Below are 56,615 nucleotides of genomic sequence, written 5' to 3' on the forward strand. Positions count from 1 at the left end.
GCTGCGGTGTAGCGGATGTAGCGGACTTTGGAGGGGGCGGGGGACAGTAGCGGGTCCAGGCGTCGGCGAGGTCTTCCGCGTAGTAGCCGCGGGGGATGGTGCCGGCTGCGGTGCGAATGGGCCGGGGCTTGATGGGCTTGTTGGCCCCGGTGACGTACTCGCCCAGCATTCGGGCCAGTCCACGCGGGGTGAGTGGCTTGCCTCCCATGTCGATCCAGGGTGCGTCGTCCATGGCGTTGAGGCATTCGAGGATTGCGGCAGTGGGCATACGGTCGATGCCACAGAACACGGTGTCGCGGAGGTCCGTCAGCAGCCGGATGCCGAGTGAGGCCCGATCGTCTTCCTGTGCTGCGGCCACCAACTCGGCACACGCGACCCGGGCGCGGGCGGGCCACGCTCCGCCGGCCGCGTCCGCCACCGCGAGTAGCGGCTCCCAGACGTCGGCTGGCCGGTCGGTGACGCCTTCCGGCATCTCCGGCCACTTGCCTTCAACTGCCCCGCAGGAGGCTTCGGCCCAGCGGGCGAGGCGGTCGCGGAGCTTGTGGCCTTCCTTCTCGTGGATGCGCTGCCGGAAGGGTTCCACACGCTCGTTGGGGGCGCGGCGGCGCATGCGGATGATGACGGAGCGGGTCAGGATCGTGTCCGGTAGCGAGCCGAGTCCTGCCATGGCCACGGCACAGTAGGACGGGAAGGGCTGCACGGTCTGGTTGGAGCCGTCTCCCACGCACCGGTAGGTGACGCCGGAGCGGCGGTGGCCAGCGTTCAGGAAGCCCCGGAGGCGCCTACGCCCATGCTCAGCTCGGACATGCTGAGGAGACTGCGAGGGCGTTGGACGAAGCGCGCGAGCTTGCCGACACGGCGGCCGGCGGCGACTCAGACTTAGCGCCGTACTGCTCGGTTTCGTACATCGACATGGAAGCGGCAACTTGCGCGCTCCAGCTCGGACGTCCGGAAGATGCGGTCCGAACGCTGGAGGACAGCCTGACTCGTTGGCCCGTGGAGCAGCAACGCGATCGCGGCCTCTGCCTGGCACGCCTAGCAACCTCATATGCACAGATGGAGGATGTTGAGGCGACCTACAACGCGGCCTCTCAGGCTGTGGCCATTGCCCAGACGACAGGATCGGCGCGTATCCTCGCTGAGCTCGGGCGGCTTCAGCAGCACCTCGGTCCGTGGAGCAAGCTCGTAGAAATTGCCGAACTGAACCGAGTGTTGGGCACTATGAAGGGGAACTGAGCCGGGTCCGAAGGAGAGCCATGAACCTGCTACCGACCATGACCACCGTCGACGTCCGGGACCAAAACCCGCTCGTGGCCGTTCTCCCCATTGGGTCCTTCGAGCAGCACGGTGCGCACCTGCCGCTCATCACGGATACGGCGATCGCCAGCATCATCGCGCGGGAGGTCGCGGCGGCGTACCCCGTGCTGCGTCTCCCCCCCCCATCACGATCGCGTGCAGCCATGGGCATGGCACCTGGGCCGGCACAGTCAGTATCAGTGCGCGGACACTGCACACGCTTGTGACTGACATCGCCCAATCTCTGGAGACGTCAGGAATTCGCAAAGTGGTCCTGGTAAACGCGCATGGCGGGAATTACGTCCTCTCGAACATCGTGCAGGAAGCCAACGTGATCGAGCCGCGTATGAGTCTCTTCCCGCAGAGCGGGGAATGGAACCGTGCGCGCGAACGCGCTGGTCTAGTCAGTAATGCACATGGCGACATGCACGCTGGCGAGATCGAAACATCCATCCTTTTGTATGCAGAGCCGTCTTTCGTCGGACCCGCTTACGAGACGGCCGACCACGATGGCGGCGACCGCCGGTTTCTACTGAGCAAGGGCATGAAGGCTTATACCGAAACCGGCGTTATTGGATTCCCGTCCTACGCGACGCCCGAGAAGGGCAGAAGTGTCATTGAAAGTCTCATTGCAGACTTTGGCGCACACCTGCAAGTTCTTCTCGGCGGAGATGCATCTATCGACCGTTAATAGTTCCGTCACGCAGTCCTGGACTGCTATTCATTGCGGTGCCGATCCCGGGGAGGGGAGAAATGGCAGATTCCGAGACGCTAAGCCTATGGAGCACTGTCCATCGGCGAATCACCCTAGTTACAAGTCGATCAGAAGCGCTGACCAGCAGGCTCTTTTCGCGGCAGGCCAGCCTGCGAGCGTTGAGCGCCTGTCGAGCTAAGGTATGGAATGATATCCGCGCATTTGATGCCTTGCCTCTACCGGTTGGGGTGGATCGCGTAGTCGCTAAGACTGCCTTCAGGCGGGCGTCCATTAGAACACACTACACGCTCGAACGCTTCAACAAGATTGCGCCTGACTACATAAGCCTTCCGGTCCTCTTTATAGTGGTCGCCTGCGGAATAGGCGCGGTGAAGGGTGCCTCGATTTGGCGCCTCCCCATTTTTCTTGTGACCTTGTTCGCCTACCCGGTGGCAGTGTTTCCTGCCACTGTCCTGGCGGGTCTCATCTCCATTTTGGTATTCCGAATTCCCCGAGGTCGCTGGAATATTGCCGCAGAGTTTTGCGTCGTCGGGCTTGCGGTTGGCTATTTCGTGCCGAACATTGGTGCGAAGCTATTCCCGGAATATGTGAAGCCTGTTCTCTATGGCGCCTATGCGGGATTCGCCGTCATGTTAATTACAGCCGTGAGTATGGCAACGGAGAAGTCGATAGGTGTGCGACTTCACTCTCGACATGCGCGTCCCCTGGATCGTGCGGCTGTGAGAATTATTGGCTTGGCGGCGACGATACATCAACAGAGAGTGCAATGGAGCGATAGTGTAATTAGCGGCCGCTGGTGCCGTGAGGTTTTCGAAGCGGCTGGGATTTGTAGGCTGGCAATCGCTAACGGTAGCCGGCTGATAGGTGCTGGAATTCCCGTTCTAGCAGACTTTGCAACGGAGGCCAGACGTGTCGGATTGGCGGTTGAGGAGCATGCCAGTCTCATCGCTCGCTGCTCACGACCTGGCGACATTGATGCTGTCGTGGGTTCACTGAGCGTGGCGGGTATGCTACTGCTCGACGGGAGGCGTGATGAAGTAATTTCACGCAGTCCACAAGACCCAGGACTGAGCTCCCGGTTCAAAGAGTATGCGTTGAGGACTGCACCTGCTGTGATTCTTATTGCAGCTGGTGCACTTCTTCCTGTGCTGCCAATCGTGCAGAGCCAGGGTGCGGCAGCGGACAGCCTGAGGGTAATTCTGTTGGTTTCTGGAGTCCTTTCGCTGACTTCGTCAGGGAAGGCTGTAAACGGCCAGGTAAGCGAGGCCCTGGCTAAAGTGATGCCTTGGAAAGAGAAATGACGACCTGAGTATACTTTTTGTCGGTTCTTCCTCCCCTTCCCAACTGTGAAAACTGGGTGGGATTCCGGAGATTCTCATGAACCGGGCTGCTCTCCGGAACCCCGGCGCAGAAGAAAGCTCCGCAACTCTGGATTTGAGATATCTTCGGCCATGGACCGTGCAAGGTCCCGATTTTCGTAATCTCCTGAAGCGGCGAATAGCTCGGCGCCGGCAAGTAGAGTTACTTGGGCTTCTTCAAATTTGCCAGAAAGTGCGTACGCACGTCCAAGATTCGATGTGGCTTGGGCTTGCCCGTGGACATCTCCGAGTCCGCTGAACGCTGATGCGGCAGATTGTAGACTATCGATGGCTGCGTCGAGATTCCTGAGCGACATATGTGCCATCCCGGCTATGTTTCGATTCATTGCGACATGATGTTCATCGCCGACGCGATCGAATGTCTTGAGGGATTTCCTCAGCTCATCGAGCGCATCGCTGCTTCTGTCGTTATGGATCAGAGCGTTAGCCAAATTATATCGGGATCGGGCGGCGTCGAATTCTAGGTCTAGTTCGGAGAAGATGAGAACTGCACGCTTGTGTAGTTCGATGGACTCGTTGAGCTGTTTGCTATCTATGAGTGTGCAACCGAGCTGCGTTAGGGCTCGTGCCTCGCCTCCGCGATCACCTTCGTCAATAAATATCTGGAGCACCTGACGCTGCAGGACTTCTGCCTCATCGAGCCGTCCTAGGGCTCCCAGCGTGGCACCGGCATTTCCTAGGGAACGGGCCTGCCGGAGTCTATCGCCCAAGCGCACCGCTATATCATGTGCTTCCATATAAACTTCATACGCTTCTTGAAAGCGCCCACCTGCGCGCAGCGTCCAGCCGAGATTTATTAGAAACCTAAGGTTATCCTCGTCCCTCCCCAGCCTTCTGCTTATTTCTACAGCCCTTCGCTGCACTGTGGTTGCTTCTGTAATTTCGCGAAGCTCCCGCAATGCCATGCCTAGGCTATCTAGCGCCCATGACTGATACATCTCATCGGGGTTCATCTCCGCCAAATGCGCAGCAATTCTGGCCACCTGCGCCCATTCAGGCAAGCGACGTCGCATATCGAGGTAGGGGGCAAGGTAGAGGGGCAGAAGAAAAGCAAAATCATACAACCCCTCATCGTGAGCCACAGTGACGGCGTGTATCAAATTCTCAACTTCGAGATCAAACCACGCGAGAGCCTGGTCCCGTGATGAGAAATAATTCGCATCCTCGTCCCGGCTATCTCTCAGCCAATGGAAAGCCTTAGCGGCGGCTGTCAGGTAGTACGCAATGAGCCGTTCTGCGGCCTCGCTTCTTTCCGGGTCTTGATCCACCTTTTCCTGGGCGTATAGCCTGATAAGATCGTGAAGTTGCCACCTTCCATACGTTTCTCTAGGTTCAACGAGGTTCGCTCGCGCCAGTTTCTCAACAATGACACGCGCTTCACGGACAGTGGCTGCGATGGCAGCCGCAGCTGCTTCGGTGGAGAAGTCAGGCCCCGGGTTGAGACTGATTAGGGCGAGGAGCTGGGCGCTCTGTGGATCGAGGCTCCGATATGACATATCGAAGGCGGAGCGCACTGCAATGTGCTGGCGTGACAACTCCGACAACCGAGATTCGGCATCAGATAGGTCGCTGACCATTGAGGAAAGCGGCCGGTTGGGCGATTCAGTGAGGAGTGAGGAAACGATGCGGAGGGCCAGAGGAAGGCCGCCGCATAGCTGAGACAGCGCGACAGCGCTGGCCCTGTCACCACTCACCCTTGTGTCGTGTAAGCCTGTGGTCTGGCGCAGGGCCATGGAGATCAGGTCGGCACCCGCTTCATCATCGAGATGTCCAACTCTAACAAGAAGACCGATTGACAAAATCTGTCTTGATGTCACCAACACCCGAACATTCGGGGAGCTAGGTATTAGGTCGGAAATCTGTTCCTCTCCTGCGGCGTTATCGAGAATGAGGAGAATGCGATTTTCTGTCGTCGTGGTTTCGTAAAGGTGACTCTGGTATAGGGCCTTTCGATCCTCTAGATTTTCAGGGATCTCCGAATCCAGCAAACCAAGGTCTGTCAGAATTTTGCCGATGGCATGGAATGTGTCGACGTAGAGGGTAGCGTGATATCCAAAGAGATTTATGAATATGACCCCCCCCGGGAAACCAGTCCATGCTTCTGGCCGTGCGGGACGCTTGGAGCGCAAGCTCTGTCTTACCTGCGCCGCCCAAACCGGTGAGTGTAGTAACGCCATTATAGGGGTCAGAGTCAGGCCGCAAGCGGGCCAGTACGGTTTCAAGTTCCCTTTCACGCCCCGCAAAATATGTGGATGCAGCCGGTAGGGATTGACGGCGACGTCGGGGCGGTGTGACGGTTTCCGTTACGTTGACCTGTATATCGCGACCCATGAAGACAGGGCCTTCGAACCTGCCTCCGCTGATCTCGTTCTGGGTTCCCTCCTGTTCTGCTGTCACTCATCCTCCGTCCTGGAAGTTGGTGCGCCCATGTGGAAATTTACTCCAGAGAAATCTCGGCCCTGGAGTACGGGGCCATTTAGCGTTCCCCCGCTGATGCTGTTGTGAGTGTCTCCAGATGCCTCTACTGTTGGGCGGAGTTGGTCCCACCAAGCGGCCAGACCGTGACTGAATTCCTCATCCTGCGAGGCTCGCAATAGTAGAGCCTCGCGCAATTCCCTTGCCCGCTCATTGCTGCCGGGGTCTTCGAGGAGGCGAATTAGCTCTGGCTCGGCAAGAGGGGTACGTCCTTCGATCGAAGAAGACCTGCCTCGATGGAACACCATTTCTTTCAATTTCGTGACTGCTTGACTACCAACTTCGCCGGCGGCACCGCCGGCGATCGCAGCTAGTGCGGCTACGGTGATCGATATGGGGTCCACGCTAGCTCCTGATCGGCGTTGCTCTTGTGGGTACGGCTAGCCGCCTGGCAGGCGCTGACGGAAGCTATCAGCGCTGCTGGCACCACGGACGACGGGCTTCCGTCTGTACCATCCGTTGACTCCGCCTCCTGAGCGGGTCAGCCGATCCTATGGGCAACTGTCCGCGGGCGGAACGCTTCGGAGGCGAGGGCGTCGCGGTCTCAGTTATGGTCTCGGTCGCTGCGGCGCTGTGATCGTTCGCTTCGGTCCAGCCTCGTCCAGTCGTGCTGACAACCTGCGACTCCGAGAGGCGATGAAACGATGATGGATGGCGATGGATTGCGATCGGACATCTCGTAATGCGTAGGTCTCGGGTTCGAATCCCGAAGGCGGCTCATCGTGAAACCCCAGGTCACATTTGCGTCTGACCTGGGGTTTGCTGTTGCTCGGGCGTGGCTGGATGCGCGGGCAGGATGCCGTGAGCTTGCTTGGCTGGGCGATGCGTGAGCGGAGGGGCTCAAGGGCCTACTTCTTGGGCGTTCGATGCGTGGCCTTCTTCTTGCCCTCGCCGGCCTGCTTGGCCTTCTCCTTCTCCGCGGCCTTGCACGCCACCTCCTCGGCCTCGGACTTGCGGCGGAGAGGACCAGTTTCCCCGTGGCCTCGGCGGCGCTTTTGCCGACCTGGGGCAGGACGCTCTGGTGGATGTCCCGAGTGGCCCGGGTGTCGCTGTGCCCGAGGGTGTCCGACACGATCTTGATGTCGATGTCGGCCGCCAGCATCAGAATGGCCGCGCCGTGCCGCAGATCAGCCCGGGAACAAGGACCGCCCGCGGCTTTAGGGTCTCCGTGACAGGCAGTCCGGCACGTCCTGACCGAGGAGAACCTCGCTGCGGCGAGTCCCGATCTGCTGCGCGCGATGGTCAAGACATTCGCCGACGCGCTCATGTCCGCGGAGGCCGATGCCCGCTGCAACGCCGAATCCGGGCAGGTCAGCGACGAACGCGTCGACCACCGCAACGGCTATCGCCTGCGGGATTGGCGTGAGGCGGCCCAGCTACCCGCCCGGCGGCTGTCGGCGAAGCCGCCCTGGATCGCTGACCTGGTCTTTCAGCTGCCGGCAAGGGGTGGCGTCGGTGTGAACACCTCCGGTGGACGACCGGTGGACAGATGCGCATGACTCTCCGTCAGATGGCTTCTGCTGCCCCGGAGGCGAAGGCGAAATCCACCGGCCGCAGAAGAAGGCGGCGGGGGTCAGTTCGACGAGGTTGCCCCGGCGGGCCCGGCCAAGAACCCGCAGGGATCCGAGCAGAGCCAGGCCGCACAGGGCGCCAAGCGCGCCGACGCAGGCCGGCTGCCAGCCTCCAGCGGCTGCTCGACGAGGGATACCAGCAGATCGTCGGGGGTGGGGAAGGCCGAGGTGCTCATCCGTCGGCGCTGCCGGGCGGGACGACCCATTCGGCGGGCTGGCCGGTGAGGGAGGCGATCATGTCGAAGTCTCCGTCGTAGTGGAGGACTGTTCGCCGGTTCAGTTCCGCTGTGGCGGCGATCAGCAGATCGGGGAGGGACAGAGCGCGGTGGAAGCCTGAGTTGAGGGCATGGCGCTGGATCTCGAGGGCGCGGGCGAAGGTGTGGTCGTCGGCGCGGAGGTAGTCGAAGGCGTGAAGCCAGGTGCTGATCCGTGTTGCTTCCGAGCTGTCCCGGGCGGAGTGGATCATCTCGAACTCGGTGGGCTGGCATACGGCGAGGAGGTAGCGCTCGTGCAGAGGCTTGAGTACCTCCTTGACGCTCGGCTTTGTCCAGCGGGCGAGGGCGGACTTGTCGATCAGGTAGCGATCCTGCATCAGGCGGCCCGGCCTCCGTCGCGGTCGCCGTTGTGCTTGAGGGAGCCGTCTGCGTTACGGGGCCCGGTGTTCTCGATGATCTCGCTGAAGTCGAACTCGCCGGCCTCCATGGCGTCGAAGCCCTCCTGCCGCAGGTGTCTCTTGACGGCGTCTTCCATGGCGAGGCGGACGGCTTTGGCTTTCGTTTTGGTCCCGAAGATGCGCATGGCCTCGGTGACCATGTCTTCATCGAGGTCGATGACGGTCCTGGCCATGTGGTGATCCTCTCGGAGGTGCTTCTTCCAGCGAAATGATATCAGTCATCGACGATGAAAGATATCGTTTCTGTCGGAGCTTCTGTCATGGGTGGAGGCTGTGGCGCTCACGGTGATGTACCGCGCGGTCGCCCCTTGTGGGAAATGGACAGCCGTCCTCATGCCGGGCGCCGCCCCTGTGCGATGGGGTGGTGGGAGGCAGGCGGCCAAGCGGCCTTGTCGGTGGACAGCCGGTGGACAGATGCCTGTGGACAGTGCAACACAGGGCAGCGCATGCCAAACTGCCGCACGTACTCTGATCAGGTAGAACGGCACCAGACAGCACGGCCCGGCACCACGTAACGCGATCCCTCACGGTCTCGTCATGCGTAGGTCTCGGGTTCGGTCCCGAGAGCGGATGCGGCACGGCTCCCGGGACCAGGCCGTTTGCCCCCTCGGGGCGATCGCGCCCGGGTGCCGGTCCGGCGGCGGGTCATCGCGTGCCGAAGAACTCCAGGTACGCGTCCGCCAGGCGCGCGGGCTGCTCCAGGGCGATGTTGTGGCCCGCGCCGTCGATCACCACGCTGCGCACGTCTGTCGCGACCTGGCCCATCTGCCGTCCGACCTCGTCGCCGAAATAGGCCTCCCCGCCGACGGCGAGCACCGGGCAGGTGATCGGGTCGTCGTAGTGGGGCTGGTTCTGTGCCGCGTCGAGCCGCGTGGACCGGTACAGCGCGAGGATCGCGTGGGTCGCGCCCGGCTGCGTGACCCAGCCGATCAGTTCTTCCAGGTCGGCATCGGACAAGGCCGCGGGGTTCCCCATCGTGCGCTTCATGAAGTAGGTCCAGAAGGCGCGTTCCTTCCCGGCGAGCAGGAACTCCGGGTAGTGCGGCAGGGCGAAAAAGGCGCGGTGCCAGTTGTTCCGGGGGTCGTCGGGCTGGTCCGGCAGGTCGGACGCCTCGGCCGGCAGGCCCGGGAGGCGGGTCTCCTGGAAGACCAGCTGCGTGACCCGTGCGCGGTGGAACGCGGCCGTCGCGTAGGCGATGTTGGCTCCCCAGTCCTCGCCCACCACGCGGAACGTGTCGAAGCCGAAGCTGCTCGCGAGCTCGGCGACGTCGGCGGCCATCGTCCGGGTGTCGTACCCCTCGACGGGCCGGTCGGAATCGCCGAAGCCGCGGATGTCGACGGCCACGACCGTGTGACGGCGCGTCAGAAATGGCACGAGGCGGCGCCAGTAGAACATCGTCTTGGGGACGCCGTGCAGGAGGATCACCGGTTCACCGGTCCCGCCGATCGCATGGTGCAGGGTGACGCCGTTGACCGACGTGCGGCCGTGTGTCAGCGGTTCACCTCGGTGGTCCGTCAGGGCGGATCCGGTGGACGGCATGGTCGGGTCTCCTCCTCGGGGTGGGGCGCCGGGACCCGCACCGGTTGTCGGCCGTCTCCCGTCGCTCCGGGTGCGTCCCGGAGGGGACTTCAGCACGGCGCACCCCGCTTCGCACCGGGGCCGGTCCCCAGGCCGTGCCGGGGAGACGGGGCGTTCCGGGACAGGGGTCTTTCCCCGGTGCGAACGGGCCGGGCCCGGTGGTGTCCTGCAGGTCGTGCCCATGATCGCGAGGAACTCCGCTGACATCGATGTCCAGGCCGAGCCCAGGCCCGGCCGGGGAGACGTCCGCCGCGATCGCCCGATCCTGAAAGGCCGGTCTTGAAGACGACATCCTGGGATGCCCCGGCGAACCGCCGGTCCCTGCTGCGCACGGCTGCCGCGCTGCCCGCGGCCGCCGCCCTGGCCGGCGGGGTCCTGGGGGGCGCTGCGGCCGCCGCGGCCGAGACCCCCGGGCTTCCTGATTTCGCGCCGGTCCCGCCCGCCGCGACCGGGCCGGAACTCAACGACGCGGGCTACTTCGTGGGCCGGATCGACGGACACCTCTACTGGGTGACCGACGGCTTCTACCAGGCGATGTTCCTCAGCACCCGGGACGGTGTCGTCCTGGTCGACGCCCCTCCGACCATCGGCCACAACCTGCTGCGGGCGATCGCGGACGTGACCCGGGCCAACGGCCGCCCGGCGAAGGTGACCCATCTCGTCCACTCGCACTCGCACGCCGACCACGTGGGTGCCTCGTCGATCTTCGGCAAGGACGTCGTACGCATCGGGCATGCCGAGTGCCGGCGCCTGCTGCTGCGCGCCGCCGACCCGAACCGCCCGGCGCCGACCGTCACCTTCGAGGACCGCTACACGCTGCATGTCGGCGGGGAGCGGCTGGAGTTGGCCTACCACGGCCCGAACCACTCCCCGGACAACATCTTCATCCACGCGCCCGAGCACCGGACGCTGATGGTCGTCGACATCCTGTACCCGGGCTGGGTGCCGTTCAAGAACCTCGCGGTCTCCCAGGACATCCCGGCCTGGCTGCGGGCGCACGACATCGCCATGGGGTACCCGTGGCGGACCCTGGTCGGCGGCCACCTCGGCCGGCTCGGCGTGCGCGCGGACGGAGACCTCCAGCGCGCCTACATGGCCGACCTCGAAGCCTCCACCCGGGCCGCCATGAACCTGGACCCCACGCCCTACTTCGACAAGTACGGCCCGCTGGGCAACTCGTGGGCGATCTTCAAGACCTATCTCGACGCGGTGGCGGCGCAGGCCGCCGCACCGGTCGCCGCGAAGTACACCGGGGTCCTCGCGGCCGCGGACGTGTTCACGCTCGACAACGCGGCCGCCCTCGTCGAGTCCTTCCGCATCGACGCCGGGACGCTGGGTCCGTTCGGCACCCGCCCCTGACGCCCCTCCTGATCCTCCGCCCGGTCCCGACCGACCGGGCCCGCTCACCCATCGTTTCCGCTCGCGAGAAAGGCCCGACGGCCATGACCAGCCCCACCCCCGTCCTCTTCATCCACGGCCTGTGGCTGCACAGCACGTCCTGGCAGCCGTGGATCGACCTGTTCGGCGCCGAGGGCTACGCCCCGTCCGCACCCGGCTGGCCCGGTGACCCTGAGACCGTGGAGGAGGCGCGGCAGAACCCCGAGAGCATCGCCGACCACGGCATCGACGACGTCGTCGAGCACTACGCGTCCATCATCCGCGGCCTGGACACGCTGCCGATCCTCATCGGGCACTCCTTCGGCGGCATGATCGCCCAGAAGCTGCTCGGCCAGGACCTGGCCGCGGCCGCGGTGGCGATCGACGCGGCGCAGATCAAGGGGGTCCTGCCGCTGCCGCTGTCGGCGCTGCGGTCGACGCTGCCGGTCTTCAAGAACCCGGCGAACAAGCACCGCGCGGTGTCCCTGAGCGCCGAGCAGTTCCGCTTCGCGTTCGGCAACGCCGTGAGCGAGGAGGAGTCGGACGCCCTGTTCGCGCAGTGGACCATTCCCGCGCCCGGCAAGCCGCTGTTCGAGGCCGCCGCCGCGAACTTCAACCCGCATTCGCCGGCCAAGGTCGACACCGAGAACTCCGGGCGCGGCCCGCTGCTGCTGATGTCCGGCGGCAAGGACCACACCGTCCCCGAGGCCGTCACCCGTGCGACGCTCAAGCAGTACCGGCACTCGGAGGCCGTCACCGACTTCATGACCTTCCCCGACCGCGGGCACTCGCTGACCGTCGACAGCGGCTGGCGCGAGGTCGCGGACGAGGCGCTGTCCTGGCTGCGGCGGCAGGGCCTGGAGGGCTCGCGGTGACCGCTCCCTCCCACGACCTCGGCCTGGAGGGGCAGCGGGCGGTGGTCACCGGCGCCGGCCGGGGCATCGGCCTGGCGATCACGCAGGGCCTGCTCAGGGCGGGGGCCCGGGTCGTCGCCGGGACCAGGAAGCGCACGGAGGAACTCGACGACCTGATCAAGCAGGGGGCGGAGCTCACCGTCGTCGAGGTCGACCTGGCCACTGCCGACGGCCCGGCCGCGCTGGTGGCCGCCGCGGTGGAACTGCACGGCGGGCTCGATGTCCTGGTGAACAACGTCGGCGCGGTGCGGCCGCGGGTCGAGGGCTTCGCCGCCATGACCGACGCCGACTGGGACTGGACGTTCACGGTCAACTTCATGGCCGCGGTGCGCGCCACCCGCAGCGCGCTGCCGCATCTCGTCGACACCGGGGACGGCCGGATCGTCACCGTCTCCTCGGTCAACGCCCGGCTGCCCGATCCGCTGGTCATCGACTACAGCGCCGCCAAGGCCGCCCTGTCCAACTTCTGCAAGGCGCTGTCCAAGCAGGTGGGTCCGCAGGGCGTGCGCGTCAACTCGGTGAGCCCGGGGCCGGTCGAGACCGCGCTGTGGCGGGGCGCGGACGGGGTGGCCGCGACCGTCGGCGCGAGCCTGGGCCTGGATCCGCACGCCGTCGCCGACACCGCCGCGGCCGCGGCGGTCACCGGGCGGTTCACCCTGCCCTCCGAAGTGGCCGACCTGGTCGTGTTCCTGGCCGGCCGGCGGTCGGGCAACGTCACCGGCGCCGACTTCCTCATCGACGGCGGCATGACCGACACCCTCTGATGATTCTGGAGCCCGAGTGAGATTCCACCTGCCCCGAAACCGCCGGCTGGCCGGCGCGGCCCTCGCCGTGGCCGTCGCCCTGGGGGTGACCACGTTCACCACGAACGCGGCCCCTGCGTCGGCCTCGTCCGCCGGCGAGCGGATGCCCGCGGGGTTCAGCGAGCACAAGACCCGCGTCGCCGGCATCGGCCTGCACTACGTCATCGGCGGCCACGGGCCGACGTTGCTGCTCCTCCACGGCTACCCGCAGACCTGGTACGAGTGGCACGGCATCATGCCCGCCCTCGCCCAGCACTACACGGTCGTCGCCCCCGATCTGCCCGGCGCGGGGCAGAGCGACGCCCCGCCCTCCGGCTACGACAAGAAGACGATGGCCGCCGAGCTGCACGCGCTGCTGGTGTCGCTCGGCAAGGCCGGCGACGTGCGGATCGTCGGCCACGACATCGGCACGATGGTCGCCTACTCCTACGCCGCGCAGTACCCGGCGACGGTGAAGAAGCTGGTCCTCAGCGAGGCGCCGATCCCGGACAAGGGCATCTACACGATCCCCTCGCTGACCGAACAGGGGCCCGGCGTCTGGAACTTCGGGTTCTTCAACCTGACCGACGGCCTGCCGGAGAACATGATCAAGGGCCGCGAGGTCGCCTGGACCGCCGGCTTCATCGGCGGGTTCGAGGGCGTCCCGGGAGCGGTGAGCCCCGCCGACATCCGGGTGTTCGCGCACTACCTGCGCGATCCCGCCCACCTCGCGGCGAGCCTCGCCTGGTTCCGGGTGTTCCCGCAGGACATCCACGACAACGAGGAGTTCGCGAAGACCCCGCTGCGGATGCCCGTGCTCGCCATCGGCGCCTCCGGCAGCCTCGGCGACGCCGAGGGCAAGCAGGCGGAGAAGTACGCCACCGACGTCACCGGGGTGACCATCGCGAACTCCGGTCACTGGATCTACGAAGAACACCCCGAGGAACTGACCGCCATGCTGCTCGGCTTCCTCGGCCGTCCCGCCCCGCATCTGGAGAAGTGATCGTGATCAAGAGTTTCCCCGGCTTCGAAGCCACGTCCGACACCGAGCCGTTCTGGTTCCTCGGAGGGCAGGCCAGGATCGTGCTCCCGGGCCGGGCGACCGGCGACGCGATGAGCGTGATGGAGTTCTCCGACCCGATAGGCCACGCGCCGCCGCACCACGTGCACGAGAACGAGGAAGAGCTCTGGTTCGTGCTGGACGGCGAGGTCTCCTTCTTTGTCGGTGACAAGCGCCACGACCTGACCCCCGGGCAGGTCGCCTTCGGCCCGCGCGGCGTGCCGCACAGCTACCTGGTCCGTTCCGAGGGCGCGCGGCTCGCCGTCGTCTTCAGCCCGGCCGGCATCGAGGAGTGGTTCAGGTCCAACGGTGTGCCGGTGACCGACGCCCGGGACATTCCGCCGGCCTTCGACCTGGGCTCGATCGTGGGCTCGGCCGAGGCGTTCAAGCTGCGCGTCACCGGGCCGCCGCCCACGCTCTGACACTCCATCAATAACTGAGTAAGCAAGGAAGGTTGACATGAAGAACACCCCGCTGCGACGCCGGAGCGTGCTGATTCCCGCGCTGGTGGCCGCGGCCCTGCTCGCCGTCCCGGCGAGCTCCGAGGCCGTGCCGCACTTCTCCGCCCCGGCACCCGTCGCCGCGCACACGGCCAAGCCGACGGTCGTCCTGGTGCACGGCGCCTTCGCCGACTCCTCCAGCTGGAACGGCGTCGTGACCCGGCTGGAGCGCGAGGGCTACCCCGTCCTCGCCGCGGCGAACCCGCTGCGCGACCTGGCCGGTGACGCGGCCTACGTCTCCAGCGTCCTCGACAGCATCCCCGGACCGGTCGTCCTGGTCGGGCACTCCTACGGCGGCGCCGTCATCACCGATGCCGCCGCGGGCCACGCCAACGTCAAGGCCCTGGTCTACATCGCCGCCTTCGCGCCCGACCAGGGCGAGAGCGCCCTGGGGATCACGAGCGAGTACCCGGGCAGCCAGTTGCCGTCGTCCCTGGTGGTGCGGCCGTTCCCCGGCGGCGGCCAGGACGCCTACATCGACCCCGCCGCCTTCCGGAAGGTCTTCGCGGCGGACGTGCCGGCCCGCGAGACCCGCCTGATGGCGGCCGCGCAGCGCCCGGTGGCCGTGGGCGCGCTGGCCGCGCCCAGCAGCGCGCCGGCCTGGCGGACCATCCCGTCGTGGTACCTGGTCGCCGACGCCGACCAGGCCATCCCGCCGGCCGCCGAGCGAGCCATGGCCCAGCGTGCCCACTCCCGGACCGTGACGGTACGGGGCGCCTCGCACGCGGTGGCTGTCTCCCACCCGGGAGCCGTCGCGGACCTCGTCGAGGCGGCCGCCCGGGCCACCGACTGACCGACGGGCACCGGTTGACGCCCGCCGCCCGGCGGCGGGGGTCAACCGGCCGGGGGCCGATCGCCGTGGCGGGTCAGCGCGGCGGCCAGCCGGCCGCGGGAGGCGATGCCGAGCTTGGGGAAGATGCGGTACAGGTGCGAGCTGACGGTGCGGTGCGACAGGAACAGCCGCTGCCCTATCTCGCGGTTGGACAAGCCCTGCGCGGCCAGCTCGGCGATCTGGGTCTCCTGCGGCGACAGCAGTTCGCGCGGGTCCGACGTGGGCTGCCACCCGCGCTCGCCCGTCGCACGCAGCTCCTGGTCGGCGAGGTTCGCCCAGGTGCGAGCACCGACGGCGTCGAACGCGGACCGCGCCGCCCGCAGCGGTCCGCGGGACTCCAGGACACGTCGCTGCCGGCGCAGCCACGAGCCGTGCGCCAGGTCGATACGGGCGCGGTGCCACGGCAGTTGGGAGGCCGCGCCGTCCCTGGCGGCCCGGAACAGCGACTCGGCCGACGCGGGGTCGGCCAGCACCGCCCTCGTGTACTCCAGGGCGATGGCCGCCCCCGTGGGAGGGGCGTCGCCCACGAGCCGTTCGATGGAGGCCAGCGCGGTTCTCGCCTCGGCCCGCCGGTCGGTGCGGACGGCGGCGTCCGCCAGGTAGCCGAGCGTCCACACCTGCTGCATCCGCTGGAACGCGGGGTCGGCGGGCTCGAAGACGCGGTGCAGCTCCCCGTACGCCTGCTCGTGCCGGTTCGCGCCCAACTCGGCGGTGCCGCGGGCCAGCTGCACGCCGGCCAGCAGGGACGACGCGGCGTTCGGGGTGCGCAGCGCCACGTGCTCGGCCTCGGAGAGCAGGGCGTGGCGGGTGTCCCAGCCCTCGCGCACCGCGTCGATCAGGGCCACGGCGATGCGCGCGGTCGCGGCCCACAGCGACTGGCCGGTCTCGTCGGCGAGCCGTACGGCCTCGTCGGCGGAGCGTGCCGGGTCGAAGACTCCGAGGTAGACCTCGGCCCAGGCCCGTATCGCGAGCGCCTCGGCGAGCAGGCTCATGCGGCCCTGGGCGCGGAGTTCCCGGACGGGGGTGGACAGGAAGCCGACGGCGTGGCGGAAATCGCCCGTGCAGAACGCGGCGATGCCCAGCAGGCCGGCGAGTTCCGGCTGCCCGTCGGCGTCGGCCGGCCACCGGGCGAGCTGCTCGACCACCATCGGCGTCCGTTCGTGGAAGCCGCACAGCGCGTGCAGGGCCAGCAGCCGCGGGTCGTGGGCCGCCAGGCTCACCTGCTCCGCGGCCCGGACGATCTCGTGCCGCACCGCCGGACCGGGATCGCGCCACCACACTCTGCGGGCCGCGCCGACCAGCAGCTGCATGGCGAGATCGACGTCCTGTTCGCCGGTGGCGTGCTCGGCCAGGGCCACCAGGTGGCGTACTTCCGCGGGTTCGCCCGTGGAGCCGTCGTGGAAGACGCCTTCGAGCCACGCCAGCCGCGACCGGTCGCGGTGCCGGAGCGCCATCCCCGCGACCTGGGCCTTGATCTGCTCGACATGGCCGGACCGGCCGAGCTGGTAGCCGAGTTCGGCTGCGTCGAGCAGGCGTGCGGCCTGCGCCTGCGGGTCCGGGCTCAGGGCGGCCGCCCGTTCGAGCCATGCGGCGGCCGAGGCGATCGCACCGCGGCGCTGGGCGTTCCCGGCGGCCTGTTCCAGCTCGGCGGCGATCCGTTCGTCATGTCCCGACACCGCGGAGGCCCGGTGCCACACCGCGCGGTCCGGATGACCGGTCAGGACACGCGCGAGCGCGGCGTGCGCCTCCCGGCGTACGGCGGGCGGCATGCCCTGCCGGAGGGCCGAACCGACCAGCGGGTGGGCGATGCGGTACCGCTCGCCGGTCACGGTCAGGAGCCCGTGATCGAAGGCCGGTTGCGCCGTGCCGAGGTCGACCGGCGAACCGTGGAGGATGCCCGCCGCGGCGAGGACGTCGCCGAGGTCGTCGCCGTCGTCCACCGCGGCGACGGTCAGGACGGCGCGGACGGCCGGGTCGAGGTGCTCGGCCCGTACGGCGAACGCCCGCTCCAGGCGGGTGGTCATGGGCAGGTCCTCGTCGAACTCGGTCCACGCGTACCGCCCGGACTCCAGCGCGCCTGCGAATTCGACCAGGGCGAGCGGATTGCCGCGGGCCTGCCGCAGCACGCGCTCGCGCACGGCCGCCGGCAGCCGCGGGGCCCGCGCGTCCAGCAGTTCGGCCGACGCGGCGGCGTCGATGCCGTCCAGCTCCGTCCACTCGATCGTGTGGGGGTCGGTGAACGGCAGGGCCTCGGGCCGCGACGTGCACAGCACGATCACCCGCTCACCGGTGATCCGGCGGCAGACGAAGGCCAGGGCGTCGATCGACGGCTGGTCCATCCAGTGGAGGTCGTCGAGGCAGACCAGGACCGGGCTGTCCGCCGCCGCGTCGACGAGCAGTTCCAGGACCGCCAGGAAGGCGAAGAACGGGTGCACCTGGATCGCGTCGCTCATGGCGAAGCAGACGAGCAGGGCGTGGCGCTGCAGGGCCGGCAGCCGGTCGGCGCGGGAGAGCAGGGGCCGCAGCAGTTGATGGAGGCCGGCGAACGGCAGGTGCGTCTCGGACTGGCTGCCGCGCGCGGTGAGCACGGTGAACCCGGTGGAGCGCGCGTGCTCCACGACCTCGGCCTGCAGCGCGCTCTTGCCCACCCCGGGCTCCCCGAACAGCCCGATCGCCCGACCTCCGGAATCGACCGCGTCCAGGTGCCCGAACAGGGACCGCAGTTCGTCGTCGCGCCCGACGAGACGCCGGTCGTTGGTCGTGCTCACATAATCGATCATGCGGTCGACGGCGCCGCGTGTCCACCTGCGCCCGGCCGCGGCCGGGTGGGGATCAGCCGCTCGCGGGCCCCTCGAGTGCGGCGGCGATCCGCCGGCGCGAGGTGATGCCGAGCTTGCGGAACACCTTGTTCAGATGGAATTCGACCGTCGAGGTCGTGATGAACAGCCGGGAGGCGATCTCGGCGTTGGTCAGTCCCGATGCGGCCAGCAGCGCCACGTGCCGTTCCTGGGGAGTGAGATCGGACCGGGTCTCCGGGACGCGCTGGCGCGCCTTCTCCCCGGTCGCCAGCAGCTCGGTCCGGGCGCGTTCGGCGAACAGGGCCGCGCCCGAGGCGTCGAAGGACTCGTACGCGGCCCGCAGGTGGTCCCGGGCCTCGGACCGGCGCCTGCGCCGCCGCAGCCACTCTCCGAACAGCAGCCGCGACCGGGCGTGTTCCGCGGCGAGGGGGACACTGCCCAGGAGGTCGATCGACTCCCGGTACCACCCCTCGGCCTCCGCGTCCTCCGCGGTCAGGGCCCGGCAGCGGGCCAGCAGGCCCAGTGCCCAGGGCGTCCCGGCCAGCCGCGCGCGGTGTTCGAGCCGCTGGAGCGCCAGGGCCGCCGTGTGCCGGTCGCCCGCGCGGACGGCCGCCTCCACGAGGAGCGGCAGCATCAGATTGCCCTCCGACGGGAAGTCCTCCTCGTAGGCGGGCAGCGCGTGCCGCAGCGCCTCGTCGTAGCGCGCCATGCCCAGGTCGAGAACGCACCGGGCGTGGAGCGCCAGTTGGCGCAGCATGCCCAGTCCGAACGTCGCGGCGACGGCGTCCATGGTCGCGGCGACGGCGCGCACCTCGCTCTCCTTGCCCATCCACGCGTACAGCAGGGCCTTGTTGAGATCGCCCTGCGTCGCCAGGCCGATGGCCGCGGCGTAGTCGTCGGCCTCGGCCAGGAGCCCGTCGGCCGTGGTCAGCCGCCCGTTCCAGATCTCGGTGTACGCCTGGACCGTCAGGGACAGGGTCAGGCTGTACAGCGCTCCCTGGCCGCGGTTCTCGGCGGCGAGCCGGCCGGCGATCCCGGCGTACGCGTCGATGTCCCACACGTCGCCCGCCGCGAGGCCCACGATGATGGCGAGCGGGCTGGCCATGTCGTGGAGTTCGGCCGACGTGCTGAGTGTCGCCAGGGCCTCCTGGATCACCGGGACGCTGCTCTCGTAGCCGTAGGCGGTACGCAGGGCCAGGCCCTCGATCAGCCGGTCGGGGCTCCAGTCCGGGGCGTCCTGGCCGGGGGAGGCGCCGATCACGGCCTTGGCCACCTCGGCCAAGGTCGTGCGGTGCATGGTGTGCTGGGCGATGACGCCGGCGTGCATGGCCTCGTAGAGCAGCTCACGGGTCATACGGGGATCCGCGTCACCGAGTTCGGCCACGGCGTCGAGCATCATGGCGGGGACGCGGTCGTTGCGGGTCTCGAAGAGCTCGGCCGAGGCCCGGATCCGCAGCGCACGGGCGCGGGCGGAGGGCCGGTCGAGGGCGGGAAGGGCGAGGTCGAGCAGGGGGTGCACGGCGGCGTGGTCGCCGGAGGCCAGATGGGCCTGGGCCGCGCCGAGGTAGCGCTCGGCGCGGCCGGCCGGCTCGGTGGTGAGTTCGGCCGCCCTGGACAGGAACAGCGCCTGGGCGGAGTAGCCGCCCCGGGCCCGGGCCCGGTCCGACGCGGCCTCCAGGTCCGCGGCCGCCGCGTCGTCGGTGCCGAGGACCGCCTCGGCGCGGTGCCAGGCACGCCGGTCGGGGACGCGCGTCGGGTCGCTGGCCGCTTCGAGGGCGGCGTGGACCCGCCGCCGGTCGTCCCCGGAGGCCGCCGCGTAGACCGAGGAACGGATCAGCGGATGCCGGAACCCGGCGCCGGGCCCGTGCTCCAGCACGCCCGCCTCGACGGCCGCGGCCGCGGCGCTGGCCGGCAGGCCCAGTGCGCCCGCCGCCTGCCGGACCACCGCCGGGTCGTCGGTCGGCGCCGCCGCCATGAGGAGGAGCAGCGTCCGGGTGTGGGGTGGCAGTGCGGCGACGGACTGCCGGAAGTGCTCCTCCAGCAGCCTGCTCACCGGCAGCGGCTCGGGCAGCGGCGCGACCCCGGCCAGTTGCTCGGCGCCCAGGTGCGCGGCCAGTTCGACGAGGGCCAGCGGATTGCCCCCGGTGCCGGTCACGATCCGGTCCGCGACGGCCGGGTCCAGGTGTCCGGCGACGGCACGGGTCAGCACCTCCCGGGCGTCGGTGGCGGGCAGCCCGCCGACCCGAAGCGAGGGCAGGGCGTCGAACAGCCCCCGGTCGCCGAGGTCGTCCCTGGCGGCGAAGATCAGGCCCAGGGAGTCGGCGTGGAGCCGGCGGGCGACGAACGCCAATGTCGCGGCCGACTCGGGGTCGAGCCAGTGGACGTCGTCGATCAGGCACAGCATCGGCAGCTCCGACGCCGCGCCGGACAGCAGGGTCAAGGTCGCCAGCCCGACGAGGTACCGGTCCGGGTGCGGCGCGTCGGTCAGGCCGAACGCACCGTTCAGGGCGTCCTGCTGCCGGGCGGGGAGCTGCTCGGTGCGGTGGAGGTGCGGCCGCAGGAGCCGGTGCAGCGCGCCGTAGCCGAGGGGCCGTTCGGCCTCGACGCCCACCAGCCGGGTCAGGGCGATGCCGCCGGCCTCGGCCGCGGCGTGGTCCAGCAGGCGCGTCTTGCCGATCCCTGCCTCGCCCACGAGCACCAGGACGCCGCTGAGTCCCTCCCGCACCGCTTCGAGCAGCCGCCCGATTGCCTCGCGTTCGGCGGGGCGGCCGACCATCGCCCGCCCCGCCGCGGAACGAGCCCCGCGCCACGCCATGGGAATCCCCTGTTCATCGCGTTCCTGACGTGAGAACACGCTAGGCGCGTGACGACGACGCAATCGACCGTCACATGACGGTGGTTGCGCGCTCGTCCCCTGGCGGGACGCGGCAGGGCCCCCCGGCGGGCGGGCGGCCGGGGAGGCCGGCGCCGTGGTGCCGAGGGGCCCTGCGGTGGTTCAGAGGTGCGTCAGCGGTGCGGGTGTCAGGCCGTGGTGGCGGTGACGTCGGCCGCGTTCACGTACACGTAGCGGTGGTTGAACTGCACCGTGTAGTACTGCTTCGCGCCGGTGACGACGCCCTGCCGGCTCGGGAAGAAGTCCTGGCCGTTGACCGGGGGCTGGTCGGCGACGTAGGCCTGGCCCGCGGGGATGCCGTAGTTGGGCGCGGTGAGCGGGTTCTGCGGGTCGGCGCCCCAGCCGGCCGGGACCTCGGACGGGTCGGGGAAGGCCGTGCCGTAGACCGGCGCGGTGGTCGCACCGGCCGCGGTGATGATCTGCACACCCGTGGTCGGGACGGTGTTCTTGCCCTGGGGGTTGCTGATCCAGCCCTTCTGGCCGTCGAACCAGATCGCGGTCCAGTCACCCTGCTGGTCGGCGACGACGAACTGCTGGCCGGCCTGCACCGTGGTGCTCCAGTCGCTGACGTCGTTCGTGCCGCTGGTGGCGGTGGGGTGCACGTTCGCGTCCAGGATGAGCGGGGAGTCCTCGCTCGGGCCCTGGTGCACGAAGAGCGAGCTCGCCGGGACCGTCTTCGGGGTGCACTCGGTGGTGCCGCCCGTGGGGTCGTCGGCCGGGCAGACGGTGAACGTCTGGAGGTTCTTGGCGAAGGTGGGGGCGATGGTCACGACGCTGCCGACCGGGCCGGCACCGCTGGTGCCGTCGTCGAACGGGGCGCCGAGCTTCTTCATGAAGCGCGTCCAGTCCCACTCGTTGCCCTGGTCCCAGTGCATGCCGGCCAGGTCGGCGGTCTTGCCGCCGGGCACGTTGTCGTGGGCCAGGATGTGCTGGCGGTCCAGGGGGATGTCGTACCGCTCGGCGAGGTACTTCACCAGCTTGGCCGTCTGCTGGTAGACGGCGTCGGTGTACCACTGCGCGCCGAAGGCCGAGAAGCCCTCGTGCTCGATCTGGATCGAGTGCAGGTTGCTGTCGTAGTTGCCGTCACCGAAGGCGACGTCCTTGTCCGACACCATCTGGGTGACGGCGCCGTCCGAGGAGCGCATCACGTAGTGCGCGGCGGTGGCGTTCGGGCCCTGGAAGGTCCGGATGGCCGCGTCGTAGGAGCCCTCGGTGGTGTGCAGGACGATCTGCGTGAGCTTGATGCCGTTGGCGGGCCGGTTGGACACCTGGACACCCGTGGACGAGGCCTGGACGAACTGGCAGTCCATCGACTTGGGGCACTCGGCGGGCGTGGCAGGACCGACTGCCTTGGCCAGCTTGAGCTTCGACAGCTGCCCGGTGGCCGGGGTGGCGGACGGGTCGGCCGCCAGGCTGACCCGCTGGCCCTCCGAGGTCGTCTCGGAGACGCCGGAGCGGATCGAGGCGAAGACGTCGGAGACGAAGGACTGCGCGGCCTTCTCGTTGGCCATCTGGCTGTACTGGGCGACCGCCCCGGCCCAGTCGGACGGGTTGTCCGACGTCCCGCCGGTCAGCTGCTTCTGGTAGGACGCCAGCAGGGCGGCGCCGCCCCGGAGGTTGTCCCGCCGGTTGTGCCGCAGGTCGTCGGCGGGGATACCGGTCAGCTTCGCGGCGGTGAGCAGGGTGTGCAGCTCGGGGTGCTTGGCCGGCGAGGTGAGGTCCGAGTGGGCGGGTATGCCCGACGGGCCCTTCTGCAGCATCTCCAGCGTCGCGTCGGTGAGGTTCATCAGTCCCCAGCCGGCGTTGTTGCTGTAGCCGGGGTGGGACTGGAGGCCGGACTCCTGGCGGGCCACGCCGAGGAGCACGGACACCGGCACCTGGTACTCGGCCGCGGCGGCCTCGAAGTCCGCCTGGGTGGCGGACCGGTGCTGCGCCGGGGCGGACGGGCCGGCCAGCGCGGTCGAGGGCAGGAGTGCGAAGGCACCCACGGCCAGGGCTCCGCCGGCGACGACGGCCGGAAGCACGCGCTTCCTTGTTCGCTTGTGCAAGGCATTCCTTCCGATACTGCTGTGTGGCGCGCGGCACACACGGCGCGGGGACCGGCAGGTGTCTGATCCCGTGCCAGGTGCGGCCACGACCTCACCGCCCGCGCCGCGGACGGCCGTGATCCGGTGCGGATTCCGGCACATCGGCGTGGGCGGGAGGAGTGCGCACGAAGTTCCTGTCGTGCCGCGGGGCCGACACCGTTGTCATGGTGCTGGTCGGCGGGAGCCGGTCGGCGGCACGCGCAGCATTCAAGCACACTGTTTCGTTGGCACAGGCACCGATCCCGCGATCCGGACGGCCGTTGGGCCCGCGGGCAGGCCTTGTGCCGGTGGCCGTTTCAGCAACTTGCCCTATGCGAGGGCGATGTGGCCGAGGCGTCCGGAGTGCCGGTGGGGCTACCGGAGGGTCACAACGTTTCACAACATCTCCAAACGTTGGTCCGCCTCCGTGAAGGCGAGGCGTCCACCAGGTGCCCGGAAGAGGACCCCGCCCGGCGGGGCGGAGCGGCGGGCGGATAAGAAGACCGGGTGATCCGCATATCGACCGGGCGGCCGTGATGCCGCCACTGGACGCCGCCCAGTGGGCGGTGGCGCTCCTCGCGCTCTTCCTCGTCGGCTACTCCAAGACCGGGGTGTCCGGGGCCGGGACGGTGGGCGTGGCGCTGTTCGCGCTCGTGCTGCCGGCGAAGCTGTCAACCGGGGTGCTGCTGCCGCTGCTGCTGGTCGGCGACGTGGTGGCGGTGGCGGCGTACCGGCGGCACGCCGACTGGGGCCGCCTGGTGCGGCTGTTCCCGTGGGTGGTCGCGGGGGTGCTGCTGGGCGCGGCGGTGGTGCGCCGGGTCGACGACGCGCGGATGCGGGAACTCATCGGCGCGCTGCTCCTGCTCATGCTCGCCGTGCACTGGTGGAGCCGCCGCCGCGGGCCGGAGGACCCCGTGGTGCACCACCGGGCCGTCGCGGCGGGGGCCGGGGTGCTCGCCGGGTTCGCCACGATGACGGCGAACGCGGCCGGACCGATCATGGCGCTGTACTTCCTGGCCGTCGGGCTGCCGATGCTGGGCTTCCTCGGCACCAGCGCGTGGTTCTTCCTGCTGCTGAACGCCTTCAAGGTGCCGTTCAGCGTCGGCCTCGGCCTGATCACCCCCGACACGCTGGCCTTCGGCGCGCTCACCGCTCCCGCCGTCCTCGCGGGGGCCGCCGCGGGCCGGGCGACGATCAGCCGCATCAGCCCGAAGGTCTTCGAACGCGTCACGGTCGTGCTCACCCTGCTCGCGGCCGTGCGTCTCGTCACACTCTGACGGACGTCCGCGGCCGCCGGGACCGGTCTTGTCCCTCCGCTGACACATGGCCTTCCTCCATCCGTACTCGTTGACACGGCAACGGCCGGTCGCGCGCCGCACGAGCGGGGCACGGCCGGGAGTCAAGACGAGAGAAGGCGCGCATGAACGTCAGTGCACACATCGAGGCCGTCTACGGGGAGGTCTGCCGGCGCAACGCCGGCGAGCCCGAGTTCCACCAGGCGGTGGGGGAGGTGCTGCACTCGCTGGCGCCGGCACTGCAGGCGCACCCGGAGTACCTGGAGGCACGGATCGCGGAGCGGGTGTGCGAGCCGGAGCGGCAGGTGATCTTCCGGGTGCCGTGGGTGGACGACCAGGGCCGGCCGCAGGTCAACCGGGGCTTCCGGGTGGAGTTCAGCAGTGCGCTCGGCCCGTACAAGGGCGGCCTGCGCTTCCACCCCACCGTGAACCTGGGCATCGTGAAGTTCCTGGGCTTCGAGCAGATCTTCAAGAACGCGCTCACGGGCCTGGCGATCGGCGGCGGCAAGGGCGGCTCCGACTTCGACCCCAAGGGCCGCTCCGAGGGCGAGGTCATGCGCTTCTGCCAGTCGTTCATGACCGAGCTCTACCGTCACCTGGGCGAGCACACCGACGTCCCCGCCGGGGACATCGGCGTCGGCGGCCGGGAGATCGGCTACCTCTTCGGCCAGTACAAGCGGATCACCAACCGCTTCGAGGCGGGCGTCCTGACCGGCAAGGGCATCGGCTGGGGCGGTTCGCACGCGCGCACCGAGGCCACCGGCTACGGCGCGGTGTTCTTCGCCAAGGAGATGCTGGCCACGCGCGGCGAGGGCTTCGAGGGCCGCAAGGTGGTCGTCTCCGGCTCCGGCAATGTCGCGGTGTACGCGATCGAGAAGGTGCGCGCCCTCGGCGGCACCGTCGTGGCCTGCTCGGACTCCTCGGGCTATGTCGTCGACGAGGACGGCATCGACCTGGAGCTGCTGAAGGAGGTCAAGGAGCTGCGCCGCGGCCGGCTCTCCGCGTACGCGGAGGCGAAGCCGAAGGCGCGCCATTCGGAGCGCGGTTCGGTCTTCGACGTGCCCTGCGACGTGGCGCTGCCCTGCGCGACGCAGAACGAGCTGGCCGGGCAGGACGCCGGCGCCCTGGTCAAGAACGGCGTCGTGGCGGTCGCCGAGGGCGCCAACATGCCCTGCACGCCCGAGGCGATCGAGACCTTCCGCGAGGCCGGCGTGCTCTTCGGGCCGGGCAAGGCCGCCAACGCGGGCGGTGTCGCGACCTCCGCGCTGGAGATGCAGCAGAACGCCTCGCGCGACGTGTGGACGTTCGCGCAGACCGAGGCCCGGCTCGCCGCCGTCATGCAGTCCGTGCACGCCGAGTGCCGGGCCACCGCCGAGACGTACGGCGGCAGCGGTGACGACTACGTGCTCGGCGCCAACATCGAGGGCTTCCTGCGGGTGGCCGAGGCGATGACCGCGCAGGGTGTCGTCTGAGGCTCCGCCGGGACGCGAAGGCCCGCCGCGACGGCGGGCCTTCGCGTACGTACGGGGGCGGGGCGGGGCCTCAGGAGGCGCCCATCTCCCGGGCGAACGAGCCGGGGTCGGTGTCGTGGCCGCGGACGGCCGGGTGGAAGTGCCACTCGCCCGAGGCGGCCCGGACGAACTCGCCGAGGGAGGCCGCGGTGGAGCCGGCGACCTCGGAGAAGTCGGACGCCGCGAGGTCGGCGTAGCCCTCGACGACGCGCACGCGGGTGCCCGCGACATCGCCGAAGGTGATCCGGCCGTCGCCCTGCTGGATGGCTATGCCGACGACGACCCGGCCGAACGCCGGGGAGAGCCGGTCGAACTCGAGGGTCATGACCTCGTCGTCGCCCAGGCCCTTGCCGTTCTTGCTGTCGCGGTTGAGCGTGATCGTGCCGTCCGGCGAGCGGCTGTCGAAGTGCACGAGGTACGCCGGTTCGCCGTGCGGGGACGTGGCGAGGTAGGTGGCGGCGACGATGTCGAGGTCGTGGGTGGGGGAGCCGAGCGGGCTGGGATCCCACTTGAGGCGGACCTCGACCTTGTTGACGCCCTTGTTGAGGGTGCTCACTGCGTGTTCCTCCGTCGGTGCGGGGTGAATCGGCGGGCGGGGACGCGGAGTTCGAGTCTCCGACGGAACGCCCCCGGATCACAAGATCACCTGGTGAGGACGTCGAGGGGGCGCCTGCGCAGGGGCGATCCGGGTGCGCCGTCGGGAGATTGACGATGCGTCAGCCGGGGTTGGCCCGGATGGTGCCGCTGCCCGGCACGGGCCCTGGGCGCGGAGCGGTCGAGCGGCCCGTGGCCTGCGCCTTCCGGTACGTGGGCTGCAGCCACCCGGCCGCGACCGCCGGTCCATGGTGGCCAGGGCAGGCGGCGTTCCCGAACGGCAGCCTGCCGGGGCCTGCCGGGCGGACCGGTAGCGGATCGCCTGCCCGGCTGGGGTTGATCCGCGAGGTCGCCGACGGCTGCGATGCGCAGGGCGAGGAGCCCCCTGATGAACGGGGCGAGTCCTCCAACCCTCCGGGACGGTGGTTCCCGCGGCCTTGAACGTGGCGTGCGTCACCGGGCCGCCGACCTGGCTGGGGCTGATCCGCGAGGTCGCCGACGGCTGCGACTGCGCAAGGCGAGGAGCCCCCCTCCGGGGCGGTGGTCCGGCGGTCCCCAACGGCAGGCTGCTGGGAGGGCCGGCAGCGGTTGGGCTCGTGGGGCTGGACGGCGTGATGTGTGTCACGCGGCGCCTGCCGTACGGAGCGGCGGGCCGCCCACCCGACCGCTGCTGCGCGAGGCGAGGAGCCCCCTCCGGGACGGTTCCGGCGGCCTCGAACGGCAGGCTGCAGGGCTGCTGATGCCGCCGAGGCGGGCGGCAGGAACCGGCGGCGTGCCTTGCCCCGCCGGGCGCGTCACCGCGGGCGGGTCCACCCGCATGTCCGGTTTGTCCATGGCGTATACCTGACCGTCTACCGCATAAGCGGGCAGTGCCCACGATTGGCCGCGGGCAGTGCAATGACCAGGCAAAACGAACGATCTTCGTCCCCGGGGCAACCGAACGGGCGCCCTACCCGGTTGGGCGGTTGTGAGGCCGGATTCAGGGACAGGAATGCGATGGCGAGGACAGCACGGTGAGGGACGCGGCGCCGGACTTCGAGGAGTTCGTCACCGCGCGCGGGCCGAGGCTGCTCCGGGTCGCCTGGCTGCTGACGGGGGACGCCCACCTGGCGGAGGACCTGCTGCAGACGGTGCTGGCGAAGGTCTGGCCGAAATGGCGCGGGATAGCCGCCGAGAACCCCGAGGCGTACGTGCGCAAGGCGCTGGTCAACACGCATTCGTCGTGGTGGCAGCGGCGCTGGCGCGGGGAGGTGCCGCACGGCGAGGTGCCCGCCGGGGCGTCGGAGGGCGACCCGTTCGCCTCCGTCGACCTGGAGCAGTCGCTGGCGGCCGTCGTACGGCGGCTGCCGCCGCGGCAGCGGGCCGTGGTGGTGCTCCGCTACTTCGAGGACCTGAGCGTGGAGGAGACCGCCGCGGTGCTGGGCTGCCGGCCGGGCACGGTCAAGAGCCAGGCGGCCAAGGCGCTGGGCATGCTGCGCAAGGAACTGGCGGCGGTGCCCAGCCTGACGGAAGGGGGTGAGCGGCATGCGCAACGGGACTTCGCGTGATCGCGAGCAGGAACCGGGCGGCGAGGACGAGTGGGAGCTCAGCGTGCTCCTGGAGCGGACCGTGCCGCAGCCCCTCGCCCCCACCGACCGGATGGCGCAGATCAGGCGCCGGGTCCAGCGGCGCAGGCGGCGCCGGATGGCGGCGCTGTCCACGGCTGCGGTGGCGGCCGTCGGCGCCGGGGTGCTCACGATGGCCGGTCTGACCGGCGGCGCCGACCCGCACCGGCAGGACGTCGCTACCCCCGCCGCCGCGGGGACCGCCACGGCCACGGCCGAGCCCACGAGCACGCCCGCGAACGGGCCGACGTCCCTGCAGTCGCCCAGCCATGCCCGTGACACGGCCACGACCGTCGAACTGAAGGACCTCTACGGGCTGACGCTGCGACTGCCGACCGGTTGGAAGGGCTTCACCATGCTCGACGGGAAGGCGATGATGATCGGCTTCGTGTCGCAGCAGCCCCTGAGCCAGGGTCCCTCCTGCAAGCCCGCGCTCGACCTGGGGTACTCGGCCTGTCCGCCGGTCGACCGGCTGCGCAAGGGCGCGGCGCTGATCTACATCTACAAGACGCTGTACACGAAGGGGGACGGCAAGACCGGTTTTGATGTCGTGCAACCGTCCGCGCCCGGCAAGGGCTGCCAGGTCCTCGGCGGCGACGCCGAGATGCAGGCGTGGGGCGGCATCGCCACGAAGAAGGACCGGCCCCTGATGCTCAACGTCAACATCTGCCTGCGCGAGCCGTCGCAGGCCACCATCACGGCGGTCACCAAGGCCTTCAAGACGGCGCAGTTCCACCAGGGCTGACGGCCCCGGCTCTCGTCGTCCCGCACATCACTCACAGTCGCTCACGTCGTTCACATCGAAAGGCCTTGTCATGCCCAACCGCGTGCCGCGCGGCGGTGCCCGCTCCGCGATATCCCTGCTCGCGGCCGTGGCGGCCGGAGCCGGACTGCTCGCCGGCTGCGGGACGCCGACCACCGCGGTCTCGCCGGCCGCGCTGCCCGCCGCGGCGTCCGCCCCGGCGGCACCGAGCCCGACGCCCACGCCGGTCGACACCCGGCTGCCCGGTGTCGGACCGCGCACCCTCGCGGCCGTCCCGGCCGACGCCCGCCAGGTCGTCGTCGTGACGGGCGAGGGGAAGAACTCCTCCGTCTCCCACGTCGTGGTCCACGAGCGCCGGCCCGACGGCGGCTGGAGCGACGGCCCCACCTGGACCGGCCACAACGCCCGCGACGGCTGGACCACCGACCACCACGTCGGCGACCTGCGCTCCCCCGTGGGCGTCTACGGACTCACCGACGCCGGCGGACTGCTCCCCGACCCCGGCAGCAGGCTCCCCTACGACCACTCGCCACGGGGTTTCTCCATCTCCGGCACCGGCTTCAAGGGCGAGTCGCTGGCCGGCTCGTTCGACTACGTGGTCGCCATCAACTACAACCGGCGGCCCGGCACCACGCCCCGCGACTGGACCCGCCCCCTGGGCGCCTCACGCGGCGGCGGCATCTGGTTCCACGTCGACCACGGCGGCCCGACCCAGGCCTGCGTGAGCCTGCCCCGCCCCGACATGCGCGCACTCCTGCGCACCCTGGACCCGGCCCTGCACCCCGTCGTCGTCATGGGCGACACCGACTGGCTCAGCCGCTGAGCCGCGCCGCGTGCCCCGCCTCGTCCTCGCGGACGGGGCTCGGGCCGCTCGCCCGCAGCTCCCACCGGGTGTCCGGGGCCGGTTCGATGCCCAGCGCCCCCGCCGCCAGCGCCGCGTCGATCCGGGTCCGCACCTCGGCCTCGTCCGCCGGCTCCGCCGCGAACAGCACCCGCAGCCGCAGGCCCCCGTCCTCCCCGGGTGACACCGCCGTGTGATGCGCCGCGAGCGGGCAGGGCCCCTCGTGCTCCCACCCACCGCACAGCGCCACGGTGATCGCGCCCCCGGGCGCCCTCTCGTCCCCACCTGCCCCGAGGACCACGACGGCCTCATGGGCGAATGCCTTGCGCATGACCCCAGTATCGGCGAGTGCGAGTGCACGTAACACCCTTGTCAATGCCGCGCCGCGACTCCCCGCTCCGGTTACAGTGGCCGCGAAATCACTGCCCGGCGAGCGGATCGGCTGGGTCTGCCGAGGGCAGGAGAGCGCCGAGCCATGCCAGCACCGCCCCTGAGGCTTCCGGCGTACGTGGACTTCCGCCCCTTGGGCAGGTGCAACCTGAGCTGCCCGTTCTGCTTCGGACCGCGCCACGAGATTCCCACGATGTCCGAGCGGGACGCCCTCCGCGTCGTGGACGTGCTCCGGGAGGCGGGCGTGCGGGGCGTGGTGGTGTCCGGGGGCGAACCGACGCTGCTGCCCTATCTGGCGGATCTGCTGGCCGCGCTGGGCGACAGGAATCATCCTTCGGGCACGGACGCGCCACGTGTGGTGCTCTCCACCAACGGGCTGGCGCCCCTGCCCGCCATGCACCGCGTCCTGCCGCACCTGTCGTGGATCGCTCTGCCGCTGGAGTCCGCGGACGCGAGTGAGCACGCCGCTCTGCGCACCGGCGTCGCTCCGCACAGGGAACGGGTGCTCGCCCTCCTGAAGGAGGTGCGCCGGCACCCGTACGACGTGAAGGTGAAGCTCGGCACCGTCATCACGCGGCGCAATCTGGGCGGCGCGTCCGAAGTGCTGCAACTGATCGACGACGACTGCCTGCCGGACGTGTGGAAGATCTACCAGATGTCCGAGACCAACTACGGCGCCGACAACCGCGATTGGCTTTCGGTCTCGGAGTGGGAGTTCGAGGAGGCCCTGTCGCGGTGCGAGAAGGCCGCCGCGTACCGCGGTGTGACGCTGGAGGTGTACCGCAACAAGACCCGCAGCGGCACCTACCTCTTCATCGACCCCGACTGCCAGGTCGTGGTGATCAAGGACGGGGCGGAGTGCCGGATCGGGCACCTCTTCGAGGAGAGGGAAGCCGTCGCACGGGGTATCGGTGACATGGTGGCGTCCGACAGCAACGCGGACAACTTCTCCCGGACCTACCCGGACCTGCCCGGAGGCGTGACGTGAGCGGAACCGCGGAACCGACGGTGCGGGTGGGCGTGCAGGCGGTCCTGCGGCGCGGCGGTTCGGTTCTGCTGGGATTGCGCGTGAACACCTTCGGCCACGGCACGTGGGGGCTGCCCGGCGGCCACGTGGAGATCGGTGAGACGCTCCTCGCCGCCGCCGCGCGGGAATTGAAGGAGGAGACGGGCATCGCGGCGCAGGAGATGCGTGTCGCGCACGTCACGGACCCGGACCCGCTGGCCAATCACCACCTGCAGATCGGTGTGGAGGTCATGTCCTTCAGCGGTGACCCCATGGTGTGCGAGCCGCACCGCTGCGAGCGCTGGGAGTTCTGGCCGTTGGAGGCGCTGCCTGAGGCTCTGTTCGTGGGCTCGGCCGGTGTACTGCGCGCCGCCGGGCTGAATCTGCTGCACGTGCCGTGACCCGACCGCGGCGGCTTGCCCGCGGGTTTCTCAGTCGGCCTCGCCCGCGGGCGGGGCGACGGGCTTGGCGGCGGCGTCGTCGGTGAGGGTTCCCAGGAGCATGCGCAGCCGCTGCTTGTGCTGGAACTCGTGCGCGCGGAACTGTTCGAGGGTGCTGGCCAGTTCCCATTGGGTCTCGAAGGCGTCGACGCTGAGCGCGTAGTACCGGCTGACCTTGCCGAACTCGATCTCGAAGGCCCCCATGCCCCGTTGCGTGCGGTCCTCGGGGTTGGCCGTCATGTACGGCTCGAAGAAGCCGACGTCGGAGGTGAGCAGCGTGGTGCCCGGGATGTCCATGGGGGTGAGTCGCAGCTCGATCCGGTCGCCGTACAGGGTGCGCAGTCGCTCGTACTCCTTGATGACCTTCCGGAACGTGTGCTTGTAGTAGTCACTTGCCTCGATCAGCTCGATGACGTTCTCCGCGGTCGGCTTCTCCCAGGCCGCATCGCGTTTGATGAAGACGCCCAGATTGTTCCAGGGGCTGCTGACGATCACATGGAAGTGGACCCGGTTCTCCAGGGCCTGGACGATCACGGGCATGAAGCGCTGCGGCGACTCGAGGAAGTACGAGGCCCCCGCGTGGGCGATGAGCCGGACGAGGTGCTTCTCTCCGGCGATCGCCCGCGTTTTGGCCTGGTTGCGTTGCGCGTTGTTCCGTGGGGTGTACGTGGCGTCGATGCGCTCCACGAGCTCGACGACCGGCGTGGAGTCCCCCCGCATCCGGGCCAGATTGGAGAGCACGGCCCGTGTCTGGGGGTGGTCGTGGCCCAGTGTGGCCGAGGTCTGCTGTGCGACGGTCTCCAGGATCGACTCGGCCCTGGCGCGCCGCTCCCCGGAAGGGGCGGACAGGCCGGCGGCCTCGAACTCTGCGGCGGCAAGATTGGCCAGGGCCGTGAGGGTCTGCGGGTGATCCGCTCCGAGCCCGGCCGAGGTCCGCTGGGTCACGGTCTCCAGTACCTCGACCGCCCGCTCGGCACGGGCGGTCTCCCGGGTGGCACACGCCGCGTCGAACTCGGCGCGGGCCAGGGCGGCCATCGCCTCCAGGGAACGCCGGTGGTCGGGGCCGGCGACGTCCAGCAGGACCCGGGTCCACCGTTCCAGCTCCTTCACGGCCGCCTCCAGCCGCTCCCCCCGGTCGGGGCCCCGGACTGCCCGGGCGGCACCGACCATGACCGAGGCGATCAGCAGGCGGGTCTCCACCTGGGCGGCCTCCTCGGCCGAGCCCTGGAGATCGGCCGCGTCCCGGGCCTCGACGGCCCAGCGGGCGGCCTGCCGGACGTCCCCCGTGCGCATGCTCACCGCCGCCAGGTTCGCCAGCGCCTTGACCTCCTGCGCGTCGGCCGGTTCGCCGGTGCGCGCGGTGTCCAGCGCGGCTCCCAGGCTGTCGCGCGCGTCGTCGAGCCGCCCGTAGGCGGCCTGCAGGACGGCCAGGGCGTTCCAGTCGGCGGAGCGCACGGCCTCGCCCTGCTCCTCCGCGTCCATCAACCGGTCGCGGGCCAGGTCGAGCAGCGACACCGCGGGTTCGTGCAGGGCGATCCGCCGGAGCAGCGCCGACAGGTGGATGAGCCGGGACGCGAGGCCGGCGGTGGATCCGTCGTCGTCCGTCTCCCCGTCCGCGGAGTCCCCGCTGTGGAGCTGGGTGACGTAGGCGAGCAGAGCTGCCTCGTGATCCTGACGGTGGCGGCCGTCGTCCTCGACCGCGCGCACTGCCACCGCCAGTGCCTCGTCGAGGTTCCTGATCACGGGAACGCCTTGGCGGCCGGGAACGGCCCCATGGCCGTCACGTACTGGAGATCCATGAGGTCGGGCGCCGAGCCGGGATCATCGAAGTCGCTCCAGCGGGTCCGCTCCTCGATGGCGAAGGGGCCCTCGCCCGGCCGGTCGCCGTCGGGGCGCAGGCGGTCCAGCAGACGGACGAGTTGGAGTTCCGGGAAGCGCTTCATGGCCTCGGCGATCGTCGTCGCGTACAGGACGTTGGTGCTGTGCTCGGGCGGCCGCGGTTCGAGGAGCTGCTGGATGCGCTCCATCATCTGGACGGTGAGGATGCCGAGTACGGCACGGGTCGGCGTGGGCCGGGTGACCGGACCTCCGGAGTAGCCGGAGAAGTCGCCGAGCAACTGGTGACAGCGGAGCTGGAGAACCCTGATCTCGGTGGTCGCGGCGGAGTCGAACGGGCGCGACGGGTGGTCCACGACGCCGTTCAGGTACGGATCGTTCTTCTCCGGCCGGTACGTACCCTCCCAATGGTCTCCCATCGCGGCTTTGTCGAAACAAACCCCAGGCAGCGGTGGAGTCCCGGGAAGCCGCATCTCCAGCAGGGCGAGATCGGCGTCGGGCAGGCGCCGGTGCACCACGCCCGGCACTTCGCCGCCGTGCGCCGGCAGCAGGGTCAGACCGGGGACCGCACCGTTGTCCTCGTGCATGCCGTTGAGGCAGTGGGAGGCGGTGAGGACGAGACGCCGGGTCAGCCGCACCCCACCGCCGAGGCGGCGCCCCCGCTGGGAGATCGCGACCCAGTCCTCCTCCGGGTCCACCGACTACTCCGTGCGTTCGACGGTCAGCTTGACTTCGAAGGACGCGGCAGCCGAGGCCTTGGAGACGATGATGCTGGTGTCGGCTGCCAGCGTGACACCGAAGGTGACCTCCAGCGTGGTGACCTGCCACCCCGCACGCGGCCGCATGCTCTCCAGGGAGTCCTGGACGATCTCGGACGCCGCGCTGATCGCCGCCCGGACCTGGGGCGTGTGCTCCGCGAGTGGGAGGGTGGGGCGGGTCCTGCCGCTGATCTGCCGCGTGCCGGAATGATCGATTTCCACGGTCTCGACGCGCACCGTTGTCACATCCGCCACAGATGCCCCCCATGAACGCATGGCCGACCGCGGCGTTCGGCAGCTGAACGTGCGGGACAGGAATTCTATCCGGGCAGGGCCGAGTTGCGTGGTCCCGCGGCAGCGACAAGGCCACGGCGCAAGCACCCTCCCGGGATCCGGGACGGGGTGCTACTCTGCGAATGGCACGGCTGTGCGCCCCTCGACGGCGCCGGTGCCTCTTCCGCTGGTCCAGCCGGACCGCAAAATCGCGTGACCGCCCTTCGACGGCGTCCGCGTACGCGTTCCCGCTCCTGTTCTTCCCGGGCCCTTCGGACCCTTCTGCTTCCGCGCCTGTCGCGGCGGTTCGTACCGCCGCGTGCGCGATCCCTTCCACGTGAGGAATCCACATGACCATTTCCACCACCACACCCACCCCGGCGGCGCCGTCCGACGGCGACCGGCGGACGCCCGTCGCCGGTGTCCTCGACGTCGAAGGGGGACGGGGGTTCCTGCGCGTCGGCGGCTACGCGCCGGGGCCGCACGACGTTCCCGTGCCGTCCGAGCGGATCAGGCGGTACGGGCTGCGCAAGGGCGACGCCGTCGAGGGCGCCGCGGCCGGCAGCGGGCGGGGCCGGGCGCTCGTCGCGGTCGACCGGGTCGGCGGGCTGCCGGCCGAGGTGGCGCGCGGGCGGCGGCACTTCGCGGACCTGACGCCGCTTCACCCGTCGGAGCGGCTGCGCCTGGAGTCGCCCAAGGGCGGCCTGTCGACGCGGGTGCTGGACCTGCTGGCGCCCGTCGGCAAGGGGCAGCGCGGGCTGATCGTGGCGCCGCCGAAGACGGGCAAGACCATGCTGCTGCGCGCCGTCGCGGACGCGGTCGCCGACAACCACCCGGAGTGCCACCTGATGGTGGTGCTGCTGGACGAGCGCCCCGAGGAGGTCACCGAGATGCGGCGGTCGGTGCGGGGCGAGGTGATCGCCTCGACCTTCGACCGCACGCCCCGGCAGCACATCGCGGTGGCGGAGCTGGCCGTCGAGCGGGCCAAGCGGCTCGTCGAGACGGGCCGGGACGTCGTGGTGCTGCTGGACTCGCTGACCCGGCTGTGCCGGGCGCACAACAACGCCGCGTCGTCGGGCGGCCGGACCTTGAGCGGGGGCGTGGACGCCGCCGCACTGAGCGGTCCCAAGCGGCTGTTCGGGGCGGCGCGTTCGGCGGAGGAGGGGGGTTCGCTGACGATCCTGGCGACGGCACTGGTCGAGACCGGCTCGCGGGCGGACGACTACTTCTTCGAGGAGCTGAAGAGCACCGGCAACATGGAGCTGCGGCTGGACCGCGCCCTGGCGGACCGCCGGGTCTTCCCCGCGGTCGACGTGCATCCGTCCGGCACGCGGCGCGAGGAACTGCTGCTGTCCCCAGCCGAGTTGGCGGCCTCCCGCGGGCTGCGCCGGGCGCTGCAGGGCGGCACCGGCTCCTTCGAGACGCTGCTCGCCCGGCTGCGGGCGACGCCCGACAACGCCGCCTTCCTGCGGCAGATCCGCGGCACGGTGCCGGCGGCCTGACGGCGGCGCATCATGGTGCCGTGACCGAACCCCGACGTGTGGACGCGCGGCGCGCCGCCGGGACGCGGACGGAGCCGCCGGGCCTCGTCTGGTACGCCTCGTACGGCTCCAACACGCACATGGCCCGCCTGAACAGCTATCTGGCGGGCGGTTCCCCGCCAGGGGGCGGCCGGGAGTACCCGGGCTGCCGGGACGCGCGGCCGCCGTTGCGGTCGCTGCCGCTGGAACTGCCGGGCCGGATGTACTTCGCGACGCAGTCGCCCGTGTGGTCGGGCGGCCGGGCCTTCTACGACGCGGACGCGCCGGACGGCGTGGTCCGGGCGCGGGCCCACCTGGTGACGGCCGGCCAGTTCGCGGACATCGCGGCGCAGGAGATGTATCGCGCGCCGGGCCGGGACCTGGACCTGGCGCCGGTGCTGGGGACCGGCCGGGCGCGCCTGGGCGACGGACGGTACGAGACGCTGCTGTACCCGGGGGACGTCGACGGGCTGCCGGTGCTCACCTTCACCGCGCCCTGGTCGCGGGGGGATGTCGCGCACGTCCGGCCGTCGGGGCCCTATCTGCGGCACATCGCCGAGGGGCTCTTCGAGTCCGGGGCGTGGGACCTGCACGGGATCGCGGCCTACCTCGCGGCGTGCACGGACGGCGACTGGACGGCGGCGGAGATCGAGGCGCTGCCGCGGCGGTGACGGGGGCGGGGGCGATGGATTCCGCGGGCGTACGCGGTCCTACTGGTGAACGCCCGTCGCAGGAGGTCGCCCATGGTCCAGCCCGTGCCCCGCTCCGACGGCGGGTCCCCCGTGCTCGTACTGCCCGCGAGGGTGACCCGGGAGGCGGTCCCCGTGCTGTGCGAGCGGCTGCGGTGCCTGCTGGTGGAACACCAGGGCAGCACCGCCACCGCGGCCGCCCCCGTCACGGTGGTCTGCGACGTGAGCGGCCCGGCCGGCGAGCCGGACGCCGTGCTGATCGACGCCTTGGCCCGGTTGCAGCTCACCGCCCGTCGCCAGGGCGCCCGCGTCGTCCTGCGCGGGGCCGGGCGCCCACTGCGGGAGCTGATCGCCCTGGTGGGGCTCGCCGGGACGCTAGGGCCGGCCGGGCTCCAGATGCGGGGGCAGGCCGAAGAGCGGGAAGAGCCGCTGGGTGTCGAGGAAGGAGTTGAGCCCGGTGATGCGGCCCTGTGAGATCTCGAGGACCTGCAGGGCCCACGGCTCGTGCCCGCCGGCCGCGCTCGGCCGGTACTGCGCGAAGCCCGGCATGCCGTTGGCGGAGACGGGCAGCAGCCGTGATCCGCGGCAGCCGCGGCCGTGGCCGGCCATCCAGGCCCGGATCTCCGCCGGGCCGAGCAGCCACAGCTCGTAGGGCGGCATGGACAGTGTGGCGTCCTCGTGCAGCAGCGAGGTGAGCGCGTCCAGGTCGTAGGACTCGAAGGCCGCCACATAGCGGGCGAGCAGTGCGCGCTGCTCCTCGTCGAGGGGCGCGGCCGCGTCGCCGGCGGCGGGGGCGGCCGCGGCGAGGGTGGCGCGGGCGCGCTGGAGGGCGCTGTTGACGGAGGCGACGGTGGTGTCGAGCAGTTCGGCGACCTCGGCGGCCTTCCAGGCCAGCACCTCCCGCAGGATGAGCACGGCCCGCTGCCGCGGGGCGAGGTGCTGGAGCGCGGCGACGAAGGCCAGCCGCACGGACTCGCGCCGGTCGGCGACCTCGGCCGGGTCGCCGGTCTCCGGCAGGACGCGCCCGTCGGGGGCGGGCGAGATCCAGGCGGCGTCGGGGAGCGCGCCGGGCAGCGGTCCCTCGGCGCTGCCGGGGGAGGCCAGGTCCATCGGCCGGGCCCGGCGTCCAGCGCCGCCCAGCACGTCCAGGCACACGTTGGTGGCGATCCGGTACAGCCACGAGCGCAGGCTGGAGCGGCCCTCGAAGCGGTCGTACGCGCGCCAGGCCCGCACCATGGTCTCCTGGACCGCGTCCTCCGCCTCGAAGAGGGAGCCGAGCATGCGGTAGCAGTAGCCGGTCAGCTCGGTGCGGTGGCGTTCCAGCTCGGACGCCACGTCGGGTGGTGCAGCGAGATCGCTCATGGGGCTTCTCCGCCTTCCGTCGGTCCGGGACCGCCCACGGAGTCCACTTCAGCACACCCCACTGACAGCGGTCCCCGGCTTGGCGGATCCGGGCCCGCCCCGCACACCGCCCGCCCGTCGCCCGCCCCGCCCCGCCCCGGCCCGGCCCGCGGGATCAGCCTGCGGCGGCGCCGGGAAGCTCCTGCTCCGCCCACATGAGTTTGCCGTCGCCGGTGTAGCGGGTCCCCCAGCGCCGGGTGAACTGGGCGACCAGGAACAGTCCTCGGCCGGACTCGTCGGTGGTGCGCGCGTGGCGCAGCCGCGGCACGGTGTTGCTGCCGTCGTAGACCTCGCAGATCAGCGCCGCGTGCCGGATGAGCCGCAGCCGGATCGGCCCGGAGGCGTGCCGGATGGCGTTGGTGACCAGTTCGCTGACCACCAGCTCGGTGACCGGCGCGACCTCCTCCAGCCCCCACGCGGAGAGCTGACGCACCGCCAGACCCCGCGCGCAGCTGACCACTTCGGGGTCGCAGGGCAGGTCCCAGGTGGCGACCGCCCCGGGGCCGAGGGCCTGCGTCCGGGCGAGGAGCAGGGCCACGTCGTCCTCGGGCGGACCGGTCAGCAGCGAGCCGGTGATGGCCGCGCACAGGTCGTCCAGCGGCAGTCCGGGCCGGTCGAGGGCGTGGGCGAGCTTGTCCAGGCCGATGTCGGGGTCCTCGCCGAAGGCCTTCAGCAGCCCGTTGGTGTAGAGGGCGAGGACGGTGCCCTCCGGCAGGTCGAACTCCGCCGACTCGAAGGGCATCGCGCCCAGGCCCAGCGGCGGTCCCGGGGGCAGTTCGGGGAAGGTGACGGTGCCGTCGGGTGTCAGCATCGCCGGCGGCGGGTGGCCGGCGCGCGCGGCCGTCAGGCGGGCGGTCACCGGGTCGTAGACGGCGTACAGGCAGGTCGCGCCGAGTACGGCGGTGGCCACCGCGCCGTCGGCGCCGTCCTCCTCGGTGAGCCGGATGACCAGGTCGTCGAGGTGGGCCAGGAGTTCCTCGGGCGGCAGGTCCATGTCGGCGAGGGTGTGCACGGCCGTGCGCAGCCGTCCCATGGTCGCCGCCGCGGTGAGGCCGTGCCCGACCACGTCGCCCACGACGAGGGCCACCCGTGCCCCGGAGAGCGGGATGACGTCGAACCAGTCGCCCCCGACCCCGTCCTGGACGTCGGTGGGCAGGTAGCGGGAGGCGACCTCCATGGCGATGCCGCCGGTCAGCGCGTGCGGCAGCAGGCTGCGCTGGAGCGCGAGGGCGGCCTCGTGCTCGCGGGTCCAGCGGCGGGCGTTGTCCACGCACACCGCGGCGCGCGAGGCCAGTTCCTCGGCGAGCAGCACGTCGTCGCGTTCGTAGGGGTCGGGCCGTCCGCCGCGGACGAAGGTGACCACGCCCAGCACATTGCCGCGGGCGCGCAGCGGCACCCACATCGCCGTGCTCATCCCGTACTCGCGGATCTTGGCGTCCCTGGCGGGGTCCCCGAGCAGCCAGGTCGCCTCGTCCACGTCGAAGTCGGAACGCAGGAAGGAGCGGCCCTCGGCCATGCAGCACACGTACGGGGAGTCCGCGGTGGCCCGGATGGGCTCGCCGACCCGGGCCACCGCCTCGGGGACGCCCTTGCGCACCGAGCTCAACCCGGCGCGGCGCAGCGCGGTGGCGCGCAGGGAACGGCCGCGCGGCGGCTCGTCGCCGCGCAGCACGCCCTCCAGCAGGTCGACGGTGACGAAGTCGGCGAGCCTGGGGACCGCCACATCCGCCAGTTCCTGCGCGGTCTGGCGGATGTCGAGGGTCGTGCCGACGCAGGCGCCGGCCACATTGAGCAGGGCGAGGCGTTCGCGTGCCTTGGAGCGGTCGGTGACGTCCATGGCCATGTAGCAGACGCCCATGACGCGGCCGTCGCCGTCGTCCAGGCGGAAGAACGAGGTCGAGTACACGTGCTCCTGGTGCGGCGCGGCCAGGGTCCAGCCCCGGTACTCGTAGTCGATCACCGGCCGGCCGGTGGCCAGCACCTTGCGCATGACCTTCTCGATGGGGTCGGTGTCGATGCCGGGCAGGGAGTCCCCCATCCGGCCGCCGATGCGCTCCTCGCCGGGGACGCCGCTGAAGCGCTCCAGGGTCTCGTTCATCCACACGTAGCGCAGTTCCGGGCTGAGCACGGCCATGCCGATCGGCGAGCGGGTCAGGAAGGCCTCCAGCACGGTGCCGCTGACCGCCCACGACGGGCTGTGGGCCAGGTCGATGCCGGACAGCAGCCAGCGGTCGCCTTCCCCCGTGTCGGACAGTGCCGACACCCGTACGCCCAGTTCCAGCCGGTGTCCGTCGCGGTGCCGGGCGGCCACCAGACCGCCCCAGGCGTCGCGGATGCGGCACTGGTCCGCGATGTCGCGGGCGCTTGCGGCGTGGTGGGGGGAGGCGAGCAGCATCCCGGCCGGGCGGCCCACCACCTCGGCGGCCGACCAGCCCAGCAGATTCTCCGCCGCGGGCGTCCAGGCGACCACGGTGCCGTGGGCGTCGACCACCATCGACGCCGCGAAGCCCATGTCGAACGGCGCCATCGAGGGGTCCGGCGCACCTTCCTTGGGGGTGACCATCACGGTGCCCCATTTCTGCGGGAACGTGACTTTCATGCTAGGTCTTCGCGGCGGGCGGGGCCTGCCGGGACCCCGGAGGACCGCCGGCCGGGCCGCCCCGGGCGGCGGGCCCGCGGCGTGCGGTGGCAGGCGTACGGCGGAGTGGTCGCGCGAGGGGGTCCGGGCGGGCGGAGTGGCGTAGTCCGAGTGGTCGCCGCGCTCGTGACTCACCCGGGCGAGGTAACGATCGCATGTGCTGTTGACGGTCGCCCCCGGCCCTCCGGGGACCCGCATCCCATTGTTTTCGGCCGGGCGCAAGTCCCCGTCACTCGTACGGATGAAGCACGTGGTCGCCTGCGCGGCGCGCCCGGTCGCGGCGCGGGGGTGTGGCAGGGCCGGCGTCCATGGGGCGCGGACGCCCGGACCCGGCCGGGCCGGCAGCGGGGGCGGCGCCCGGCCCGTCACGTACGGGGGGTCCTCCCCGGCGGTGGCCGCGGCGGTCCCGGCGGCGGACGGGCGGCGGCCCGCCCGGGTGCCCGGGGTTCGCGGCCGAGGGTCCCTGACGTGGGAAAGCGCTTGTCGCGGGGGGCGCGGCCGCGGCCCTCCGGGACGTCCGCCCGCCCGCCCCGGACCCCTCCGGGACCCCGCCCCGCCACTCCGGCGGAACGTCCGCGTCCGCCGCCCACCGGGACCGGCGCGAGCGGTGACCGGTCGTGGCGTGATCATCGCGGGGGGTTTGCGCGACGACGCCCGAGCCGGTATCGATACGTCAAACAGCATGTGCCATAGGCAATATGACGGGGCATCGGCCACGATCGGAAGTTGGCTATGCTACGTGCGGCTCAGCGTGTTGTAGCAATTACAGCTGGTCACGGCACTTGTGGTGATGTGTCCGGCATCTGTGCGCCGCCGACGCCGAATCCGTGTTCGTGCTCCTGTTGTTGTCCCTGTCCCGCGTTCACCTGAGGATGCCGATGGTTCGTGCTGGATCGTCCCCCGGAGACCGCCGGCCTGCCGCCACGTCCGCGTGGTTATTGCCGGCCGTCATAGTCGCGGCGGTCACGGCCGTCGCCGTTTGGACCGTCCCGGCGGGAGCGAGGGAGGCGGTCTTCTGGTGCGGTGTGACCGCCACCGTGGCCGTCGCCGTGCTGGCGGTCGAAGTCGCCCGCCGCGGAGCCCTCAACGAGGACTTGCGTGAGCAAGCCGCCCGTCAGGCCGCCGAGTTGCAGTACCGGCTGTCCCAGCAGGAGGCCGAGACCCTGCGGCTCGCCCGTGAACAGGTGCCCGCGGCGATGGCCCGCCTGCAGCGCGGCGAGTTCATGGAGGACGTGCTGGCGGCCGTCGAGACCCGGCCCGAGGGCCTCACCCCCGAATTCCTGGGCGCGCACCAGGCGTTGATCCGCGCCACACTCGGCGCGGTCTCCGCGGAGGAGGACATCCGCGAGTCCTCGCAGCGCGCGTTCGTCAACATCGCCCGCCGGGTGCAGGCCATCGTCCACCAGCAGGCCAGCGACCTGCGCAACATGGAGGACCGGCACGGGCAGAGCCCTGAGGTCTTCGGCGACCTGCTCAAGCTCGACCACGGCACCGCGCTCATCGGCCGCCTCGCGGACAGCATCGCCGTCCTCGGCGGCGCCCGGCCCGGCCGCCAGTGGAGCAAGTCCGTACCGCTGTTCAGCGTGCTGCGCGGCGCCATGTCGCGCATCATCGACTACCAGCGCATCGAGCTGCACTCGGTCTCCGAGGTGGCGATCATCGGCCCCGCTGTCGAGCCGCTGATCCACGCGGCCGCGGAACTGCTCGACAACGCCACCCGCTACTCCCCGCCCCAGACCCGCGTGCACGTCACCGCGGTCGAGGTGCAGTCCGGCATCGCGATCGAGATCGAGGACGGCGGCGTCAGCCTCAGCGAGGAGGCCCGGCTGCGCGCCGAGCAGATGCTCGCCGAGGCCCAGGCGGGCATCGACCTCAACGGCCTGGGGGAGACCCCGCGGCTCGGCCTCGCGGTCGTCGGCCGCCTGTCGAAGGCCTACGGCTTCCAGGTCTCGCTGCGCTCCTCGGCGTACGGCGGTGTCCGCGCGGTGCTGGTCGTGCCGCAGGAACTGATCACGACGATGACCAACGCGACGGGCCTGGCCCACGGCATCGGCGCCGCGTCCGGTCCCCGTCCGGTGCCCGCCCCCCGTTCCGGGAGCGACCCGGACGGCGACGGGACGGAGCCCCGGCCGGCCACCGGCCCCCGCCGGTCGGAGACGCTGACGGCCGGGACGGTGTCGTCCGAGATGGCGGACGAGATCCCCGTGGTGCACGAACGCACCCCGAACGGACTGCCGCAGCGCCGTCGGCGCGCGACTCCCCCGGCCCCGGTCGCCCGTACGGGGTCCGCGTCCCCTGCCGGTTCCGTCACCGCTTCCCATGCCAAGCCGTCGGCCGGCGAGCCGGTGCAGCCGGGCATGTGGCTGGCCGCTTTCCAGAGCGGCGTGTCCGGTGAGACGCCGCCTGCCGCTCCCGTCAAGAGTGACGAGTCGTTAGATAAGGGTGAGTAGCCGTGATTCAGCAGCGGGCCAACATGGACTGGATGCTCAAGGACCTGGCGACCAGCGTTCCGCAGACCCGCCATGTGGTGGTTCTCTCGGCGGACGGCTTGCGCATGGCCCAGTGGGGGGCGGACACGGACACGGCGGACCGGCTGGCCGCCGCCTGTGCCGGGCTGCAGAGCCTGGCGGCGGCCGTCGCCACCGAGTTCCCGCACGGTGACGGGCGCATGCGGCTGGTCGTGATCGAGATGTCGGGCGGGTTCTTCTACCTCATGGCCGCCGGTGCGGGCGCCTACCTCGCGGTGCTGGCGGACGAGGGCGTCGACGCCGGGCTGATGGGGCAGCGCATGCGCGACCTCGTCGCCCGTATCGGCGAGCACCTCAGCAGCCCTCCCCGCAATGACGGGCAGGCAGGATGAGCGAAGCGGACCAGGGATGGGAGGAAGGGAGCCCGGAACGGCTCTACGTGATCACCCGGGGCCGCAGTGGGACGTCCGGTGGTTCCGTCCTCGACCTGGTCACGCTCGTCCGGTCACGGACCGGACCACCGCCGGGGATGCCCCCCGAGCAGGCGGCGATCGTGCGGTTGTGCAGCTCGCCGCTCTCGGTCGCGGAGATCTCCGCGTACCTGGGCCTGCCGGTGAGCGTGGTCACGGTGCTCCTGCTCGACCTCCTGGCCGAGAAGCGGGTCGAGGCGCGGTCGCCCGTGCCCCCCGCGCAACTTCCCGATGTCGCTCTTATCGAGGCGGTGATACATGGACTTGAGAAGCTCTGACCCGCTGGCGGTCCCCGGACCGCGCAGCGAGGACGTACTGCCGGAATCCGCCACCGCCGCGGTCAAGATAGTGATCGTCGGGGGCTTCGGGGTCGGCAAGACGACCCTGGTCGGCTCGGTCAGCGAGATCCGTCCGCTGACCACCGAGGAGACCATGACCCAGGCGGGTGTCGGCGTGGACGACATCGCCGGGGTCGAACGCAAGACGGCCACCACCGTCGCGATGGACTTCGGCCGGATCAGCATCAACCAGGAGCTGGTGCTCTACCTCTTCGGCACACCGGGCCAGCAGCGCTTCTGGTTCCTGTGGAACGGCCTGTTCGAGGGGGCCCTGGGCGCTGTGGTGCTCGTGGACACCCGCCGGCTGGAGGTCAGTTTCGATGTGATCGGCCGGCTGGAGGAGCGCGGGGTGCCCTTCGTCGTCGCGATCAACACCTTCCCCGAGGCGCCCCGCCACCCGGTCGAGGACCTGCGGTCCGCGCTCGACCTCCCTCCGCACGTGCCGATCGTGGACTGCGACGCCCGCAAGCGGGAGTCCAGCCGCGATGTGCTGATGACCTTGATGCGATATCTGCACTCCCTTGCCGCTACCACGGAGGCATCGTGACCACTCCACCCCCCGAATGCCCGGCCCACGCCGCGCACGGCGTCGGCGGCGCGCGGCGGCTGTACGGCGCCGAGGCCGAGGCCGACCCGATGGGCGTGTACGAGAAGCTGCGCGCCGAACACGGGGCGATCGCCCCGGTCCTGGTCCACGGGGACCTGCCCGCCTGGCTGGTGCTCGGCTACCGGGAGAACCTGGAGGTGCTGCGCACGCCGTCGCGCTTCTCCTCCGACTCCCGGCGCTGGCACGCCGTTCAGGAGGGCAAGGTCCCGCCGGAGCACCCGATCGCGCCGACGATCATGTGGCAGCCGCTGGTCAACTTCAATGACGGCGACGCCCAGAAGCGGTTGCGCGGTGCGGTCAGCCGGGGCCTGGGCCGGTTCAACCGGCACGGCATCCGGCGCCATGTCACACGGGTGACGCACCTGCTGGCGGACGAGTTCTGCGCGACGGGCAAGGCGGACCTCGTCGGCCAGTTCGCCGAGCTCCTGCCGGTCCTCGTGCTCACGAACCTGCTGGGCCTGCCGGAACAGGACGGCCCGCGTCTGGCCGAGGCGTGCCGTGACCTGATGAAGGGCACCGAGACCTCGCTCGCCAGTTACGGCTACATCCTGGAGGCACTGACCAGGCTGGTGGCGGAGAAGCACGAGAGGCCCGGCTACGACCTGGCCTCCTGGCTGATCGAGGACGAGGCGGACCTCAGCGACGACGAGGTGGTGCAGCACCTGCGGCTGGTGCTCGTCGCGGCCAACGAGACCACGGCCAATCTGATCGCCGACATGATCAAGCTGGTGCTCACCGACCCGCGTTTCCGCGGCAACCTCTCCGGCGGGCACATGACGCTGCCGGACGGTCTGGAGCAGGTGCTCTGGGACCAGCCTCCGCTGTGGGTGATGCCGGGCCGCTACGCCACGGGCCCGATGGAGCTGGGCGGCCAGCACATCGAGGAGGGGGACATGCTCCTTCTCGGGCTCGCGGCCGGCAACACCGACCCGGCGATCCGCCCGGACCTCGCCGCCTCCATGCACGGCAACCGTTCCCACCTGGCCTTCGGCGGCGGTCCGCACGAGTGCCCGGGGCAGGACATCGGCCGTGCCATCGCGGAGACGGGCATCGACGTCCTGCTGGGCCGGCTGCCGGACCTGAACCTGGCGGTCGAGGAGGACGCGCTGGTGCGCGTCCCGTCCTGGACCTCCCGCCATCTGCTGGAGCTCCCGGCGGAGTTCACCCCGCGCCGGCCGCAGCGCGAGGAGGAGAGGGCGGCTGTTCCCAGGCCGTCGGCGCAGCAGGACGTGGTGCCCCAGCCACTGCCGCAGCCCGCGCCGGTCGTGGCGCCGCAGCAGACACTTCCGCCGCAGCCGGCCTTCCCGCCCCAGGCGCCGCGGCGGACGTGGTGGCGGATCCTCACGGACTGGCTGAGGCGTTAGGCAGGCGTCTCATTCTGTGACCCGCGCACGGCGGGCGCACGGGCGAATGCGCCTGTGCGCCCGCCGTGCGCTTGTTCGCTCCCGGTACCTCCATGTCCCCTGGTCGTGGCAGGGTCATGCGCCCGGCGCACACGAGGCGCACGGGCGGCGCAAGCGAGGGGTGCGCCAACTGCCGTTCGCATGGCGAGATTTCGTGGCTTGACGCCATGGCGATATGCCGGGGTAATGGTCGCTGAAACTGATCCACTCGCGTTCCGTGCGGCAGTGTGCCGCGCGGATCTTCGTGGTGGTCAGTGCGCGGACAACTGAGAGGTGATCGTCAGTGGGGCCTGACCTGATAGTTCCACCGATCTACTCTCCCCTCGGGCCGGCAATCCACCCACGCCACGAGGCCATCGACGCACGGGCGGCGGCCTGGGCCGAGCAGTTCCGGATCGGCTCCGACGAGTTGCGCGGCCGGCTCGTGAAACACGACATCGGCACCTTCGCCGCGCGCATCCTTCCCGAGGGCAGGGAGGAAGTCGTCGCCATCGCGGCCGACTTCATCATCTGGCTCTTCGGCGTCGACGACGGCTACTGCGAGGAGGGGGAGCTCGGCACCCGCCCGGGCGAGCTCATGGGAGCGCTCTCCCGGCTGCTCCGCATCGCCCAGAACCCCGAAGTCCCCATGCTGGCCGACGACCCGCTGGCCCAGGGCCTGCGCGACCTCCGCTACCGGATGGACCTGTACGGCACCCCGGGACAGGTCGCCCGCTGGATCGACGCCCTGCGCGAGTACTTCTCCTCGGTCGTCTGGGAGGCGTCCTTCCGGAGCGACGGCACCGTTCCCGACCTCAACGACTACACCCTGATGCGGATCTACGACGGCGCCACGTCCGTCATGATGCCGCTGCTGGAGATGGGGCAGGGCTACGAACTCCAGCCCCACGAACGCGACCTCACGGCCGTACGCGCGGCGGCCGAGATGGCGTACTTCATCATCTGCTGGGACAACGACATTTTCTCCCACCACAAGGAGGCGCGGGCGGGCGGCTTCTACCTCAATGCCGTCCGCGTACTGGAAGTGGAGCACGACATCCCGCGGCACCAGGCGCTGAAGACGGCCATCGCCCAGCGGGACCGCGTGATGAACCTCTTCCTCCGCACCGCGGAGTACCTGCAGACCTACGGCAGCCCGCAACTGCGCCAGTTCCTCGACAGCCTCGGCCACTTCATCCGCGGGGCCCAGGACTGGGGCGTCAGCTCGATCCGTTACACCACACCCGACGATCCGGCGAACCTCCCCTCGACCTTCCGCGACACTCCGAGCGACGACAGCCCGGAAGCGCTGGACATCCCCGCGATCGCCTGGTGGTGGGACGTACTGCCGGAGCAGGACGAGTCCCGTCCGTCACAGGGGATCGCACCGACATCGCTCGACTCTTTCCTACACCCGACCGCACAGCGCACGGCATAGATTCCACGAAAGAAGAGGAGTTTTCGGGGTGAATGCTGAATTGCGCTCCGTCCCGCGCGCCCCCGGGCGGCTACCCCTGCTCGGCCATGTGTGGCCGCTGGCGCGCGACACGCTCGGCTTTGTGAAGTCGCTCCGCGACACCGGCGACCTGGTACGCGTCGACGTCGGCACCATGTCGGTGTACTTCGTCAACAGCCCCGGGCTGGTCAACGAACTCCTGGTCACCAAGGGGCGCAGCTTCGAGAAGGGCCGGTTCTTCGACCGCCTGAAGATCCTGGTGGGCGACGGCCTCGTCACCGCGGGGAGCGAGACCCACCGCAGACACCGCAAGCTGATGCAGCCGATGTTCCACCGGTCCCGGATCGCCGGCTACGCCGAGGCCATGAACGCCCAGGCGCGGGCACTCGCGGAGTCGTGGCGGCCGGGCGAGACCGTCGCGGTCGAGCGGGAGATGGCCGCGCTCGTGGCCAACACCCTTGCGGGGACCATGTTCTCCACCGACATCGGCAAGCCCGCCGTCGACGCGATCCGCCAGTACCTGCCGGTCATCGTCAACACCCTGCTGCTGCGCACCGCTTCACCCAAGTTCCTCGACCGGGTGCCGATCCCCGCCAACCGGCGCTTCGACGCGGCGGCGGGCGAACTGCTGCGAGTCATCGACGACGTCGTCGCCGCGGCCCGCACCGCCGACGACACCGACCGGCCCGACCTGCTGTCGACGCTGCTCGCCGCGCGCGACGCGGACACCGGGGAGTCGCTCACGGACGTGGAGGTCCGGGACGAACTCAGCACCATCCTCTTCGCCGGCGCGGAGAACACCGCGACCACGCTGACCTGGGCCTTCCACGAGATCGCGCACCACCCCGAGGTGGAGGAGCGCCTCCTGGAGGAGATCACCCGCGTCTCCGGCGGCGCCCCCGTGACCATGGACGACATCCCCAAGTACGAGTACCTGACCCGGGTGATCAACGAGGTCGTCCGGCTGCACGGCGTCACCCTGCTCATGCGCCGCTCCGTGGAACCGGTCGAGCTCGGCGGGGTGATGCTGCCCGCCGGCACGGAGATCGCCTTCAGCCTCTACGCGCTGCACCGCGACCCGCGTTCGTTCCCGGACCCGGAGCGCTTCGACCCGGACCGATGGCTGCCGGAGCGCAGCGCGGACCGGCCGCGGGGCGCGTTCGTCCCGTTCGGCAGCGGCACCCGCAAGTGCATCGGCGACTCCTTCGCCTGGATGCAGATGGTCGTCTCGCTGGCCACGCTCCTGTCCCACCGGCGGCTGCGCCCCACCGCCCACTTCGCCCGCGAGGTGGCCGCCGCCGTGCCCCACCCCGACCGCCTCCCCATGCTCGTCGAGGCCCGCTGAACCCGCCGCGACCCGGCCCCCGCCGGGTCGCGGCCATTAGCACACAAGTGTGTGGGCCCGCCGGGTGCCCGTCAGCCCCTCTTAAGATCTGCGCATGGAGCTGACATTCGTGGATGTACGGCCCGGTGAACCGGACATGACGGCGGAAGTGGGTCCCCTCATACGCACGTTGAGGCCCGCCCTGACCGCCGACGGGTTCGCCGCCTTCGCCGGCGAGGCACATGAGCAGGGCCTCGTCTTCACCGCCGCACGCGACAACCTGGGCCGCTACCTGGCCGTCGCGACGCATCGGGTGCTCGCCACCAGCCGGGGCCGCACCCTCTTCGTGGACGACCTGGTCACGGCGCTCGACGCACGCCGCGCCGGGGTGGGCGCCCGGCTGATGGACGAACTGGAGATCCGGGCACGCAAGGCGGGCTGCGAACGCGTCGAGCTGGACTCGGGCGTCACCAACCACGGCGCCCACCGCTTCCACCACACGTGCCGCATGGCCATCACGGCCCTGCACTTCACCCGCGACCTTTCCTGACCGACAGAACGACGCTGCGCTGCACCAACGAGCGGCCTGAACGCGACCCCGTCCTCAACCACCCACCGGGGATCAGGCGCGAGAGCTCACGGAGGGGGCGGGGGAGGTGGGGGCACCTCCCAGCGGTAGCTGGGGGAGGGTGGCGTTCTGGACTGTGGAGCATATTTGGGTGCGCGACCCGGGGTGCTCAATAGCAAGCGCCTGAGGCACCTAAATGTGCTGTCCAGAATGGCAGCCCCGGAGGCCCCGAACCCGGCCCCCCAACCACTTGCGCCGGGGCGCCCAGACTTCCTGGGGCTGGGGGCACCCCCGGCCGAAGGTTGGGGGAGGGTGGGAGGGCGGGGAAAAAACCCGGTACAGCGCAGCGCAGCGCCCCTCAGCCCCCGCCCCCCAGAAGCCACCCCCGCGTCCCCTCCGCCGCCCCCGGCGCCACCCCCTCGATGGACGCCTTCAGGTCCGCGAGCGTCTGACCGGCCAGTTCCCTGCGCCAGGCGAGGTCCGCGCGGGCCATGGCCTGGTGCACCAGGCACGGCTGGCGGAAGTCGTCGTCGAGCAGCGTGCCGTTGTTGGGGGTCCGCTTGCGGATGTGGGTGCACTGGAAGGCCGGGTCCCGCCCCTCGATGGCCGTGACGACATCCAGGACGGTGATCTCCTCGGGCTGCCGGGCGAGCCGGAAGCCGCCGCGCGGTCCGGGGGTGGAGGAGACGATGCCCTCGCGGGCCAGCGCTTGGAGCTGTTTGTTGAGGTAGGCCGTGGGCAGCTCGTAGAAGGCGGCCAGCCGGGCCGCCGTGACGGCCCTCTCGGGACCGGCCCAGGCCAGGTTGAGGCAGCAGTGGAGTGCCCACTCCACGCCCTCGTTCATCCTCATGTTCTCGATGCTACATGTCCAGATCCCATTATCATGGACATCCGGAATCCAGGATTCCGGTACCCGGCCGACCCCGGAGAACGGCGCCCCTCAAAGGTCCCCGGTGAAGGCCAGCAGCGTCGGCGTCCCCCAGGGAGCGCCGGCCGAGGCGTTCGGGGTGGCCTGGGCGATGAGCCACTTCTTCACCACGTCGAAGGGGGCGTCCCCGTACGTGTCCTTGTAGAGCGCGGCGATTCCCGTCACATGGGGCGCGGCCATCGACGTCCCGCTCATCATGGCGTACGACCCGTCGGGCCACGCGGAGGCGATGTCCACGCCGGGCGCGGTGAGATTGACGCAGCTGCCGAAGTTGCTGAAGGACGCCAGGTGGTCGGCCTGGTCGGTGGCCGCGACCGTGAACGCCTCGGTCGCGCTGGCGGGGGAGATGACACAGGAGTTGATGTCGTCGTTGCCCGCCGCGACGACCGGGAAGACCCCGGCGCGGGCCAGGCCGTCCAGGGCGTCGTTCATCGCGGGCGAGTACATGCCGCCCAGCGACACGTTCGCCACGGCGGGCTTGACCGCGTTCCGGGCCAGCCAGTTGATGCCCGCGATGATCCCCGAGTTGGGGCCCGCAGCCTCGCAGTCCAGGACCCGGACGGAGACGAGGCGGACCTCGCGGGCGATCCCGGCGTGCGCGCCGCCGACCGTGCCCGCGACGTGCGTGCCGTGCCCGGCGCAGTCCTCGCCGTCGAGGCCGTCGCCGATCTCGTCGATGCCGGGCGTGGCACGGCCGCCGAACTCGTCGTGTTCGAAGTCGATGCCGCTGTCGATGATGTACGCGGTGACCTTGGAGCCGGTGGCCTTCACGGTGAAGCCGTGCGTGTGGGGCGTGCGGTGGGAGATGCGTTCCAGCCCCCAGAAGATGCCGGGCGCGGAGAGCTCGGCGTCCGTGGCGCCGCGTCCCGTCCGCCCGTGTGTGCCGTGTCCCCCGTCGTGACCGGGGGCCGCGCCCGGGACCGGCAGCAGCCGCCGGGGCGGCGAGGGGACGCGGTCCTGCCGGGGGAGCGCGACCTTGGTGTCCTGCTCGACCTTGCGGACCTGCGGCAGCGCGCGCACCTGCGCCAACTGGGACTCGGTCAGCGGGGCGGAGAAGCCGAGCATCGCGTCCTGGTAGAGGTGGTGCGGGGTGACACCGGCGTCGTGCGCCACGCGCGCGGGGTCGCTGCCGGGGATCAGGGTCACGATGTACTCGCCGGGGATGGCGTTCGGCGCGCTCGCCCCCAGCAGCGGGGCGAGGGCGGGCAGCGGGGCCGGTGTCCGCGCGGGCGCGGCGGCCGCCATGGGCAGGACGCACACGGCGCAGACGGCGCTCACACACGCGGCGGTCATGGTCAACGTCCGGCGCAGGGACACACGCATGCGTGAACTCCTCGGTCGACAGGGGCCGCGTGAGCCGTCGGACCGTCAGCCGGCCCGCTCTCCCACCCTGTCAGCCAAGATCGCCCCGGTGCGCGCCCGGCTACGCCATCCGTGCCGTGGCCCCAGCAGCAGCCCCAAGGCGATCCAGACGTACGCGCTGCCGCCGATGAGCGAGCCGGGTCCGCCCTGGCCCGGTTCGTCCAGCCACAGCCACACGATGCTGCTGCACAGCACCACGTACGCGCCCACCGCGATCGCCACCCGGGTGCGGGTCCGCACCCGCAGCGCCTCACCGGCCAGCACGGCCAGCGCCGGGATCATCCACACCAGGTGGTGCACCCAGGTCACCGGGCTGACCAGGCAGGCCGCGACACCGGTGAACGCCACGCCGTTGGTGACGTCGGCGCGCCGCACCTTGTAGGCCCACACCGCCAGCACGGCCACCACCGCGACCGCCCACACCCACTCCGGCGCGTCGAGCCGGGCGAGGGTGCCGCGCAGCGACTGGTTGCCGGCGTACGAGAGCGAGCCGACGCGGTCGGTGTCCCACATGGCCTGCGTCCAGAACGTCCGGGACGCGCCCGGCGCGGCAAGGGCGGCGAGCAGGGTCGCCCCGGCGGCGGTGGCCGCCGCCGTGAGCCCGGCCCTGCGGTGCCCGGCGATCAGCAGCCACCCGATGAACAGGGCGGGGGTCAGTTTGACGGCGGCGGCCAGGCCGGTCGCATACCCGGCCCAGCGGCTGCCGCGGCGCAGCAGTTCGGCGTCGAGCAGCACCAGCGCGAGCAGCGCGAGGTTCACCTGCCCGAAGGTGAAGGTGTCCCGGACCGGTTCGAGCAGCGACATCAGGCAGCCGGCCAGCACCATCGCGTACCACTGGGGCCAGCCCTGGCGGCGGATCACCGGGCCGGCCGTCCACTGGAGCACCAGCAGTCCGGCGACGATGTTGAGGGTGGCCGCCAGCACCACGGTGGCCGGCCAGTCCACCCAGGCCATCGGCAGCATGCACAGCGCGGCGAACGGCGGGTAGGTGAAGCCGTACACGGTGCCGGGCCGCAGGTAGTCGTAGAGCGCGCCGCCGTCGTGCACCCAGGAGTTGATCGCGCCGTGGTAGACGGCCACGTCGAACCAGTGCCGGTGCAGCGGCACCGTCGCGAGGAACACGAAGGTCGCGGTCACCGCCACGACCGCGCTCACGACGCGTTGCGTGGCGGGAGCCCGAAGAGACCCGAGGGAGCCGAGAGCACGGAGAGCACTGCGCATGAAGGTCCTGACGTTCATGAGGCGGGGGCCGGGCGGGCCGGCCGTACCAGCCGCACGAGATGGAGCACGACGATCGGCAGCAGAGCCGCGGCGGCTCCCGCGGTCGCCAGGGCCACTTGGTGCGCGGTGGCCGGGAAGCCGTTCGGGAGCACCGCCAGGGCCAGCACCGCGCTGCCCACGGCGGCCACCCGGCGCACGCGCCCGTCAGGGGCGGCCACGGCGAGCGGCACGAGCCCCCACAGCAGGTACCAGGGGCGTATCGCGGGGCCGAGCAGGGCGACCGCGAGCAGGCTCAGGCCGAGGGCGTAGACGGGGCCGAGCCGCCTGCGGAACAGCCACACCGCGCCGATTGCCACCGCGACGGCGACCAGGCTCAGCATCCGCCAGGTGTGCGGGGTGCCGATGAAACGGGCCATGGTGTTGACCAGCGACCAGTTGGAGGCCGAGGCGGGTGTGCTCAGGGCGCCTATCCAGCCGTACCCCACGCCGGTCACCGCCGTGATGCCGACCGTCGTCGCCCCGGCGACCACCGCCGTGGTGGCGCCCGCGCGGGCCAACCGCCAGCGCCCCTCCATGTGTTCGGCCCACAGGGTGGCCACGACCAGCAGTCCCAGCGCGGCCGGCGCCTTGACCAGCGCGGCCAGCGTCACCAGCACCGTCGCGATCACCGGCCGCCGTGCCAGCGCGGCACCGAGACCGGCGCCCAACAGGCCCAGCATCACCGCGTCGTTGTGGGCGCCCGCCACGAGGTGCAGCAGCACCAGGGGGTTGAGCGCCCCCAGCCACACCGCCTGCGCGGGGTCCGCGCCGCAGCGTCGGGCCAGCCGCGGCAACTGCGTGGCGAGCAGGGCCACTCCGAGCAGCGCCAGCGCCCGCATCCCGGTGATCCCGGCGTGCGCGCTCAGCCGCGCGAGGGCGAGGAAGGCGGGACCGTACGGTGCCGGGGTGTCGCGCCAGATCGCCGGCACCTCGGCCGCCGCCGCACCGCCGAGCACGCTCGGCCCGTACGTGTAGGCGTCGATGCCCTTGCTGACCATCGCGCCCTGCGCCAGGTAGCTGTAGACGTCCCTGCTGAACAGCGGGGGCGCGAGCAGCAGGGGTGCGGCCCAGACGGCGAAGGTGGTCAGCAGGCTCCGTATCGTCGGCGGCTGCGGACCGCGCACCAGCCGGCCCAGCTGCCACCACGCGGCGATCAGCAGCCCGAGCCCGAAGTAGGCCACCAGGAGCCCGATCGCCGCCTCCCCTCGGGGCAGGGCGAATTCGTCCCGGACGGGCAGCGCCCCCGCGGCCCTTCCGCCGACGGCCAACGCGACCGTCCCGGCAAGTCCGAGGGCCATGGTGCGAGTCACTACCGCACGATCGCATCATCGGGTGACCGCCGAACGACGCGCGGGCGACCGGCGGGTGACCGATCATCCCGCGAGCAGCCGGGCGGCGGCCCGCACGATGCCGCTGTGTACGGCGTCCCGTGCGTACGGCGACGGCTCCCACCCGTACTCGATCGGACCAGGGAATCGTGCCCCGAAGGGGCGCGGGGAACTGCGCGACCGGCCACCGCGGACCCGCGCGGAACGAACGGACCCCCGCCCCCGCCCCGCGCAGTGGACGGCGCGTCCGGCCGCCGTCAGCCGAGGCGGGCGGCGGCCTCGGCGATGATCGCGGCGACGCGGGCGGGCTGTTCGACGAGCACGCCGTGGCCGGCCCGCGGCACGGGGATCAGGGTGATGCTGGGGCAGGCGTCCAGGTCGCGGCGTTCGCCGTCGGTGAGGCCGATGTCGTCGGCCTCACCGCGGACGACCCAGGCGGGCAGGGCGGTGGCGCAGAGCCGGGGGACGAGCGAGCCGTGCCGGTCCAGGTGGTCGTAGTAGTGGCGCAGCGCGCGGTGGCAGAAGGCGGGGTCGTTGTCGGCCAGGACCGCGGCGAGGGTGTCGCGGCGGCCCGGCGGCAGGCTGTCGCGGACGGCGCGCGGGAAGAGCCGCAGCGCGACCGCCCAGGCCGCCCCGCCCAGTCCCGGGACGCGGCCGAGGCGGTCCAGCAGCGCGAACTCGGGGGCCTCGTCGTTCCGCGAGAAGCTGGGGGAGAGCAGCACGAGCGGGCCGGTGAAGGCGCCGGTCACCGCCATCTCGATGGCGACCGTGGAGCCGAGGCCCTGACCGACGACGAGGTCGCAGCCCCGTTCCGCGGCGACCCGGCCCAGGAGGCGCGCGTAGTTCTCCACGGAGACGTCCTGCGGCGCCGGGGTGCGCCCGAAGCCGGGGAGGGTGACCGCGGTCAGGCCGAGGCGCGCGTCGGCGATCGCCGGTTCGGCCATGACGTCGGCGTAGAACTCCGCAGTGCACAGGCCGCCGGGCAGCAGCAGCGCCCGGTGCGGGGCGTCGGCCGGGCCGGCGGTCCGGATGTCCCAGTCCGCGGTGCGGGTCTCGGTGCTCACGGGGCCCCACCCTGCTGCTGCCGCCCAGGTCGCGCGACCACCCTGCTCCGTACGCGGCGTGTCGCCGGGATGCGATCCTGGAGGGCGTGCGGGACGTGACGACGGTGGTACGGGAGGCGTTCGCCGGCGCCGTGGGGGCGGCCGGCGCGGACGCGGAGTTCGCGGTGGACGCCGGGGCGTCGGCGCTCGCGGCGGCGGGATGGGAGCAGGCGGGCCCGGCGGTGCTGGCCGCGCTCGACGATCTGCTGAGCGGCTGCCGGGGCCGCGGCTGGGGGGACCCGGACCTGGTGCGGATGGCCCGCAGGGAACTCGGCCCGGAACACGTGCGGCTCGCGGAGCGGCTGCTCGCCGCGGACGGCGCGCCGCGGCCGGAGGCGACGGCCCTGCTGACGGCGTACGCCCGCGAGGAGCGGCTGGACCGCTTCGGCGCGGCGACCGCCGTGCTGGAACTGGTCCGCCTCCTGGGCCGGCTGCCCCGGATCACCCCGCTGACCGCCGCGCCGCCGCGGCCCGCGGCGGGGAGCGGCGCCGGGTCCAAGCTGGGTCGCATCCGCGCGCTGCTGGCGAAGGCGGAGTCGACCCCGTACCCGGAGGAGGCCGAGGCGCTCAGCGCCAAGGCGCAGCATTTGATGGCCCGCTACAGCGTCGACGAGGCCCTGCTCGCGGGCACGGCCCCCGGCGACGGGCCCGGCGCCCGCCGGGTCGGTGTGGACCGGCCGTACGAGGCCCCCAAGGCACTGCTCCTGGACGCGGTCGCGTCGGCGAACCGCTGCCGCGCGGTGTGGTCGGCGGAGTTCGGCTTCTCGACGGTGGTCGGCTACGAGGCCGACCTGGAGGCGGTGGAGGTGCTCTACACCTCGCTGCTGGTGCAGGCCGAGACCGCGATGATCCGCGGCGGCGGCACGGCCCGCGCGAAGGGCCGCAAGAACCTCTCCCGGAACTTCCGCGAGTCTTTCCTCATCGCCTACGCGGGACGGATCGGCGAACGGCTCGCGTCGGCCACCCGGGACGCCACACGCGAGGCCGGTGAGGAGGGCGGCGGCAGCACGGAGGTGCTGCCCGTCCTCGCGGCGCGCGAGGTCGCGGTGGGCCGGGCGGCCGACGAGATGTTCCCGCAGACCCGCTCGCAGCGCCTCAAGGGCCGCGACCGCGAGGGCTGGGACCACGGCACGGCCGCGGCGGACGGCGCCCGGCTCTAGGCCGCGCCACCGGAGCAGCCTGCCCACGCCGACCGCGGGAGCCGGGGCATGCGACGAGACGGCCGGCGGACGGAAAACCCGCCCCGCGCGCTGCCGCCGACACCCCCGCGGCGGCCCCTCGCGGGGGTGCGGAGCGCCGTCCGCGGCCGGGCCGGAGGGAGGCGTCGCCCGGAGTCCGCGCAGCCGCCCGGACGCCCGTACCGGCGATCGGGACACTGCCGCTGAGCTGGGCTTTCATGCCCCACGGGCCTAGGCTGGCGGCACCGCGAAAGGAGTTCTGATGGATCGTCACATCTGCACGGTCGAGGACGTGCTGGAACTGCTCGACGGCCTGTTCGTGCCGGAGGCCGACCGCTGGACGGGCGGCGCGGCCGACTGGTGGGACGGCTTCTA

Annotated in this window: 50 protein-coding genes and 3 pseudogenes (2 of these 53 only partly in view); 31 read left to right on the plus strand and 22 right to left on the minus strand. The window is 71.1% G+C overall.

The annotated features are described in order from the left end of the window. A pseudogene (locus ABZ883_RS03310) lies at window positions 1-778 on the minus strand (DUF3631 domain-containing protein); its annotated part reaches 95 nt to the left of the window's first position; the annotation flags it as partial. 50 nt (window positions 779-828) lie between these two features. Here ABZ883_RS03310 and ABZ883_RS03315 point away from each other — a divergent pair. The 4 genes from ABZ883_RS03315 (at window position 829) to ABZ883_RS03330 (ending at window position 3,312) form a co-directional block, all read left to right on the plus strand. Beyond that, window positions 829-1,236, plus strand: coding sequence for a hypothetical protein (locus ABZ883_RS03315; protein WP_360901678.1), 408 nt, complete (start codon window positions 829-831; stop codon window positions 1,234-1,236). Window positions 1,237-1,274: 38 nt separating this feature from the next. Beyond that, window positions 1,275-1,523, plus strand: coding sequence for a creatininase family protein (locus ABZ883_RS03320; RefSeq protein WP_360901613.1), 249 nt, complete (start codon window positions 1,275-1,277; stop codon window positions 1,521-1,523). Beyond that, window positions 1,493-1,987: a creatininase family protein gene (locus ABZ883_RS03325; RefSeq protein ID WP_360901615.1), complete on the plus strand. Its 495-nt coding sequence runs from the start codon at window positions 1,493-1,495 to the stop codon at window positions 1,985-1,987. Before ABZ883_RS03320 ends, ABZ883_RS03325 begins: the two co-directional genes overlap by 31 nt. Before the next feature lie 431 nt (window positions 1,988-2,418). Beyond that, window positions 2,419-3,312, plus strand: coding sequence for a hypothetical protein (locus ABZ883_RS03330; RefSeq protein ID WP_360900668.1), 894 nt, complete (start codon window positions 2,419-2,421; stop codon window positions 3,310-3,312). 74 nt (window positions 3,313-3,386) lie between these two features. Here the strand turns inward: ABZ883_RS03330 and ABZ883_RS03335 are convergent, their stop codons facing one another. The 3 genes and pseudogenes from ABZ883_RS03335 to ABZ883_RS03345 all read right to left on the minus strand — a co-directional run. Further along, window positions 3,387-5,519, minus strand: coding sequence for a tetratricopeptide repeat protein (locus ABZ883_RS03335; protein ID WP_360900671.1), 2,133 nt, complete (start codon window positions 5,517-5,519; stop codon window positions 3,387-3,389). 264 nt (window positions 5,520-5,783) lie between these two features. Beyond that, window positions 5,784-6,209: a hypothetical protein gene (locus ABZ883_RS03340; RefSeq protein ID WP_360900674.1), complete on the minus strand. Its 426-nt coding sequence runs from the start codon at window positions 6,207-6,209 to the stop codon at window positions 5,784-5,786. 504 nt (window positions 6,210-6,713) lie between these two features. After that, window positions 6,714-6,994 (minus strand): annotated as a pseudogene (locus ABZ883_RS03345) (site-specific integrase); the annotation flags it as partial. A gap of 61 nt (window positions 6,995-7,055) precedes the next feature. Here ABZ883_RS03345 and ABZ883_RS03350 point away from each other — a divergent pair. Further along, a pseudogene (locus tag ABZ883_RS03350) lies at window positions 7,056-7,226 on the plus strand (transposase); the annotation flags it as partial. Window positions 7,227-7,608: 382 nt separating this feature from the next. Here the strand turns inward: ABZ883_RS03350 and ABZ883_RS03355 are convergent. The 3 genes from ABZ883_RS03355 to ABZ883_RS03365 form a co-directional block, all read right to left on the minus strand. Beyond that, window positions 7,609-8,028 (minus strand): PIN domain nuclease, encoded by a 420-nt coding sequence (locus ABZ883_RS03355; RefSeq protein ID WP_360900677.1) that lies wholly within the window; start codon window positions 8,026-8,028, stop codon window positions 7,609-7,611. Continuing rightward, window positions 8,028-8,282, minus strand: coding sequence for a type II toxin-antitoxin system VapB family antitoxin (locus tag ABZ883_RS03360; RefSeq protein WP_360900680.1), 255 nt, complete (start codon window positions 8,280-8,282; stop codon window positions 8,028-8,030). Before ABZ883_RS03360 ends, ABZ883_RS03355 begins: the two co-directional genes overlap by 1 nt. A 472-nt stretch (window positions 8,283-8,754) precedes the next feature. Next, window positions 8,755-9,648 carry an alpha/beta hydrolase gene (locus ABZ883_RS03365; protein ID WP_360900683.1) on the minus strand — a complete coding sequence of 298 codons (894 nt, stop codon included), beginning with the start codon at window positions 9,646-9,648 and terminating at the stop codon, window positions 8,755-8,757. 318 nt (window positions 9,649-9,966) lie between these two features. Between ABZ883_RS03365 and ABZ883_RS03370 the strand changes: the two genes are divergently transcribed. The 6 genes from ABZ883_RS03370 to ABZ883_RS03395 all read left to right on the plus strand — a co-directional run bounded on the left by ABZ883_RS03370 (window position 9,967) and on the right by ABZ883_RS03395 (window position 15,113). Further along, window positions 9,967-11,046 (plus strand): MBL fold metallo-hydrolase, encoded by a 1,080-nt coding sequence (locus tag ABZ883_RS03370; RefSeq protein ID WP_360900685.1) that lies wholly within the window; start codon window positions 9,967-9,969, stop codon window positions 11,044-11,046. An 83-nt stretch (window positions 11,047-11,129) separates the two neighbouring features. Beyond that, complete coding sequence (locus ABZ883_RS03375) at window positions 11,130-11,939, plus strand: alpha/beta hydrolase (protein ID WP_360900688.1); 810 nt, start codon at window positions 11,130-11,132, stop codon at window positions 11,937-11,939. Beyond that, window positions 11,936-12,742 carry an SDR family NAD(P)-dependent oxidoreductase gene (locus tag ABZ883_RS03380; RefSeq protein ID WP_360900691.1) on the plus strand — a complete coding sequence of 269 codons (807 nt, stop codon included), beginning with the start codon at window positions 11,936-11,938 and terminating at the stop codon, window positions 12,740-12,742. Before ABZ883_RS03375 ends, ABZ883_RS03380 begins: the two co-directional genes overlap by 4 nt. 16 nt (window positions 12,743-12,758) lie before the next feature. Next, window positions 12,759-13,763 (plus strand): alpha/beta hydrolase, encoded by a 1,005-nt coding sequence (locus tag ABZ883_RS03385; protein WP_360900694.1) that lies wholly within the window; start codon window positions 12,759-12,761, stop codon window positions 13,761-13,763. 2 nt (window positions 13,764-13,765) lie between these two features. Then, window positions 13,766-14,242, plus strand: a complete 477-nt coding sequence (locus ABZ883_RS03390; RefSeq protein WP_360900697.1) for a cupin domain-containing protein — start codon at window positions 13,766-13,768, stop codon at window positions 14,240-14,242. A 37-nt stretch (window positions 14,243-14,279) separates the two neighbouring features. Continuing rightward, window positions 14,280-15,113 (plus strand): alpha/beta hydrolase, encoded by an 834-nt coding sequence (locus ABZ883_RS03395; RefSeq protein ID WP_360900700.1) that lies wholly within the window; start codon window positions 14,280-14,282, stop codon window positions 15,111-15,113. A 41-nt stretch (window positions 15,114-15,154) separates the two neighbouring features. Here the strand turns inward: ABZ883_RS03395 and ABZ883_RS03400 are convergent, their stop codons facing one another. The 3 genes from ABZ883_RS03400 to ABZ883_RS03410 all read right to left on the minus strand — a co-directional run bounded on the left by ABZ883_RS03400 (window position 15,155) and on the right by ABZ883_RS03410 (window position 22,867). After that, window positions 15,155-17,920 carry an AAA family ATPase gene (locus ABZ883_RS03400; protein WP_360900703.1) on the minus strand — a complete coding sequence of 922 codons (2,766 nt, stop codon included), beginning with the start codon at window positions 17,918-17,920 and terminating at the stop codon, window positions 15,155-15,157. 64 nt (window positions 17,921-17,984) lie between these two features. Next, a complete protein-coding gene (locus ABZ883_RS03405; protein WP_360900706.1) occupies window positions 17,985-20,765 on the minus strand; it encodes an AAA family ATPase in 2,781 nt (926 codons plus the stop codon). Window positions 20,766-20,971: 206 nt separating this feature from the next. Next, window positions 20,972-22,867, minus strand: a complete 1,896-nt coding sequence (locus ABZ883_RS03410; RefSeq protein WP_360900708.1) for an N-acetylmuramoyl-L-alanine amidase — start codon at window positions 22,865-22,867, stop codon at window positions 20,972-20,974. A 578-nt stretch (window positions 22,868-23,445) separates the two neighbouring features. Between ABZ883_RS03410 and ABZ883_RS03415 the strand changes: the two genes are divergently transcribed. Together ABZ883_RS03415 and gdhA are read left to right on the plus strand one after the other, a co-directional pair. Beyond that, complete coding sequence (locus ABZ883_RS03415) at window positions 23,446-24,186, plus strand: sulfite exporter TauE/SafE family protein (protein ID WP_360900711.1); 741 nt, start codon at window positions 23,446-23,448, stop codon at window positions 24,184-24,186. 143 nt (window positions 24,187-24,329) lie between these two features. Next, complete coding sequence (gdhA, locus tag ABZ883_RS03420) at window positions 24,330-25,676, plus strand: NADP-specific glutamate dehydrogenase (RefSeq protein ID WP_360900714.1); 1,347 nt, start codon at window positions 24,330-24,332, stop codon at window positions 25,674-25,676. A gap of 70 nt (window positions 25,677-25,746) precedes the next feature. Here the strand turns inward: gdhA and ABZ883_RS03425 are convergent, their stop codons facing one another. After that, window positions 25,747-26,271 carry a TerD family protein gene (locus ABZ883_RS03425; protein ID WP_360900717.1) on the minus strand — a complete coding sequence of 175 codons (525 nt, stop codon included), beginning with the start codon at window positions 26,269-26,271 and terminating at the stop codon, window positions 25,747-25,749. A gap of 1,051 nt (window positions 26,272-27,322) precedes the next feature. Between ABZ883_RS03425 and ABZ883_RS03430 the strand changes: the two genes are divergently transcribed. From ABZ883_RS03430 to ABZ883_RS03440, 3 genes are all read left to right on the plus strand, one after another. Next, entirely contained in the window at window positions 27,323-27,856 is a 534-nt protein-coding gene (locus tag ABZ883_RS03430; RefSeq protein ID WP_360900720.1) for a SigE family RNA polymerase sigma factor, read from the plus strand. Then, window positions 27,834-28,658: a hypothetical protein gene (locus ABZ883_RS03435; protein WP_360900723.1), complete on the plus strand. Its 825-nt coding sequence runs from the start codon at window positions 27,834-27,836 to the stop codon at window positions 28,656-28,658. The genes ABZ883_RS03430 and ABZ883_RS03435 overlap by 23 nt, the downstream gene beginning before the upstream one ends. A 70-nt stretch (window positions 28,659-28,728) precedes the next feature. Next, window positions 28,729-29,499 (plus strand): hypothetical protein, encoded by a 771-nt coding sequence (locus tag ABZ883_RS03440; protein WP_360900725.1) that lies wholly within the window; start codon window positions 28,729-28,731, stop codon window positions 29,497-29,499. Here ABZ883_RS03440 and ABZ883_RS03445 read toward each other — a convergent pair. After that, window positions 29,489-29,848 (minus strand): hypothetical protein, encoded by a 360-nt coding sequence (locus tag ABZ883_RS03445; RefSeq protein WP_360900728.1) that lies wholly within the window; start codon window positions 29,846-29,848, stop codon window positions 29,489-29,491. The genes ABZ883_RS03440 and ABZ883_RS03445 overlap by 11 nt on opposite strands. Window positions 29,849-29,992: 144 nt before the next feature. Between ABZ883_RS03445 and ABZ883_RS03450 the strand changes: the two genes are divergently transcribed. Together ABZ883_RS03450 and ABZ883_RS03455 are read left to right on the plus strand one after the other, a co-directional pair. Next, complete coding sequence (locus ABZ883_RS03450) at window positions 29,993-30,895, plus strand: radical SAM protein (protein WP_360900731.1); 903 nt, start codon at window positions 29,993-29,995, stop codon at window positions 30,893-30,895. Continuing rightward, window positions 30,892-31,314 carry an NUDIX domain-containing protein gene (locus ABZ883_RS03455; protein WP_360900735.1) on the plus strand — a complete coding sequence of 141 codons (423 nt, stop codon included), beginning with the start codon at window positions 30,892-30,894 and terminating at the stop codon, window positions 31,312-31,314. The genes ABZ883_RS03450 and ABZ883_RS03455 overlap by 4 nt, the downstream gene beginning before the upstream one ends. 30 nt (window positions 31,315-31,344) lie before the next feature. Here the strand turns inward: ABZ883_RS03455 and ABZ883_RS03460 are convergent, their stop codons facing one another. Genes ABZ883_RS03460 through ABZ883_RS03470 form a run of 3 tightly spaced genes read right to left on the minus strand, consistent with a single transcriptional unit; the run spans window position 31,345 to window position 34,202 of the window. Beyond that, window positions 31,345-33,096, minus strand: coding sequence for a hypothetical protein (locus ABZ883_RS03460; RefSeq protein ID WP_360900738.1), 1,752 nt, complete (start codon window positions 33,094-33,096; stop codon window positions 31,345-31,347). Continuing rightward, on the minus strand, window positions 33,093-33,887 hold the full coding sequence (locus ABZ883_RS03465) for a serine protease (protein WP_360900741.1): 795 nt from the start codon (window positions 33,885-33,887) through the stop codon (window positions 33,093-33,095). Before ABZ883_RS03465 ends, ABZ883_RS03460 begins: the two co-directional genes overlap by 4 nt. A gap of 3 nt (window positions 33,888-33,890) precedes the next feature. Further along, a complete protein-coding gene (locus ABZ883_RS03470; protein ID WP_360900744.1) occupies window positions 33,891-34,202 on the minus strand; it encodes a CU044_2847 family protein in 312 nt (103 codons plus the stop codon). Between the two features lie 368 nt (window positions 34,203-34,570). Between ABZ883_RS03470 and rho the strand changes: the two genes are divergently transcribed. The 3 genes from rho to ABZ883_RS03485 all read left to right on the plus strand — a co-directional run bounded on the left by rho (window position 34,571) and on the right by ABZ883_RS03485 (window position 36,903). Next, window positions 34,571-35,722: a transcription termination factor Rho gene (gene rho / locus ABZ883_RS03475; RefSeq protein WP_360900747.1), complete on the plus strand. Its 1,152-nt coding sequence runs from the start codon at window positions 34,571-34,573 to the stop codon at window positions 35,720-35,722. A gap of 119 nt (window positions 35,723-35,841) precedes the next feature. Further along, the gene (locus ABZ883_RS03480) at window positions 35,842-36,411 is read left to right on the plus strand and encodes a histone deacetylase (protein ID WP_360901618.1); all 570 of its coding nucleotides are present in this window, start codon (window positions 35,842-35,844) and stop codon (window positions 36,409-36,411) included. A gap of 72 nt (window positions 36,412-36,483) precedes the next feature. After that, entirely contained in the window at window positions 36,484-36,903 is a 420-nt protein-coding gene (locus ABZ883_RS03485; protein WP_360900750.1) for an STAS domain-containing protein, read from the plus strand. Here ABZ883_RS03485 and ABZ883_RS03490 read toward each other — a convergent pair. Continuing rightward, a complete protein-coding gene (locus ABZ883_RS03490) occupies window positions 36,805-37,791 on the minus strand; it encodes a sigma-70 family RNA polymerase sigma factor (RefSeq protein WP_360900753.1) in 987 nt (328 codons plus the stop codon). The two genes, ABZ883_RS03485 and ABZ883_RS03490, sit on opposite strands and share 99 nt — an antisense overlap. Window positions 37,792-37,945: 154 nt before the next feature. Further along, complete coding sequence (locus ABZ883_RS03495) at window positions 37,946-40,429, minus strand: SpoIIE family protein phosphatase (RefSeq protein WP_360900756.1); 2,484 nt, start codon at window positions 40,427-40,429, stop codon at window positions 37,946-37,948. A gap of 917 nt (window positions 40,430-41,346) precedes the next feature. Between ABZ883_RS03495 and ABZ883_RS03500 the strand changes: the two genes are divergently transcribed. The 8 genes from ABZ883_RS03500 to ABZ883_RS03535 all read left to right on the plus strand — a co-directional run bounded on the left by ABZ883_RS03500 (window position 41,347) and on the right by ABZ883_RS03535 (window position 49,063). After that, window positions 41,347-42,918, plus strand: coding sequence for an ATP-binding protein (locus ABZ883_RS03500; RefSeq protein ID WP_360901621.1), 1,572 nt, complete (start codon window positions 41,347-41,349; stop codon window positions 42,916-42,918). 23 nt (window positions 42,919-42,941) lie between these two features. Then, a complete protein-coding gene (locus tag ABZ883_RS03505; RefSeq protein WP_360901624.1) occupies window positions 42,942-43,328 on the plus strand; it encodes a roadblock/LC7 domain-containing protein in 387 nt (128 codons plus the stop codon). Then, window positions 43,325-43,684, plus strand: a complete 360-nt coding sequence (locus ABZ883_RS03510) for a DUF742 domain-containing protein (protein WP_360900759.1) — start codon at window positions 43,325-43,327, stop codon at window positions 43,682-43,684. Before ABZ883_RS03505 ends, ABZ883_RS03510 begins: the two co-directional genes overlap by 4 nt. Next, window positions 43,665-44,291: an ATP/GTP-binding protein gene (locus ABZ883_RS03515; RefSeq protein ID WP_360900761.1), complete on the plus strand. Its 627-nt coding sequence runs from the start codon at window positions 43,665-43,667 to the stop codon at window positions 44,289-44,291. Before ABZ883_RS03510 ends, ABZ883_RS03515 begins: the two co-directional genes overlap by 20 nt. Beyond that, window positions 44,288-45,715: a cytochrome P450 gene (locus ABZ883_RS03520; protein WP_360900764.1), complete on the plus strand. Its 1,428-nt coding sequence runs from the start codon at window positions 44,288-44,290 to the stop codon at window positions 45,713-45,715. The genes ABZ883_RS03515 and ABZ883_RS03520 overlap by 4 nt, the downstream gene beginning before the upstream one ends. Before the next feature lie 322 nt (window positions 45,716-46,037). Next, window positions 46,038-47,171 (plus strand): selina-4(15),7(11)-diene synthase, encoded by a 1,134-nt coding sequence (locus tag ABZ883_RS03525; RefSeq protein WP_360900767.1) that lies wholly within the window; start codon window positions 46,038-46,040, stop codon window positions 47,169-47,171. Between the two features lie 28 nt (window positions 47,172-47,199). After that, the gene (locus ABZ883_RS03530) at window positions 47,200-48,534 is read left to right on the plus strand and encodes a cytochrome P450 (protein ID WP_360900770.1); all 1,335 of its coding nucleotides are present in this window, start codon (window positions 47,200-47,202) and stop codon (window positions 48,532-48,534) included. 94 nt (window positions 48,535-48,628) lie between these two features. Next, entirely contained in the window at window positions 48,629-49,063 is a 435-nt protein-coding gene (locus ABZ883_RS03535) for a GNAT family N-acetyltransferase (RefSeq protein ID WP_360900773.1), read from the plus strand. A 376-nt stretch (window positions 49,064-49,439) separates the two neighbouring features. Here the strand turns inward: ABZ883_RS03535 and ABZ883_RS03540 are convergent, their stop codons facing one another. The 5 genes from ABZ883_RS03540 to ABZ883_RS03560 form a co-directional block, all read right to left on the minus strand. After that, the gene (locus ABZ883_RS03540) at window positions 49,440-49,925 is read right to left on the minus strand and encodes an Rrf2 family transcriptional regulator (RefSeq protein WP_360901627.1); all 486 of its coding nucleotides are present in this window, start codon (window positions 49,923-49,925) and stop codon (window positions 49,440-49,442) included. Between the two features lie 96 nt (window positions 49,926-50,021). After that, window positions 50,022-51,332, minus strand: coding sequence for a S8 family peptidase (locus tag ABZ883_RS03545; protein ID WP_360900776.1), 1,311 nt, complete (start codon window positions 51,330-51,332; stop codon window positions 50,022-50,024). Between the two features lie 45 nt (window positions 51,333-51,377). Next, window positions 51,378-52,526, minus strand: coding sequence for a glycosyltransferase 87 family protein (locus ABZ883_RS03550; protein ID WP_360900779.1), 1,149 nt, complete (start codon window positions 52,524-52,526; stop codon window positions 51,378-51,380). An 80-nt stretch (window positions 52,527-52,606) separates the two neighbouring features. Beyond that, window positions 52,607-53,929 carry a polyprenol phosphomannose-dependent alpha 1,6 mannosyltransferase MptB gene (mptB, locus tag ABZ883_RS03555; protein ID WP_360901630.1) on the minus strand — a complete coding sequence of 441 codons (1,323 nt, stop codon included), beginning with the start codon at window positions 53,927-53,929 and terminating at the stop codon, window positions 52,607-52,609. A gap of 287 nt (window positions 53,930-54,216) precedes the next feature. Beyond that, on the minus strand, window positions 54,217-55,023 hold the full coding sequence (locus tag ABZ883_RS03560; RefSeq protein ID WP_360900782.1) for an alpha/beta hydrolase: 807 nt from the start codon (window positions 55,021-55,023) through the stop codon (window positions 54,217-54,219). 86 nt (window positions 55,024-55,109) lie between these two features. Between ABZ883_RS03560 and ABZ883_RS03565 the strand changes: the two genes are divergently transcribed. Both ABZ883_RS03565 and ABZ883_RS03570 read left to right on the plus strand, forming a co-directional pair. After that, window positions 55,110-56,222, plus strand: coding sequence for a DUF2786 domain-containing protein (locus ABZ883_RS03565; protein ID WP_360900785.1), 1,113 nt, complete (start codon window positions 55,110-55,112; stop codon window positions 56,220-56,222). A gap of 280 nt (window positions 56,223-56,502) precedes the next feature. Next, window positions 56,503-56,615: the start of a class I SAM-dependent methyltransferase gene (locus tag ABZ883_RS03570; protein ID WP_360900788.1), read on the plus strand. It continues 628 nt past the right edge of the window; the window shows 113 of its 741 coding nt (coding positions 1-113); it begins with the start codon at window positions 56,503-56,505; the stop codon falls past the right edge of the window.

The sequence above is a fragment of the Streptomyces sp. NPDC046977 genome (assembly GCF_040644455.1).
GTDB lineage: Bacteria > Actinomycetota > Actinomycetes > Streptomycetales > Streptomycetaceae > Actinacidiphila.

Bases quoted from the DNA above. Each gene is read 5' to 3' on its own strand.
- ABZ883_RS03320 (WP_360901613.1), top strand. From the start codon at position 1,275: ATGACCACCGTCGACGTCCGGGACCAAAACCCGCTCGTGGCCGTTCTC.
- ABZ883_RS03355 (WP_360900677.1), bottom strand. From the start codon at position 8,028: ATGCAGGATCGCTACCTGATCGACAAGTCCGCCCTCGCCCGCTGGACA.
- ABZ883_RS03360 (WP_360900680.1), bottom strand. From the start codon at position 8,282: ATGGCCAGGACCGTCATCGACCTCGATGAAGACATGGTCACCGAGGCC.
- ABZ883_RS03365 (WP_360900683.1), bottom strand. From the start codon at position 9,648: ATGCCGTCCACCGGATCCGCCCTGACGGACCACCGAGGTGAACCGCTG.
- ABZ883_RS03375 (WP_360900688.1), top strand. From the start codon at position 11,130: ATGACCAGCCCCACCCCCGTCCTCTTCATCCACGGCCTGTGGCTGCAC.
- ABZ883_RS03395 (WP_360900700.1), top strand. From the start codon at position 14,280: ATGAAGAACACCCCGCTGCGACGCCGGAGCGTGCTGATTCCCGCGCTG.
- ABZ883_RS03405 (WP_360900706.1), bottom strand. From the start codon at position 20,765: ATGGCGTGGCGCGGGGCTCGTTCCGCGGCGGGGCGGGCGATGGTCGGC.
- ABZ883_RS03415 (WP_360900711.1), top strand. From the start codon at position 23,446: ATGCCGCCACTGGACGCCGCCCAGTGGGCGGTGGCGCTCCTCGCGCTC.
- gdhA (WP_360900714.1), top strand. From the start codon at position 24,330: ATGAACGTCAGTGCACACATCGAGGCCGTCTACGGGGAGGTCTGCCGG.
- ABZ883_RS03435 (WP_360900723.1), top strand. From the start codon at position 27,834: ATGCGCAACGGGACTTCGCGTGATCGCGAGCAGGAACCGGGCGGCGAG.
- ABZ883_RS03440 (WP_360900725.1), top strand. From the start codon at position 28,729: ATGCCCAACCGCGTGCCGCGCGGCGGTGCCCGCTCCGCGATATCCCTG.
- ABZ883_RS03445 (WP_360900728.1), bottom strand. From the start codon at position 29,848: ATGCGCAAGGCATTCGCCCATGAGGCCGTCGTGGTCCTCGGGGCAGGT.
- ABZ883_RS03450 (WP_360900731.1), top strand. From the start codon at position 29,993: ATGCCAGCACCGCCCCTGAGGCTTCCGGCGTACGTGGACTTCCGCCCC.
- rho (WP_360900747.1), top strand. From the start codon at position 34,571: ATGACCATTTCCACCACCACACCCACCCCGGCGGCGCCGTCCGACGGC.
- ABZ883_RS03480 (WP_360901618.1), top strand. From the start codon at position 35,842: ATGGCCCGCCTGAACAGCTATCTGGCGGGCGGTTCCCCGCCAGGGGGC.
- ABZ883_RS03485 (WP_360900750.1), top strand. From the start codon at position 36,484: ATGGTCCAGCCCGTGCCCCGCTCCGACGGCGGGTCCCCCGTGCTCGTA.
- ABZ883_RS03490 (WP_360900753.1), bottom strand. From the start codon at position 37,791: ATGAGCGATCTCGCTGCACCACCCGACGTGGCGTCCGAGCTGGAACGC.
- ABZ883_RS03495 (WP_360900756.1), bottom strand. From the start codon at position 40,429: ATGAAAGTCACGTTCCCGCAGAAATGGGGCACCGTGATGGTCACCCCC.
- ABZ883_RS03500 (WP_360901621.1), top strand. From the start codon at position 41,347: ATGGTTCGTGCTGGATCGTCCCCCGGAGACCGCCGGCCTGCCGCCACG.
- ABZ883_RS03505 (WP_360901624.1), top strand. From the start codon at position 42,942: ATGGACTGGATGCTCAAGGACCTGGCGACCAGCGTTCCGCAGACCCGC.
- ABZ883_RS03510 (WP_360900759.1), top strand. From the start codon at position 43,325: ATGAGCGAAGCGGACCAGGGATGGGAGGAAGGGAGCCCGGAACGGCTC.
- ABZ883_RS03515 (WP_360900761.1), top strand. From the start codon at position 43,665: ATGGACTTGAGAAGCTCTGACCCGCTGGCGGTCCCCGGACCGCGCAGC.
- ABZ883_RS03535 (WP_360900773.1), top strand. From the start codon at position 48,629: ATGGAGCTGACATTCGTGGATGTACGGCCCGGTGAACCGGACATGACG.
- ABZ883_RS03540 (WP_360901627.1), bottom strand. From the start codon at position 49,925: ATGAACGAGGGCGTGGAGTGGGCACTCCACTGCTGCCTCAACCTGGCC.
- ABZ883_RS03545 (WP_360900776.1), bottom strand. From the start codon at position 51,332: ATGCGTGTGTCCCTGCGCCGGACGTTGACCATGACCGCCGCGTGTGTG.
- mptB (WP_360901630.1), bottom strand. From the start codon at position 53,929: ATGGCCCTCGGACTTGCCGGGACGGTCGCGTTGGCCGTCGGCGGAAGG.